50 protein-coding genes (1 of these 50 running past the window's edge) are annotated in these 57671 nt (G+C 65.6%); 25 read left to right on the top strand and 25 right to left on the bottom strand.

Features of this window, described 5'->3' with window-relative positions:
* The 3 genes in view from ASF31_RS14880 to ASF31_RS08445 are tightly spaced (at most 46 nt apart) and all read left to right on the top strand, a layout consistent with a single transcriptional unit that may run on beyond the window.
* Positions 1–1431 carry the 3' end of a M57 family metalloprotease gene (locus ASF31_RS14880; protein ID WP_304438839.1) on the top strand. 3039 nt of this gene lie to the left of the window's left edge, so only the last 1431 of its 4470 coding nucleotides appear in the window; the start codon falls outside the window, past its left edge; its stop codon occupies positions 1429–1431.
* A gap of 46 nt (positions 1432–1477) precedes the next feature.
* A complete protein-coding gene (locus ASF31_RS08450; protein WP_055754245.1) occupies positions 1478–2761 on the top strand; it encodes a glycosyltransferase family 1 protein in 1284 nt (427 codons plus the stop codon).
* Positions 2758–3597 carry a hypothetical protein gene (locus tag ASF31_RS08445; protein WP_055754244.1) on the top strand — a complete coding sequence of 280 codons (840 nt, stop codon included), beginning with the start codon at positions 2758–2760 and terminating at the stop codon, positions 3595–3597. The genes ASF31_RS08450 and ASF31_RS08445 overlap by 4 nt, the downstream gene beginning before the upstream one ends.
* Here the strand turns inward: ASF31_RS08445 and ASF31_RS08440 are convergent.
* The 8 genes from ASF31_RS08440 to ASF31_RS08400 all read right to left on the bottom strand — a co-directional run bounded on the left by ASF31_RS08440 (position 3573) and on the right by ASF31_RS08400 (position 12385).
* Entirely contained in the window at positions 3573–4283 is a 711-nt protein-coding gene (locus ASF31_RS08440) for an ABC transporter ATP-binding protein (RefSeq protein ID WP_055754243.1), read from the bottom strand. The two genes, ASF31_RS08445 and ASF31_RS08440, sit on opposite strands and share 25 nt — an antisense overlap.
* Positions 4280–5449, bottom strand: coding sequence for a Wzz/FepE/Etk N-terminal domain-containing protein (locus ASF31_RS08435; protein ID WP_055754242.1), 1170 nt, complete (start codon positions 5447–5449; stop codon positions 4280–4282). Before ASF31_RS08435 ends, ASF31_RS08440 begins: the two co-directional genes overlap by 4 nt.
* A gap of 28 nt (positions 5450–5477) precedes the next feature.
* Positions 5478–6260, bottom strand: a complete 783-nt coding sequence (locus ASF31_RS08430; RefSeq protein ID WP_235551293.1) for an ABC transporter permease — start codon at positions 6258–6260, stop codon at positions 5478–5480.
* Complete coding sequence (locus tag ASF31_RS14295) at positions 6257–7702, bottom strand: tetratricopeptide repeat protein (RefSeq protein ID WP_082465088.1); 1446 nt, start codon at positions 7700–7702, stop codon at positions 6257–6259. Before ASF31_RS14295 ends, ASF31_RS08430 begins: the two co-directional genes overlap by 4 nt.
* A gap of 22 nt (positions 7703–7724) precedes the next feature.
* Positions 7725–8477, bottom strand: a complete 753-nt coding sequence (locus ASF31_RS08415; protein WP_162233954.1) for an FkbM family methyltransferase — start codon at positions 8475–8477, stop codon at positions 7725–7727.
* A gap of 149 nt (positions 8478–8626) precedes the next feature.
* The gene (locus ASF31_RS08410; RefSeq protein WP_055754238.1) at positions 8627–9934 is read right to left on the bottom strand and encodes a glycosyltransferase; all 1308 of its coding nucleotides are present in this window, start codon (positions 9932–9934) and stop codon (positions 8627–8629) included.
* A complete protein-coding gene (locus ASF31_RS08405) occupies positions 9931–11265 on the bottom strand; it encodes a hypothetical protein (protein WP_055754237.1) in 1335 nt (444 codons plus the stop codon). The genes ASF31_RS08410 and ASF31_RS08405 overlap by 4 nt, the downstream gene beginning before the upstream one ends.
* Complete coding sequence (locus ASF31_RS08400; RefSeq protein ID WP_055754236.1) at positions 11258–12385, bottom strand: hypothetical protein; 1128 nt, start codon at positions 12383–12385, stop codon at positions 11258–11260. Before ASF31_RS08400 ends, ASF31_RS08405 begins: the two co-directional genes overlap by 8 nt.
* 205 nt (positions 12386–12590) lie before the next feature.
* Here ASF31_RS08400 and gmd point away from each other — a divergent pair, with 205 nt between their 5' ends.
* From gmd to ASF31_RS08385, 3 genes are read left to right on the top strand one after another with little or no spacing between them, the layout of a single operon-like run.
* The gene (gene gmd / locus ASF31_RS08395) at positions 12591–13571 is read left to right on the top strand and encodes a GDP-mannose 4,6-dehydratase (protein ID WP_055754235.1); all 981 of its coding nucleotides are present in this window, start codon (positions 12591–12593) and stop codon (positions 13569–13571) included.
* Positions 13572–13593: 22 nt separating this feature from the next.
* Positions 13594–14208 carry an acetyltransferase gene (locus tag ASF31_RS08390; RefSeq protein WP_235551303.1) on the top strand — a complete coding sequence of 205 codons (615 nt, stop codon included), beginning with the start codon at positions 13594–13596 and terminating at the stop codon, positions 14206–14208.
* A 5-nt stretch (positions 14209–14213) separates the two neighbouring features.
* A complete protein-coding gene (locus tag ASF31_RS08385) occupies positions 14214–15320 on the top strand; it encodes a DegT/DnrJ/EryC1/StrS aminotransferase family protein (RefSeq protein ID WP_055754233.1) in 1107 nt (368 codons plus the stop codon).
* On the opposite strand, the gene putA is transcribed toward ASF31_RS08385, so the two are convergent.
* Positions 15317–18448 carry a bifunctional proline dehydrogenase/L-glutamate gamma-semialdehyde dehydrogenase PutA gene (gene putA / locus ASF31_RS08380; protein WP_055754232.1) on the bottom strand — a complete coding sequence of 1044 codons (3132 nt, stop codon included), beginning with the start codon at positions 18446–18448 and terminating at the stop codon, positions 15317–15319. The two genes, ASF31_RS08385 and putA, sit on opposite strands and share 4 nt — an antisense overlap.
* A 109-nt stretch (positions 18449–18557) precedes the next feature.
* Here putA and ASF31_RS08375 point away from each other — a divergent pair, with 109 nt between their 5' ends.
* The 7 genes from ASF31_RS08375 (at position 18558) to ASF31_RS08345 (ending at position 25863) form a co-directional block, all read left to right on the top strand.
* Complete coding sequence (locus ASF31_RS08375) at positions 18558–19019, top strand: Lrp/AsnC ligand binding domain-containing protein (protein ID WP_039243792.1); 462 nt, start codon at positions 18558–18560, stop codon at positions 19017–19019.
* 53 nt (positions 19020–19072) lie between these two features.
* Positions 19073–21319: an AGE family epimerase/isomerase gene (locus ASF31_RS08370; RefSeq protein ID WP_235551292.1), complete on the top strand. Its 2247-nt coding sequence runs from the start codon at positions 19073–19075 to the stop codon at positions 21317–21319.
* A 127-nt stretch (positions 21320–21446) separates the two neighbouring features.
* On the top strand, positions 21447–22532 hold the full coding sequence (locus ASF31_RS08365; protein ID WP_055754231.1) for a glycosyltransferase family 1 protein: 1086 nt from the start codon (positions 21447–21449) through the stop codon (positions 22530–22532).
* A 37-nt stretch (positions 22533–22569) separates the two neighbouring features.
* On the top strand, positions 22570–24069 hold the full coding sequence (locus ASF31_RS08360; RefSeq protein ID WP_055754230.1) for a phosphomannomutase/phosphoglucomutase: 1500 nt from the start codon (positions 22570–22572) through the stop codon (positions 24067–24069).
* 69 nt (positions 24070–24138) lie between these two features.
* A complete protein-coding gene (locus ASF31_RS08355; protein ID WP_055754229.1) occupies positions 24139–24402 on the top strand; it encodes a hypothetical protein in 264 nt (87 codons plus the stop codon).
* Positions 24399–25142: a Crp/Fnr family transcriptional regulator gene (locus ASF31_RS08350; protein ID WP_055754228.1), complete on the top strand. Its 744-nt coding sequence runs from the start codon at positions 24399–24401 to the stop codon at positions 25140–25142. The genes ASF31_RS08355 and ASF31_RS08350 overlap by 4 nt, the downstream gene beginning before the upstream one ends.
* A gap of 52 nt (positions 25143–25194) precedes the next feature.
* Positions 25195–25863 (top strand): Crp/Fnr family transcriptional regulator, encoded by a 669-nt coding sequence (locus tag ASF31_RS08345; protein ID WP_055754227.1) that lies wholly within the window; start codon positions 25195–25197, stop codon positions 25861–25863.
* On the opposite strand, the gene glmS is transcribed toward ASF31_RS08345, so the two are convergent.
* Complete coding sequence (gene glmS, locus ASF31_RS08340; RefSeq protein WP_055754226.1) at positions 25824–27638, bottom strand: glutamine--fructose-6-phosphate transaminase (isomerizing); 1815 nt, start codon at positions 27636–27638, stop codon at positions 25824–25826. The two genes, ASF31_RS08345 and glmS, sit on opposite strands and share 40 nt — an antisense overlap.
* Before the next feature lie 161 nt (positions 27639–27799).
* On the opposite strand from glmS, the gene glmM reads away from it, so the two are divergent.
* Positions 27800–29146: a phosphoglucosamine mutase gene (glmM, locus tag ASF31_RS08335; protein ID WP_082465086.1), complete on the top strand. Its 1347-nt coding sequence runs from the start codon at positions 27800–27802 to the stop codon at positions 29144–29146.
* Here glmM and ASF31_RS08330 read toward each other — a convergent pair.
* Both ASF31_RS08330 and rph read right to left on the bottom strand, forming a co-directional pair.
* Positions 29143–29604: a hypothetical protein gene (locus ASF31_RS08330; RefSeq protein WP_156355983.1), complete on the bottom strand. Its 462-nt coding sequence runs from the start codon at positions 29602–29604 to the stop codon at positions 29143–29145. The genes glmM and ASF31_RS08330 overlap by 4 nt on opposite strands.
* Positions 29605–29668: 64 nt before the next feature.
* Complete coding sequence (rph, locus tag ASF31_RS08325) at positions 29669–30394, bottom strand: ribonuclease PH (RefSeq protein WP_055754224.1); 726 nt, start codon at positions 30392–30394, stop codon at positions 29669–29671.
* 66 nt (positions 30395–30460) lie between these two features.
* Here rph and hrcA point away from each other — a divergent pair, with 66 nt between their 5' ends.
* Together hrcA and grpE are read left to right on the top strand one after the other, a co-directional pair.
* Positions 30461–31555, top strand: coding sequence for a heat-inducible transcriptional repressor HrcA (gene hrcA / locus ASF31_RS08320; RefSeq protein WP_055754458.1), 1095 nt, complete (start codon positions 30461–30463; stop codon positions 31553–31555).
* 44 nt (positions 31556–31599) lie between these two features.
* Entirely contained in the window at positions 31600–32187 is a 588-nt protein-coding gene (gene grpE, locus ASF31_RS08315; protein WP_153924513.1) for a nucleotide exchange factor GrpE, read from the top strand.
* Here the strand turns inward: grpE and ASF31_RS08310 are convergent.
* From ASF31_RS08310 to ASF31_RS08285, 6 genes are all read right to left on the bottom strand, one after another.
* Positions 32163–33089 (bottom strand): dienelactone hydrolase family protein, encoded by a 927-nt coding sequence (locus ASF31_RS08310; protein WP_055754222.1) that lies wholly within the window; start codon positions 33087–33089, stop codon positions 32163–32165. The genes grpE and ASF31_RS08310 overlap by 25 nt on opposite strands.
* Before the next feature lie 164 nt (positions 33090–33253).
* On the bottom strand, positions 33254–34858 hold the full coding sequence (gene purH / locus ASF31_RS08305) for a bifunctional phosphoribosylaminoimidazolecarboxamide formyltransferase/IMP cyclohydrolase (RefSeq protein WP_055754221.1): 1605 nt from the start codon (positions 34856–34858) through the stop codon (positions 33254–33256).
* A gap of 78 nt (positions 34859–34936) precedes the next feature.
* On the bottom strand, positions 34937–36784 hold the full coding sequence (locus ASF31_RS08300) for a heparinase II/III family protein (protein ID WP_055754220.1): 1848 nt from the start codon (positions 36782–36784) through the stop codon (positions 34937–34939).
* Positions 36781–37446 carry a ribulose-phosphate 3-epimerase gene (rpe, locus tag ASF31_RS08295; RefSeq protein ID WP_055754219.1) on the bottom strand — a complete coding sequence of 222 codons (666 nt, stop codon included), beginning with the start codon at positions 37444–37446 and terminating at the stop codon, positions 36781–36783. Before rpe ends, ASF31_RS08300 begins: the two co-directional genes overlap by 4 nt.
* A gap of 47 nt (positions 37447–37493) precedes the next feature.
* Positions 37494–38831, bottom strand: coding sequence for an RsmB/NOP family class I SAM-dependent RNA methyltransferase (locus ASF31_RS08290; protein WP_055754218.1), 1338 nt, complete (start codon positions 38829–38831; stop codon positions 37494–37496).
* Positions 38832–38878: 47 nt separating this feature from the next.
* Positions 38879–40855, bottom strand: a complete 1977-nt coding sequence (locus tag ASF31_RS08285; RefSeq protein WP_055754217.1) for a potassium transporter Kup — start codon at positions 40853–40855, stop codon at positions 38879–38881.
* A 168-nt stretch (positions 40856–41023) separates the two neighbouring features.
* Between ASF31_RS08285 and ASF31_RS08280 the strand changes: the two genes are divergently transcribed.
* Positions 41024–41494: an Rrf2 family transcriptional regulator gene (locus ASF31_RS08280; RefSeq protein ID WP_055754216.1), complete on the top strand. Its 471-nt coding sequence runs from the start codon at positions 41024–41026 to the stop codon at positions 41492–41494.
* 7 nt (positions 41495–41501) lie between these two features.
* Positions 41502–42299, top strand: coding sequence for an SDR family oxidoreductase (locus ASF31_RS08275; RefSeq protein WP_055754215.1), 798 nt, complete (start codon positions 41502–41504; stop codon positions 42297–42299).
* Here ASF31_RS08275 and lpdA read toward each other — a convergent pair whose 3' ends face one another.
* The 5 genes from lpdA to ASF31_RS08250 form a co-directional block, all read right to left on the bottom strand.
* Positions 42300–43697: a dihydrolipoyl dehydrogenase gene (lpdA, locus tag ASF31_RS08270; RefSeq protein ID WP_055754214.1), complete on the bottom strand. Its 1398-nt coding sequence runs from the start codon at positions 43695–43697 to the stop codon at positions 42300–42302.
* Between the two features lie 13 nt (positions 43698–43710).
* A complete protein-coding gene (locus ASF31_RS08265) occupies positions 43711–44082 on the bottom strand; it encodes a hypothetical protein (RefSeq protein WP_156355981.1) in 372 nt (123 codons plus the stop codon).
* Between the two features lie 80 nt (positions 44083–44162).
* Complete coding sequence (locus tag ASF31_RS08260) at positions 44163–45818, bottom strand: 2-oxo acid dehydrogenase subunit E2 (RefSeq protein WP_082465085.1); 1656 nt, start codon at positions 45816–45818, stop codon at positions 44163–44165.
* A gap of 1 nt (position 45819) precedes the next feature.
* Positions 45820–46887, bottom strand: coding sequence for an alpha-ketoacid dehydrogenase subunit beta (locus tag ASF31_RS08255; protein WP_082465105.1), 1068 nt, complete (start codon positions 46885–46887; stop codon positions 45820–45822).
* A 59-nt stretch (positions 46888–46946) separates the two neighbouring features.
* Positions 46947–48182, bottom strand: a complete 1236-nt coding sequence (locus ASF31_RS08250; RefSeq protein ID WP_200918604.1) for a thiamine pyrophosphate-dependent enzyme — start codon at positions 48180–48182, stop codon at positions 46947–46949.
* Between the two features lie 161 nt (positions 48183–48343).
* Between ASF31_RS08250 and ASF31_RS08245 the strand changes: the two genes are divergently transcribed.
* The 6 genes from ASF31_RS08245 to ASF31_RS08220 all read left to right on the top strand — a co-directional run bounded on the left by ASF31_RS08245 (position 48344) and on the right by ASF31_RS08220 (position 55484).
* Positions 48344–48832 (top strand): Lrp/AsnC family transcriptional regulator, encoded by a 489-nt coding sequence (locus tag ASF31_RS08245; protein ID WP_055754211.1) that lies wholly within the window; start codon positions 48344–48346, stop codon positions 48830–48832.
* A 39-nt stretch (positions 48833–48871) separates the two neighbouring features.
* Positions 48872–49810: a pirin family protein gene (locus tag ASF31_RS08240; RefSeq protein WP_055754210.1), complete on the top strand. Its 939-nt coding sequence runs from the start codon at positions 48872–48874 to the stop codon at positions 49808–49810.
* 49 nt (positions 49811–49859) lie between these two features.
* Positions 49860–50825, top strand: coding sequence for a WD40 repeat domain-containing protein (locus ASF31_RS08235; protein ID WP_055754209.1), 966 nt, complete (start codon positions 49860–49862; stop codon positions 50823–50825).
* Positions 50825–51517 carry a monofunctional biosynthetic peptidoglycan transglycosylase gene (gene mtgA / locus ASF31_RS08230; RefSeq protein ID WP_055754208.1) on the top strand — a complete coding sequence of 231 codons (693 nt, stop codon included), beginning with the start codon at positions 50825–50827 and terminating at the stop codon, positions 51515–51517. The genes ASF31_RS08235 and mtgA overlap by 1 nt, the downstream gene beginning before the upstream one ends.
* A gap of 64 nt (positions 51518–51581) precedes the next feature.
* Entirely contained in the window at positions 51582–53477 is a 1896-nt protein-coding gene (locus ASF31_RS08225) for a M2 family metallopeptidase (protein ID WP_055754207.1), read from the top strand.
* Positions 53478–53573: 96 nt separating this feature from the next.
* Complete coding sequence (locus ASF31_RS08220) at positions 53574–55484, top strand: TadE/TadG family type IV pilus assembly protein (protein WP_162233953.1); 1911 nt, start codon at positions 53574–53576, stop codon at positions 55482–55484.
* 4 nt (positions 55485–55488) lie between these two features.
* On the opposite strand, the gene ASF31_RS08215 is transcribed toward ASF31_RS08220, so the two are convergent.
* Positions 55489–56400 (bottom strand): isopenicillin N synthase family oxygenase, encoded by a 912-nt coding sequence (locus ASF31_RS08215; protein ID WP_055754455.1) that lies wholly within the window; start codon positions 56398–56400, stop codon positions 55489–55491.
* Between the two features lie 226 nt (positions 56401–56626).
* Here ASF31_RS08215 and ASF31_RS08210 point away from each other — a divergent pair, with 226 nt between their 5' ends.
* Positions 56627–57301: an OmpA family protein gene (locus ASF31_RS08210; RefSeq protein WP_055754205.1), complete on the top strand. Its 675-nt coding sequence runs from the start codon at positions 56627–56629 to the stop codon at positions 57299–57301.
* A 188-nt stretch (positions 57302–57489) separates the two neighbouring features.
* Here the strand turns inward: ASF31_RS08210 and ASF31_RS08205 are convergent.
* A partial coding sequence (locus ASF31_RS08205; RefSeq protein ID WP_156355979.1) for an OmpA family protein occupies positions 57490–57671 on the bottom strand: 182 nt, incomplete at its 5' end.

The raw sequence follows: 57671 nt of genomic DNA, 5'->3' as shown, positions 1-57671 counted from the left end.
CAAGCTGTCGTTGATCTCGTTTTGTCATCGACAAACAGCGGCGCTGCGGCAGGGGATCGGTACACTTCGATTGAACGGGTGGTGGGGTCCAACGCCGACGACGTCATGCGTGGCACCGGCAACACCGATTACTTCGTCGGACGTGACGGCAACGACATCTTCGAAGGCCGCGGCGGCGGCGACTGGTTCGACGGCGGCGAAGGCATCGACACTGTCTGGTACAACACCCAGGCGACGGTCGATTTGCTGGATTCAACCACAAACAGCGGCGCGGCCGCTGGCGACCGCTATCAATCCATCGAGCGCATATACGGCTCCGAAGTGGGCAACGATATCATGAGGGGAACGGCCGCCACTGAATACTTCCTCGGTAGAGCCGGTGACGACATTTTCCAGGGTCGCGGTGGAGGCGACTGGTTTGATGGCGACATAGGCATAGACACCGTCTGGTACGATACGGCGGCGACGGTCGATCTGGCCGGCCTGACCCAGAACGGCGGCGCGGCGACCGGAGACCGTTATATCTCCATCGAACGGGTCGTCGGATCCAATGATGCAGACGTCATTCGCGGCACGGATAACGCCGATTACATGCTGGGCCGAGGCGGTGACGACATCTTCCTTGGCCGCGGCGGCGCCGACACTTTCGATGGCGGCGACGGCTTGGACACCGTCTGGTACGATCAGGGGGTCACAGGCGGCACGCTGCTGATCGACATGATCAGTTCGGGGCGCAATACCGGCGAAGCCGCAGGCGACACATATGTTTCCATCGAGCGCGTCGTTTCCTCAAACAGCGCCGACTATGTGCTGGGCACCCAGAGCCGAGACTTCATCCTGGCCCGCGACGGCGACGACGTAATCGAGGGACGCGGCGGTGACGACGTCATCGACGCTGGAGCCGGATCCGACCGGATCGCCGGCGGCCTAGGCGCCGACTTCCTAACCGGCGGCGCGGGCCGGGACGCCTTCATATACTTTGCAGCCGCGGAAGGCGGAGACTTCATAGCCGACTTCCAGTCCGGCGAGGACGTGCTCGAGTTCCGGAGCTTTGGACTGACCGGAAACGATTGGTTTGTGAACGGCCTGACGGCGACCGGCGGCGGGCCGCAAATCCTGTGGGACGCGGCGACCGGTCGCGTGCTGTGGGATCCCGACGGCGCTGGAGCGGGTGGTCCCGCTCTGATCGCGACGTTGCAGCCCGGCTCAGTCCTGAAGGCGACCGACATTGTTCGCATCGACCCGTCGGCTTCGGCAAAGGTGAATGTTGACGCGCAAACATTGCCGGGTTGGATGGATTTCGACAGTGGCAAGGGTCATGACATCTTTACTCTGCCGGACGCTTGGACGAGGTCTCCCCCTGAAGGCGATCTATTGCCTTCGTTCAGTCGTGAGTGGATGCATGTCGCTGATGACGACTGGATGATGTAAGAGCCGTCTCCCATCGCGCTTGGCGGCGGGGAAGCGGAGAGGTTGCATGGCTCGGGCCTGTATCGACGGCTGGAACCTTTCGCTTGCGAAGGGGTCGGGCATCGCCACTTACGGAAGGAACCTGGCCGAAGCCCTCGCGGGCGTTGGAGCAGTGGTCGAACTTCTGCATGGCCCGAGCATCGCTCCGACGTCGAACTCGTTGCTTAACGAGATCGCGTTGACGGATGCCCGTCGGTCGAGTCGCAAAGCCGGGGTTCCAAGAGCCCTTTCGACGATCCTGTCCCGCTTTGGACGTACGGCCCGGCCCATGCCCAAGAGTGGGATGGTGATCGGACGCGACGACGCCTTGCCGATCCGACGACATTGGGCGGCGCACGATCTGTTTTCCACGGCCAACCGCGCCCATAACGTTTATGGGACTTTCACGCCCTTGGGCTTCCAGAGATCTGACGACGGTCATGAGGCCCCGGACGTCATGCACTGGACCACGCCGCTGCCGCTATATGCCCGGCGCGCCGCCAATGTTTATACGGTTCACGACCTGATCCCGCTGAAGCTGCCGCACACCACCTTGGATGACAAGAAGCGGTATCATGACCTGATGACGTCGGTGGTGCGCAGGGCCGACCTTCTGCTGGCCGTCTCCGAGACGACCCGGCAGGATCTCATCGCCATGCTCGGCGCCGACGAACGCAAGGTGATCACCACTTATCAGGCCGTCGCGCCGCCGAACGGCGAGCAAAAGTCGGCGGATGATCTGGCGAATGAACTGGCGATGCTTCACGGCTTGGATTTCAAGGGCTATTTCCTCTTCTTCGGGGCGGTGGAGCCCAAGAAAAATGTTTCCCGTCTGATCCAGGCTTATCTGGAAAGCCGCGTGTCCACGCCGCTGGTGGTCGTGGCGGGACGCGATTGGCTGGCGCAGGAAGATCTCGCCCTACTGTCCCATGCCTCGGAAAGCGCCAGCGGCGTCAAGCGCATCGATTACCTGCCGGCGGCGCTCTTGCAGAATCTGATCCGTGGCGCGAAGGCGACGTTGTTTCCATCCCTTTACGAGGGGTTCGGCCTGCCCATCCTCGAATCGATGATGGCCGGCACCGCCGTCATAACCGCCAATGTCTCGGCGACGGCGGAGGTCGCGGGTGAGGCGGCCCTGACGGTCGATCCTCGCAGCATCGAGGCCATCCGCGCGGCGATCGTCGCGCTGGACAGCGACGACGACAAGCGCGTCGCCCTGGAGGCCGCTGGACGCCAGCGTGCCGACGCGTTTTCCCTTGAAGCCTACCAGGACCGGTTGCGGCTGGCCTACAAAACGCTTGGACTTTCATGACGCCTCTCGCCCCCTCGACTGACTCGTCGCGTGGCGTTGGCATTCTCGTCACGCCCGGGGCCGATAGCGACGAATGGCTTTCTAAAGCCCGCACGTTTCAAAAGGATTCGTCAGATAGGACGGTTCGGATCAGCCTGTCGGTGGACGAAGCCCTGACGATGGATGTGTGCGACTGGCTTGTCGTCCTCACAGACACGTCTGAAGCGCCGCCTGAGTTCCGCGCCAACCAAACGCGGGACCTGTCGCGGCTGTTCTCGCGATGCGCCGAAAGGGGCGCGGCCTGCAGCGTTATGGGTGCCGGCGGCGGCTCGCGGTCTGTAAAGTCCGCCGAAGATGCGCTTCTACGGGCTGGTCAGGCGTTGTGTCGCCTCCCGACCGGGCCGGTTAAGGCGCTGGAATTATTCGGAGCCGCCGCTACTGCGACGCCAATTGACTTCGAACTGTTGCGGTTAAACGAGCGTCGGCTGCTTGCCGACGAGGCCTTTGCCTCCTTCGACCTGACGGGCCGCCCCGACGTTTTAGCTTGGGGCCCGCACATGACCCTTCCTCCCGGGCCGTGGCGGCTGTCCATCGGCTTCGATGTGGATCGGGCCGCAGCGGCTCAAAGTCTGGCTTTCGAGTGGGGCGATCTGGAGAGACATGAGCGTCACGAAGTGTCGCTGGGCCGCGCGGGGCGGTACGATATCACCTTGGATAGGAATTGGGAGGCCGCCGCCATCGCCGAGTTTCGCGTGTCGGCCGCCCATGCCGTCTTCGCCGGCAGGATGCGGTTGATTTCGGTCGAGATCGGCCGGACGCCGAATGAAAGGCCTCAGGCGGCTCTCAGCCAGCTGTAGACATCGATGGCCTCGGCGACGTCGTTGAAGAACTTCACCTGCCCGCTTTCAATAATCAGCGCGCTGGAACAAACACTGGCGACGGAGTTCATGTCATGGGACGCCATGATGAACGCGCGATCTGCGCGGTGCGTGAATAACTCGTCGGCGCATTTGGCGGCGAAACGCGCGTCGCCCACCGCAATCAGTTCGTCGATCAGGTAGCAGTCGAAATCGATTGCCAGCGAAAGGCCGAACGCCAGACGCGCCCGCATGCCCGACGAATAATGTTTCACCGGCTGTTTCAGCGCCAGACCGAGTTCGGCAAAACTCTCGACGCGCTCCAGCACCGTATCGTAGTTGGCGGCATACACGCGCGAGAGGAAGCGTATGTTGTCCAAGCCGCTTAGGCTGCCTTGAAACCCGCCACCGAAGCCGATGGGCCAGGACGGTCGAACCTTCCAGTTGAGCTCCCCTTCCGACATCGGCAGCACACCACCAAGAATCTTGATGAAGGTCGATTTGCCTTGGCCGTTACGCCCGAGAATCGCTAGACGGTCGCCCCGTTTCAAATCGAAGTCGAGATCACGAAACAGCCAGCGGTCTCCTGCGCCATGACTGGCGGGAAAAGCCTTACCGAGACCGCGCACATCTAGCGCCACTGGTTGAGGCGCAGGGACTGGCTCTGGCACGGGAACCGTCGTCATCCCTGGTTGTGCTCTCGAAGGCCGGCGACCACTAGGAAGGCCGTGCCGTACAGTATCAGCAAACTGGCGAACACCGTCAGAATCGCCAGCAACCGCTTTGGTTGAGACGAATCGGTCGGCAAGTTGGGACGCACGACGCGCTCAAGATAAAGCCGTTGGCTGCGGGCTTCCGATTCCGAACGGTCCAGCATCGCCCTGGCAGACCCAAGCGCCTTGTCGGCGTACTCGCGATCCAAGGCGAGAGCCTCGTAGGTTTCGAGCTTTGGCGCAAGCGAGTCGGCAGCGCCCGCCATCTTGGCCTGTTCGGCCGCGATCTGTCGTTCAAAGGCGGCGATACGGCTGTCGAGTGCGGCCAGCTGAGGGCTCTGCGGCGCCTCGGAGGACAGCTGCGATCTTTCTGCGCGCAGATTGGCGACCGTGCCGCGCAGATTGCCTATCAACTCCATGTTCTCGACCGCCGCCTTAGCCGGGTCGAGTAGACCTTCGCGGTTTCTGAAGGTCGTCAGGCGCACTTGGGCGGCGGTCAGACGGGCTTCTGCGTCGGCCACGTCGCGACGGGCGTCGCGCACCGCGCCTTCATCGGCACGGGTGTTGAGCTGGTTGACCAGTCGCTCTCCGCCGTCGAGCAGCGCGTCGGCCATAGCCTGAGAATCCTGCGGTCGGAAAGCTCTGACCCGAAGAGTGCTAAGGCCGGTGGACGAGTCGTACCCCACAGTCACGAAGCGCTTCAGTCCTTCATGAAGGCTGTCAAACGACTGTCCTTCCCAGGGACGCGGATAACGCGACAGGGCATCGACGCCTGGACGGCCCAGGATGGCGCGCACATCTAGCTTGCCGCGAAGATCCTCAAGCGCATTACGCGAGCGGATATACTCATGGACCGCATAAGCATCCGTCTGGTTCGAGGATAGGCCGACGCCCTGCAGGGCCACACCCAGGCTGGACGGCTGCTCCTGCGCCTTTGAGCGGACTACGAAGCGAGCTTCCGAGGTGTATTGGGGCGAGGCGATCAGCAGATAATAGATGGCCACCAGCACCGTGGGGGCGACCACCACGATCAGGAAGGACAGCGGGATTTTCTTGAAGAACCGCCGCCAGGCCGGCGTCTTTTCGGCCTTCTCGGCATAGTCGCCGACGCCACGGTAGTTCAGGATTGGCTTGTTCATTTCGATTTCCAGAAACGGTCGCGCCGCTTCATTCCATTTCCAGATGATGCTTGGCGCGCGCCAGAAGCACCAGACCGATAAAGTTCAGGGCGACCGCCCAGGCGAAGGCGTATCCGGCGTCGTAATAGGTAGGGGTGAACTCGCCGAACATCCCCGCGCGAACCATCTCCACCGTATGCGGGATCGGCACCTTGAGCAGAACGTCGCGATAATGCTGTGGCAGCCAGGCCATCATGGTGAAAACGCCGGATAGCGGAATCATCGCATACTGAAGCACTGGCGAAACGCGTTCGAACAACTCGTAACGCAGCGCCAGGCCGGCGAAGACGAAACTGATCCCGCATGCCATGAAGGCGAGGAGGAACCAACCGGAATAGAAGAGCAGAAGGTCGTGGGGCAGATCCACCTGCCGGATCGCCAGCATCGCCAGATAAACGACGAAAAAGGCCATGGTGTTGCCTGCGATCTCCAGCCCGCACCGCGACAGATACAGGTGCATCACCTTGACAGGGCGATGGTAAAGCAGACCGCCGTTGGCCTGGAGCGCGTTCATGTTCGCGCCGACCAAATGCCGCAGCAGAAGCAAGCACATATAGCCGGTCATGATGAAAGGCGCGATCCGCACACCATGTTCGTAAGCCGGCTTGATCAGCGACCACATGATGATGACGCCGAAGCAGAACAGCAGCGGCTCGCCGATCAGCCACAGCAACCCCAGTCCCTGACGGCCGTAACGTGTGACCGTCTCGCGCATCATCAGGGCGCCGATGATCCGAATGTGCGATCCGAAGGAGTTGTCGGTCGCGATCAAGACGCGTCTCGCAGCTCGAACAGCGCGTCAGGATTCTGGGGCCAGTAACGCAGCGCACGGCGATAATGAACATGGGCGCCTTCGATGTCGCCGGCGAGCTTGGCTGCATGTCCGAGGTGAAGATGCGCGTCGCTGTTTAGCGGCTCCTGGTCCAATGCCCGCCGGTACATCTGCGCAGCCGCGTCGATCTTGCCCTGTTCTTTCAAGGCATGGCCGATCTGAATCATTAGGCGCACATCCCAGGGACGATCTTGAAGCAGGCCGCGATAGCGCCCTTCGGCCACGTCCCATTTTCGTGCGGCAAAGGCCGACTGCGCCGATCGCAATCGTTTGCCGTAGAACCAGCGCGCCAGTTTCGTGCCGGACTTGCCTGGTTTCGGACGCGTCGGGCCGGCTTCCGGAATCGCAAAGCCGAGATCACCAAGACCGTCTCTGGCCGGGCCGAAACTGGGATCCATCGCCAGTGCGGCTCTGAATATCTCGGCGGCCAGATCGCGATCGCCCGTATTCTTCAGAAGGTGGCCGAGATGCAGGCAGGTATCGACGTCCGACGGCGACAGGGCGAGAGATCGGAAATACGCGGCGCGTGCGGCGTCGAATTCGCCGTTTTCCTTGAGCATGTGGCCGTATTGCTTCCAGCCGGACGCCTTGCGCGGCTTTGCGGCGACATAGGCTGCATAGGCGTCGCGTGCACGAGGCCAGTCGCGAGCCGACTTCGCCTCGCGGGCCTCGGTCAGCAAGGCGGCGTCGTCTTGCCTAGGTGTCGATGCGCTTGCGACGAATGCCGGCGGAGGCGCTGTGTCTTCCGGAGCGGCGGGGGCTTCTACACGGCCGGCGACAAAGGCGGCGACCGGCGCAACAGAGGGCTTGGAGTCGGCCGGAGCCCCCCGCAGCGCCCTGCGATGACGCGCGGCCGCCGCCTGCAGTTCGATTTCCAACGCGTCGCGTTCGGCGCTCAAGGCTTGAATGCGTGCAATGTCCTCGAGGCGTCGCCTTTGGGCGATCCTTGTTTTTCGCTGCTCGTCTTGCAGAGCGTTTCGCACACGGCCCTGCTCGGTCATTTCCAGCGCGACTGCATCAAGCGCATCAATCAGACCGGCATAGGCCTTATCCTGCCGCGCGCCCAAGACTTCGATGGCCCTGTTCAACGCCTGGATGTCCTGAGCGCTGTTGGTCGCAAGGCGGACCAGTGCCTCTCGGGACACTTCCCCATTGTCCTTGACGGCGGTCGCCAGGGCATCGAGATGTTTCTGGGTCGTGGTCTGATGAGCGTCGGCGCTTACCGCCAATGCTTCGAGCGCTTGAAGACGCTCCTCGAGAAGACCTAAGCGCTCGCCCATCTGACCCAAGGCGATGGATGACCCGGCCTGAGACCCCGACACGCGACGCATCGTATCCAGCGGGTTTGCGCCAGCGGCAGAGTTCGTGTCGACCATATCCATCCCGCAGACCTAAATCAGGCTATTACGCTTCGCCGACAGCCTTGGAAAGCTCTGCTTTTGCAGGGCTTCCGGGCCGAGCGAGAAGAATGTTCGCCGTTTCCATCTCCAACAGTCCGGCGATATCGCACGCGGACAAGACGCCCGTGTGGTCGTCGATCAAGGCGATGTCCGACAGGCCGTGACGAGCGAAGTCGTCGAACCAATCCTGCGGCGACACGCCGGTCCGAGCCAGATGACAGGCGGCGAATTCGGCGACGACCATAATATCGGCAGACTCGCGGCAGACACGAGACATGCCCCTGGCAACCTCGTTTTCCCAACCCTCGGCGTCGATCTTGATCAGGGAAACGACCTGTCCCGGCGTCACGATGTCGTCCAAGGGGGCGACCGAAACCTCCAGAGCTCCGAGTTGCGGTCCGTCCTGAGCCGCCAGGCTGCCGAGCATGCTGTTCGAGCCGAAGAAATAGCTGGCGCGCCCGGTCTTTGCGCCGCTTGCCATGACGTGAAGGCTGAATCGACCGCCGAAACCGTTCGAGATCAGGGTTCGGCGCGCCGCTTCCGCCGACCGAGGGTTCGGCTCGACGAGAACAACATGGCCGGTAGCGCCCACATGTCGGGCCATTTCGACGCCGATCAGGCCGATATGGGCCCCGACATCCACCACTACGTGGCCCGGCTTGACCGCACGCTTGAGAAGCGCCTGCACGCCGGGCTCATGACCGCTGACGCCGTCTGCCAGGTGCAGGATGGAGCGGAACTCTTCGGCGCCAGCCACGGCCCAGCCGTCCGAACGACGGATGGCGACGAAGTCGTCGTCCAGCGGCACGATCTGCCGTTGAAGGCCCGACAGCACCATGTCCTGCAGGTTGGCGAGACGGCTCTCGATCAGAAAAAGTCGAGCTTCCAGAGGCGCGCCGTCTGTCGTCATTGTGCGACCCCCCCTGAAATCGCCGCTTCGGAGTAAGCCGCCGCAACCTGGCTCCAGCCGTAGGTTGCGATCCGATCCAGACAGGCTTTCTGCACGGCGAGCACCGTATCGCGATTTTCCAGCGTCGAGAGGATCAGATCGCGCAATTTGCGACTGTCGTTCGGGTCGAAGACGAACGCGGCCAGGCCCGGCTCATCGACGACAAGTTCGCGCAGGTGTGGCCCATCCGCCATCAGGCAGGGCGTTTCCACACTAACCGCCTCATAGAACGGGAAGGGCCCAAGCCCGCCTTCGAAAATGGACGGATGCACCGTGACCGCCGCGCAGTGGTAGAAGGCGGCATGCACGTCGCGCGGCAGGTCGGTCATGGACACGACGTCACCCGCCATCTGGTCGTATTCCAGTTGATTGGGCAGGGGCGTCCAGGTAGCGCCGAAATGTAGCGGGGCCGTCATGAACAGCTTCAGACTGCGGCGCTCGTCTCGCACCAGCCCGCGAACCGCTTCAGCCACCAGGCGAATGTTCTTCGTCACGCGGTCCTGGGTCGAGACGGCGACGTAGTCCACTTCCTCGAAAGGAAAGTCCGCCAACTGGGACCAGCCGCGCTCACGGGCGTGAGATCGCAGCAGATCGGCGGCGATGGATCGACTTGCCGCCGTCGTGCCCTTTTTGGCATAGGGTGCCAGATGCGACAGATTGGGCGGCGCGTGGGGTACGACGTGAATCTTGTCCCTGGGCACGCCGAACAGACGCCCGGCCTGGTCGTCCGCGACATGGTTCGAGAAGGTCACGACGCGATCCGAGCCGTCGAGCAGGGCTTGGACCTGCTGACGCCATCTCAGGTGATAGCCGTTGGGGCCCCATGCGCCGGGGTCTGGCACTGGGAAGGCCACGGGTATGCCGTCGGGGAAGATGGTGGCGACCGGCGCATCCAGAAGCAGGGCATGACGGAAATAGGGGAACAGCACGATCCATCCGTCGACCTTGACGGACGCATTGGCGAATCGCGCTTGGCCTTCGAAATCGTCGGCGGCGAGCTTCATCTCCGGCGGGGGAGAATGCAGCACATAGTCCACGCCCTCGACGGCCTGGAGCGCGGCCAGATCTTCGCGGGCTTCGGCGCGGACGCCGTCGGGCAGCACGATGTGGAAGACATAGGTCTTCCCCTTGGCCACGCCCTCGATCATGAAGCCGAGAAGCCGGGTCATCCCCTCGTTGGCCCAACGTGCGCCGACCGGCCATTCCGTCCAGACGCCGACCGGAGTGCGGGCGACGGCCTTGGCCGGTTTCGAGGGCGCGCTCATGCGGCGGCCGGCCCGTCGAAACCGGCGGCGGCGTCGGCATAGGCCTGAGCCACGGCCGCCCAGCCGCGCTTGCGGCGGCGTTCATAAGCGGGCCGCTGAAGGTTCACCGCCGCCTCAGGATCCTTCAGCACCTCCAGCACGAGCTTGCGCATGGCCGAGATGTCGTAGGGATCGAAGGTGAGGGGTTCCAGCTCGGGCGCCGTCTCCATCAGTTCCCGGACGTGAGGGCCGACGCCCATGATGCAGGGCGTACCGACGCTGACGGCCTCGTAGAAGGTCAGGGTGCCGACGATCCCTTCGTAGAAGGTCGGGTGGATGGTGAGGGAGGCGCAGTGGAAGAGCGCCGCGTGGACGTCGCGCGGCACGTCGGGCATCGAGACGATGTCGTGCTGCATCTGATGATCCGCGACCAGGCCGGGGAACAGGGTCCAGTTCGCGCCGTGATGCAGGGGCGCCGTCGTGAACAGCTTCAGGTTTCGGCGCTCGTCGCGCACGAGGCGTCGCACGACCTCGGCCGCCCGCCCGACGTTCTTGGTCACCCGATCCTGGGTCGCCACCATGACGAAGGGTGTTTCCTCGAACGGGAAGGCGCGCAGATAGTCCAGCCCCTTGGTCGCGGCGTAGTCGCGCAGAATGTTCGCTGCCAGGCGCAGGGTCTCGGGCGTCTTCTTGCGGTCCTTGATGAAGGGAAGGATCGGCGCGAGGTCCGGCGGGGCGTGCGGCACGACCCGGATCAGGCTTTCGTCCAGCCCCAGCAGTTTCACGCCATGACGGCGCGCCACATGTTTGGAGTGGGCGATCACGGCCTGACCGTCCGAAAGCGTTTCGCGGGCGATCTGTTTCCACTGAACCCACTCGCCTTGCGGGCCCCAGTAGTGATTGTAATCCCAGCCAATAGGGAAGTCGTAGGGAATGGCGTCCGGCAGAAGCACAGCCTTGCGGCCGTTCAACAGGCGCGAGCCCGTGAAATGGGGGAAGGTGTTTATCCAGCCGGCGACATCGATCTGGGTATTGGCATAGGCCGCCATAGAAGCGGCGACGGCGGACTTGCCGGAGATCGGGCCGTTCTGCTTGACCCAATCGGCCTCGAAAGCTGCGGTCGGCTCGTCGACGATCCAGTCCACATTCTCCTTGGCGATCAGGGTGCGTAGGTCGTCGCGCACCGTTTCCGCCATGCCTCGCGGCACCAGAACCCGGAAGGTGTAATCGCCCGTCTCCGCTCCACCCTCGATGAGGAAGCCGACGATGCGCGAAATGCCCTCGTTGGCCCACCGGGCGCCGGGAGGAAGTTCGCTCCAGACGCCGATAGAGGTCCGATTTCCATCACGCACCGGGACGCCTCCAAAGACGCTCGACCACGGAAGACCAGTCACGCGTGTCGTCTTTCGGCGACAAGCCCGAAGTAGGGGCAGATGCTGTGTTCGATAAGGCCTGTTTCAAGGCGTCGGCGATCAGCCCGGCTTCCGAACGGTCGTAGAAGAAGGCCGTGACGCCCAGCTCCTGAACCAGCCGCTCCGCCTGCGGATAGCGCAGGCCGACATAGGGGACGCCGACCTGGGCCGCCCGAAGCACGCCTTCGGCCTCTCCATCCGCCAAGGCGCTCGACCAGACCAGTTTCGTGCGCGACAGAACGCGAGCCAGTTCCCGCTCGTCAGCGACGGTCTCGCAGGCGATCGATTCGGCCGCCCGGCGGGCGCGAGCCGGCGCCGCCAACAGCGTCAGTTGTCCGTCCTCGGGATCGAAACCATAGGCCTGTTCGCCGCAAACCGTGATCCGGGCGTCCTCGCCTTCCGATCTCAGGATCCGAACGGCCTCCAGCGCGACGGCCGGATCGTGCCCCGCATAGGGTTCGGCCAACCAAAGCAGATCGATCGACGAGCCTGCAGAACGCTTGGTGGCGTCGCCCGACGCCGGCGTCAGTTGAGGGGAGAGAACGATGCGATCACGGCGTACGCCGGCGTAGCCGGAAATGTCGTCGTTCGTGGCCGCCTGGGTGGAAAAGACGCATTCGGCCTGACGCCACAGACGGAAGGCGTGATCCTGACGCCGCCAGAATATGTGATCGAGGCCTGACGCGAATGCTGACGGTACGTAGCGCTGCGCCAGATCTCGGACATAGTAGGCGACCGGCTTTAGAGGCGCGACCGCGCCCTGGGCGGCGTCCGCGCAGACGATCCAGGCGTCGCAGTCCACAAAGTTCCAGCCCCAGTCGCGAGGAAGCGCGACGTCGGGAATATCATCCAGACTGGCTTTCAAATCCGGGAACATCCGCTCCGCCATCGCGGGCTCGACACGCTCCCAGCCGAGGTGGCGAACAACGACGCCATCATCGTCGGACAGCATTTCGGCTTCTTTTCTACGCCAGTCCGCCTCGGGTTCACGAGGCAAACCGATGGCGACCGTGATCTCGTCGCCGTCGGGCGCGCCTGTCTGGCGCAGCGATCGGGCCAACTCCTTTGCGCGCCAGCGCCACCCCAGATCAGGACGTTCGGGGAGAAGTATCGCGATTTTCAAGGGTTGAACCTCGTACAGATGAGAGGTTCGGAATACGTTTCCCTCCCCATCAAAGCAACGCCAAATGCCGATCTCGACGACCCTGCGCTTGGCGTAGGGCTCGTCAGCGTCTAGTAAGTCCCCGCTTTCATGGAGGGCTTGCGTGCCAAGAGCGTTCATTACCGGGATCACGGGTCAGGACGGGGCCTATCTGGCCGAGTTCCTTCTGGACAAGGGCTATCAAGTCTGGGGCTTGGCGCGGCGTTCCAGTTCCGGGGGTCTGCATCTGGATCGCCTGGAGTGGCTCGGCGTCCTTGACCGGATCAATCTGGTGGAAGGCGATCTGGGCGACCTGTCTAGCCTGATGCGCATCGTCGCCGACGTCGATCCGGACGAGGTCTACAACCTGGCGGCCCAGTCCTTCGTCGCCACGTCCTGGCAGCAGCCGCACCTGACCGCCAACGTCACCGGCGTCGGCGTGCTGAACGTGCTGGAAGCCCTGCGTCTGCTCAAGAGCGAAGCGCGTTTCTATCAGGCCTCCTCGTCGGAAATGTTCGGGCTGATCCAGCACGAGAAGCAGAGCGAGACCACGCCCTTCTACCCGCGTTCGCCCTATGCCGTCGCCAAGCTATACGGCCACTGGATCACGGTGAACTACCGCGAGAGCTTCGGGATGCACGCCAGCTCGGGCATTCTGTTCAATCATGAGTCCCCGCTGCGCGGACAGGAGTTCGTCACCCGCAAGGTCACCGACGGCGTCGCCCGGATCAAACTGGGTCTGGCCAAGGAATTGCGTCTCGGCAACATCGAGGCCAAGCGCGATTGGGGCCACGCGCGGGACTACGTCCGCGCCATGTGGATGATGCTGCAGCAGGAAACCGCCGACGATTATGTCGTTGCGACCGGCCAGACCTGGACCGTCAAACATATGGTGGACATCGCCTTCAAGCACGCTGGTCTGTCCGTCGAAGACCACTTGGTCATCGATCAGGCCCTGTTCCGTCCGGCCGAGGTCGACATTCTTCTAGGCGATCCCGCCAAGGCCGAGCGCCAACTGGGTTGGACGCCGACGATCACGCTGGAAGACATGATCTGCGAGATGGTGGACGCCGACCTCGCACGGTTGACCCAGAAGCACCGTTAAGGAGCCGTCCATTCCTCGTTTGGTGGTCATCGGCGCGGGCGGACACGCCAAGGTCGTCGTCGAACTGGCGAGGTCCTGCGGGTTCGAGGTCGTGGGCTGCCTGGACGCCGACGACACGCCTCGCCACGTCGTCGGCGCGATGGTCATCGGCAAGGATGACATGGCGTCGTCCCTGCTGTCTGACGGCGTGCGTTTCGCCGCCCTGGGCATCGGCAGCAATCGCGTGCGGGAGCGCATAGGGGTCGATCTGGAAGCCCTGGGTTTCAGCCTGCCCGCCTTGATCAGTCCAAACGCCGTGGTGTCGCCGTCCGCAGAGGTCGAGCGTGGCGCCATTGTCATGCCGGGCGCCATCCTGAACGCCGAATGCCGGATCGGGCCATTCGGCATCGTCAATACGAGTGCGTCCGTCGATCACGATTGTCGCCTTGGCATTGCGGTCCATATCGCGCCGGGCAGCCACCTCGCCGGCTCCGTCATCGTCGGCGACCGCGCCATGATCGGGGTGGGGTCAGCCGTCGCGCCTGGCGTTTCGATTGGGGCTGACGCCACCCTAGGCGCCGGCGCCACCGCCATTCACGACATTCCATCCAATACTATCGCCGTCGGGACCCCCGCCCGCGCAAGAGCAGCAAGGTAATCTCCATGGACCGCATCGCCGTCGCCGTTCCTCGCCTGTCGGATCGCGAGAAAGCCTACGTCAACGAGGCGCTGGACAGCACCTGGATCTCGTCGCGAGGCCCCTTCATCGAGCGTTTCGAGGCCCAAGTCGCCGAAATGGCCGGGACGAAACACGCCATCGCCTGCAACAACGGCACGACGTCGCTGCATCTGGCGATGGTTGGGCTGGGCCTGGAGGCGGGCGATGAGGTCATCATGCCATCGCTGACCTATATCGCCACCGCCAACTGCGTCCATTACTGCAACGCCACGCCGGTCTTCGTCGACAACGATCCCCGCACCTTCAACATCGATCCCGCCCGGATCGAAGAAGCCATTACGCCCCGGACCAAGGGCATCGTCGTGGTCCACCTTTACGGTCATTCGGCAGACATGGGGCCAATCATGGAGATCGCCGACCGCCACGGCCTGTGGGTGATCGAAGACGCAGCGGAAGCGCACGGCGCCCAATACCGTGGCCGGCCCGTCGGCGGGATCGGTCAATGCGGCAGCTTCAGTTTCTTCGGCAACAAGATCATCACTACCGGCGAAGGCGGCGCGGTCACCACCAACGACGACGCGTTGGCCACCCGCATGCGCCTGCTGCGCAGCCAGGGCATGAGCGCCGAGCGTCGCTACTGGCACCCGATGGTCGGCTTCAACTATCGCATGACCAACCTGACGGCCGCCATCGGGGTGGCGCAGATGGAACGGATCGAAGACGCCCTGAAACGTCGCGCAGAGATCGCTGCGGCCTATGATGACGCGCTGAGCGGACTGACGGACCTTATCGATTTGCCGTTCACGGCGGACGACTGCGTGCATTCCTTCTGGATGTACACGATCCAGCTGAAGCCGAACGGCAAGGTCTCGCGCGACGAAGTGATGGCCCGACTGGATGCGGAAGGGATCGAGACGCGTCCGGTCTTCTATCCGGTGAACGACATGCCGCCCTATTACGATGCGGCCGTGGACGCCCCGAATGCACGCCTCTGCGCCGCTCAGGGCATCAACCTGCCCACCCACGAACTGCTGTCGTCCGACGACATCCTGCGTGTCGCCGAAACGCTGAAGCGCGCGCTGAACGCCTAGAGATTCAGCAGCGCCGGATCCCCGCCTTGCGCCGCGATATTGACGCTGATCGCCTTCTCGGCGGCGTAGCGGATCAGGCTGTTGGGGCCGCCGGCCTTGGGCCCCGTACCTGACAGGCCTTCTCCACCGAACGGCTGCACCCCGACCACCGCGCCTGTGATCGAACGGTTGACGTAGACGTTGCCGGCGGGGACCAGGTCGACGACTTCGGCGGCGAAGGCTTCGATGCGGCTGTGGACGCCCAGGGTCAGGCCGTAGCCGCGCGCGGCCAGCTTGCCGGCGACCGACTTCAGGTCGGACGGGGCGTAGCGGTAGATGTGCAGGATGGGGCCGAAGACCTCGCGTTCGAGGAAGTCGGGCGTCGGGATTTCAGCGATGGTGGGGGCGAACAGGTCGCCCTTGTCGGCGCCCATCGGCAGGGCGGCGCGGGCGATGATCTTCGCTTCATTCGACAGGCGCTCGACGTGCGCTTCCAGGGCCCGGCGGGATTCGGGATCGATGACCGGGCCGATGTCGGTCTTGGGATCGGCAGGGTCGGCGACGGTCTGGACCGCCAAAGCGCCCTTCAGGCCCTCGATCAGGGCGTCGGCCGAATCCTCGGGAACATAGAGGACGCGCAGGGCCGAACAGCGCTGGCCGGCCGAGCCGAAGGCGGACTGGATCACGTCGTCGATCACCTGTTCTTTCAGTGCCGTGGTGTCGATGAACATGCCGTTCAGGCCGCCCGTTTCGGCGATGAAAGGGATGATGGCGTCGGGGCGGGCGGCGATAGACCGGTTGATGGCCGCCGCCGTATCCGTTCCGCCGGTGAAGGCGACGCCGTCGATGCCCGGGTGCGTGACCAGGGCCGCGCCGACCGTCTCGCCGCGGCCGGGGATCAGGGCCAGCAGGTCGGGGTTCAAGCCGGCCTTGTGATACAGGCGCACGGCCTCGGCGGCGATCAGAGGCGTCTGTTCGGCGGGCTTGGCTAGTACCGCGTTGCCGGCGGCGAGGGCCGCGGCGATCTGGCCGGTGAAGATAGCCAAGGGGAAGTTCCACGGACTGATGCAGGCGAAGACGCCGCGTCCGTGCAGGAACAGCTGGTTGGTTTCGCCGGTCGGACCCTTCAGGGTTTCGGGCGCGGTGAAGTCGCGCTCGGCTAGCAGGGCGTAGTAGCGGCAGAAATCGGCGGCCTCGCGCACCTCGGCGACGCCGTCGTTCAGGGTCTTGCCCGCCTCGCGGCTGAGCAGGGCGACCAGACGGTCCAGATCGGCCTCCAGCGCGTCGGCCATGGCGCGCAGGACGATGGCGCGCTTGGCGCCGCCCTGGCGGTCCCATTTGACCTGAGCCTCGGCGGCAGCCTGGACGCCGGCGTCTATGTCAGCCGTCTCGGCTTCCGACACATGGCCCAGCACCTGTGATCGATCGAAGGGATTGGTCACGTCCTGGGCGTCGATCCCGGCGCGCAGCTTGCCCACGACGATGGGACCGGAGGTCAGTTTCTCGCGATCGACTCCCTCCAGCGCCTTGGCGTGGGCTTCACGGTCGGCGGCTTGGGAATAGTCGCGGCCGAGGGAGTTCTGACGATCGCCGTACATGTCTTTCGGAACCGGAATCTTGGGGTGACGGTCGGGCGCCTGCTCGACCAGGGAGATGGGATCGGCCGCAACGGCCGAGGCGGGCACGCGCTCGTCCAGCAGGGCGTGAACGAAGGAAGAGTTGGCGCCGTTTTCCAGCAGGCGCCGCACCAGATAGGGCAGCAGTTCTTCATGCCCGCCGACGGGGGCATAGGCGCGGACGATAACGGTCTCATCGGCCCAGGCCTCGTGCGCCGCGTCGTAAAGCGCCTCCCCCATGCCGTGCAGGCGCTGGTGCTCGACCGCGACGCCCCGATCACGGGCCATGCGACGCACAGCGGCCAGGGTGTGGGCGTTGTGGCTGGCGAACTGGCTGTAGATCGCCGGCGCCGCCTCGATCATGGCCTTGGCGCAGACGAGGTAGTTCAGGTCGGTCGCCGCCTTGGTAGTATAGACGGGATAGTCGGTGCGGCCGAACACCTGGGCGCGCTTGATCTCCGTGTCCCAATAGGCGCCCTTGACCAGGCGCACCATCAGACGACGGCCCGAACGGCGGGCCAGGTCGGCGACCCGTTCGATCGTCTCCAGACCACGCTTCTGATAGGCCTGAACCGCCAGACCCAGGCCGGTCCAGCCGCCCAGCGACGGCTCATGCGCCAGCCGGTCCAGCAGCTTCAGCGACAAGGCCAGACGGTCCGCCTCTTCGGCGTCCATCGTATAGTTGATGTCGTATTTGGCCGCGATCTGGGCCAGGCGCAGGATGCGGGGATACAGGCTCGCCCAGACGTCGTCCTCGTGCGTCGCCTCATAGCGGGGCGACAGGGCCGACAGTTTCACTGACACGCCGTGGCCGTGCTCGGGGCCCTGGCCTTTCGAGGTCTTGCCCACGGCCTCGATGGCGTCGGCGTAGATTTTCTCATAGCGGTCCGCGTCGGCGACGGTGCGGGCGCCCTCGCCCAGCATGTCGAAGCTGCACAGCCAGCCTTCCTTGTTTGACCGCTTCAGCGCGCCCTGGATGGTGCGGCCGACCACGAACTGCTCGCCCATGATCTTGACGGCGGTGGCCACGGCCTGACGGATGACCGGCTCGCCCAGCCGTCCGGCGATCCGTTTCAGGAAGCCGGGCAGGTCGGTTCGCGCCTCATCGTCGACATCGACCAGTTTGCCTGTCAGCATCAGCCCCCAGGTCGAGGCGTTGACGAACAGGCTGTCGGACTGACCCAGGTGGGCAGCCCAGTCGGCGGATCCGATCTTCTCGGCGATCAGCCGGTCGCGGGTCTCCTCATCCGGCACGCGCAGCAGGGCCTCGGCCAGACACATCAGGGCCAGGCCTTCGCGGGTGCCCAGGGAGAACTGCTGCAGGAAGCTTTCGACCACCCCCTGCTTCTTCTGGCTGCGGCGGGCGTGTTCGACCAGGGCTGTGGCTTCCGCGACCACCGCAGCGCGTTCTGCGGTGCCCAGAGGCATGCGGGCCAGGTTGGCGGCGACAGCCTCGCGCTCGTCGCGGAACTTGTGTGCGTCCAGACCGTCCCAGGCGGCCAAGCTCGAATGCGTGAAGGCGGGGGTAGTCATCGGCGGCAAATCCTGTGGATTCACGCCCTATATGCCGGAGTTCATTGAAGGTGCTTCGTATGATACGAGGCCTGACCGAAGATCGTTCGGTGCAAGGCAACGATTTCTGATGATCGACATCGACGCCGTCGACCGCCGCATCCTCAGGGTGCTCCAGACCGACGCCCGCATCTCCAACGCCGAGTTGGCGCGACGCTGCAACCTGTCGCCCGCCGCCTGTTTCGAACGGGTCAAACGGCTGCGCGAAAAGAAGATCATCACCGGCTACGCCGCCATGATCGACCCGGCTCAGGTCGGCCGGGACCTGCTGATCTTCGTCGAGGTCCTGCTGGACCGCACCACCGGCGACGTCTTCGAAGCCTTCGCCGCCGCCGTTCGCAGCCAGCCGGAGGTGCTGGAGTGCCACATGGTCGCCGGCGGCTTCGACTATCTGATCAAGGCTCGGGTCGGCGACATGGACGCCTACCGCGCCTTCCTGGGCGACGTTCTGGTGCGGATGCCGGGCGTCCGCGAAACCCGCACCTATGCGGTGCTGGAAGAAGTCAAATCGACGACGGTGCTGCCGCTTTAAACGTGACATTTCAACCGGGCGGGTGACGTGCGAACAAGGCTCGTCTAGTAGACATGTCCCGACAACTGCTGCGTTTTCAGATGCCCCCCATCTTTCCGGTTATCATGTGCGGCGGTTCCGGCACTCGGCTGTGGCCCGCGTCCCGGCCCTCACTGCCCAAACAGTTCATCCCTTTAGCGGGGAACCGGTCGCTGTTTCAGGAGACCGCCGCGCGTGTCGCCGCCTTGGCCAATGGGGGCGGTGAACTGGTCGTGGTGGCCGGCGTCACTCACAGGACAGCCATTCTCCAGCAGCTCGAAGAGATCGGCATTCGCGCCGTCGTCCTGCTGGAACCCGAGGGACGCGACTCGTCCGCCGCGATGGCCGCCGCAGCCCTCTGGACAGCTCAGCGCAGCCCGCAAGCGGTCAATCTGTTCGTCGCGTCCGATCATCACATTCCCGACGCCGAGGCGTTTCGGACATCCGTCGGCGAAGCGGTCGCTGCCGCAGCCGATGGAAAGATCGTCACCCTGGGCGTCGTCCCCACGGCGCCGTCGTCCGCCTATGGCTATATCGCACCGACCGGGCCCGGCTTGTCCGATGTGTTGGCCTTCGTCGAGAAGCCGGATTCAGCGACCGCTGAGCGTTACATTGCCGAAGGCTATCTCTGGAATAGCGGCAATTTTATCGTTCGTGCAGATGTGCTGGGCGCCGAAATCGCAGAGCGCGCGCCAGCCGTGGCTGAGGCCGTCCAGTCGGCCGTGGATCACGCGGCGATCGACGGCGCCTGTCTGACGCTGGGGTCGGGGTTCATGTCCGCGCCCAAGATCTCCATCGATTACGCCGTCATGGAAAAGACGACGCGTGCGTCCGTCCTGCCGGTTCGCTTCGAATGGTCGGATCTCGGCGCCTGGGATTCCGTTCACGCTTCCGGCGCAGGCGATGTCGGCCTACACGTTCTGGAGGACTCCGAGAACTGCCTGATCCGCGCCTGTGACGGCGTCATGGTGGCGGCTATCGGGCTAAGGGATATCGGCATCGTCGTCGAACGCGACGCCGTTCTGGTGACGGACCTGAAGAAGAGCCAGGACGTCAAGAAGGTGGTCGAAAGACTGCGAAAGTTGTCGCCGCAGCATCTCGATTTTCCTGCGCCCGCCCCCAGGGAGCCTCTCAAGGTCGGCGCCGCGCGACTGACCGCCTGGCTGAGACAGGCTGCTCTGCCGGTCTGGTCTAGTCTGGGGCAGGACGAGAACGGCGGCTTCGAAGAGGTGCTGGCCCTCGATGGCCGCAGGATCGCCACCTCCCGCCGCGCTCGCGTCCAGGCCCGTCAGTTGCAGGTCTATGCCGAGGCTGGACGACAAGGCTGGGAAGGCTCTTGGCGCACCGTGACTGCGAAGGGTCTCGACCGCCTGAACGCCGTTTCGCTTAGGTCCGACGGCCGCATGCGCACTTTGCTGAATGCGGACGGCGCCTCGCTGGACGAAACGGCGATGGTCTACGACCAGGCCTTCTTGATATTCGCCCTGGCCGTCATCGCCGATGCGAAGGGCGACGCCGATCTGGAGAAACAGGCGGCTGCTGTCCGGGATCTTCTGCTCGAAAGCGCCGACGCCCAGGGCGGACTGAAGGAGGCCGGCGATCATCCCTATCAGTCCAACGCCCACATGCATCTTCTGGAAGCGGCTCTGGCCTGGGAAGAGGCCGGCGGAGACCCGGCCTGGTCGAGGCTTTCCGACCAGATCGTCAATCTGGCCCGCACGCGTTTCATCGACACCGAGACCGGCTGTCTGCGCGAGTTCTTCCAGGAAGACTGGTCGCCTGCCCCAGGCAAGGACGGCGCCTTGGTCGAGCCCGGCCATCAGTTCGAATGGGCATGGCTTTTGGCGCGATATGGTCGCAAGCGCCAGGATGACGGCGCCTTGGCCGACGCCTGGCGTCTGTATCAAGCCGGATTGAAAGGAATCGATTCGAAGCGCGGCGTCGCCATCGATGCGATGACCATCGACGGCGGCGTTCGAAGCGCGCGCTCGCGGCTTTGGCCCCAGACGGAATGGCTGAAGGCGTCGCTGATCCTGGCGTCTCTCGGCGACGACAAAAAACGCAAGGCCTGCCTGGAACAGGCCGCTGCGGCCCAGCAGGCCCTATGGCTCTATCTGACGCCACAAGGCCTTTGGCGCGACAAGCTGCTCGAGGACGGCGAGTTCATCGACGAACCCGCTCCGGCCAGCTCGTTCTACCACATCATGGCGGCTTACGGTCAGCTCAGACAGACTTTGACCGAACTGAGCCTCACTCAAACTTCGGAGATCGAACTGGCCTGAGCCACACCGCTGTTGAAGCGATGACTCTTATCGAGCTTCGCCAAACAACCGCGGCCGTCTCGCCTTCGTCATTCTAACCGTCTAGAAGTTCGCCCCTTACTCAACGGCTCAGGGTCCGCCCGCCTCAATGCGCATCGTTCTGGCCACCGACGCCTGGGAACCTCAGGTCAACGGCGTCGTCCGCACCCTGACGCGCACGGTCGCGGAATGCCGCGGCATGGGTCATGAGGTCGAGGTCATCGAGCCCAGCCTGTTCAAGACCATCCCCTGCCCCACCTATCCGGAAATCCGGCTAGCGCTGGGAGCGGAAGAAGAGATCCGCGAGATGCTGCGGGCCTTCGAACCCGAGGCCGTCCACATCGCCACCGAGGGACCAATCGGCATCGCCACGCGCCGCATCTGCGTGGAGTGGAAGCTGCCGTTTACGACCAGCTATCACACCAAATTCCCCGAATATGTCTCGGCCCGTTTTCCGATCCCGGTCCAGGTCGGCTACGCCTATATGAAATGGTTCCACAAGCCGTCCGGACGGCTGATGGTGGCGACGCCGACCCTGCGCGACGAACTGGTCGAGCATGGGTTCAAGAACGTCTCGCCCTGGTCGCGGGGCGTGGACACGGATGTGTTCAATCCCGATTTGGAGCGCATATACGACGAGCTTGGCGGCAAGGACTGGCCGCGGCCCTTCTTCCTGAACGTCGGTCGTGTGGCGGTCGAGAAGAACATCGAGGCCTTCCTGCAACTCGACCTGCCCGGCACCAAGATCGTCGTGGGTGATGGCCCGGCCCGCGCCGAGCTCGAAGAAAAGTATCCGGATGCCAAATTCCTCGGCGCCAAGTTCGGCGACGACCTGGCCCGCTGTTTCCGCGACGCCGACGTTTTCGTCTTCCCCAGCTGGACCGACACCTTCGGTCTGGTGATTCTGGAAGCCATGGCCGCCGGCACGCCGGTCGCGGCCTATCCGGCTCACGGTCCGATCGACATCATTCCGGGATCGAACGCCGGCGCAATCGACAAGGACCTCAAGAGCGCCTGCCTGCAGTGCCTTGAACTCGATCGCAAGGCTGTGCGCGCTTATGCGGAAAAGTTCAGCTGGCGCGCCTCGGCCGAGCAGTTCGTCGAGAACCTGCAACCCTATCCCGAACCCGAGCGTGGACGCTTCTGGCGTCGCCTGCGGCGTATCGCCCGTATTCGCAAACGCGCCGCCGCCTGATCGACGGGCCAGTCGAGCCGCCCCCAAAGGACAAGCCATGATGAAACCCCGTCAGGACCTAAAGCCGAACACGGCTGCTTACGAAACCCAGGCCTTGGTCAAGCCGACAGGCTTCCGCGAATACGACGCACGCTGGATCCTGGAGAAAGAGATCAACCTTCTCGGCATTCAGGCTCTGGGCCTTGGCCTGGCCACCTATGTCCACGAGATCGGCGTCGCGCCGAAGATCGTTACCGGCCATGACTTCCGCGGCTATAGCCTCAGCGTCAAACAGGCCCTGATCCTCGGGCTGCTGGAAGGCGGGATGGAGGTTCTGGACGTGGGCCTGGCCTTGTCGCCCATGGCCTATTTCGGCCAATTCGAACTGGACGCCCCCTGCGTCGCCATGGTGACGGCCAGCCACAACGAGAATGGCTGGACCGGCGTGAAGATGGGCGCCAACAAGCCCCTGACCTTTGGTCCCGACGAGATGGGCCGGCTGAAAGAAATCGTTCTCAACGGTGAAGGCGTGGCCCGCCCCGGCGGCAAGCTGGTGCGCGTCGATGACTTCCGCGAAACCTATGTCGCCGACGTGGCCTCAAAGGTGCAGATCAAGCGTCCGCTGAAGGTGGTTTGCGCCTGCGGAAACGGCACCGCCGGCGCCTTCGCTCCTGACGCCCTGCGCCGGATGGGCGTCGAGGTGATCGAGATGGACACCGACCTCGACTACACCTTCCCGAAATACAATCCGAACCCGGAAGATCACGCCATGCTGGTGCAGATGGCCCAGCGGGTCCGTGAGACGGGCGCCGATCTGGCCCTTGGCTTCGACGGCGACGGAGACCGCTGCGGCGTGGTGGACGACACGGGCGAGGAAATCTTCGCCGACAAGATCGGCCTGATGCTGGCCCGCGACCTGTCCAAGGTCTATCCGGACAGCACCTTTGTGGTCGATGTGAAGTCGACCGGCCTCTACAAGACCGACGAAATCCTGAAGGCGAATGGCGCCGAGGTCGTCTATTGGAAAACGGGCCACTCCTACATCAAGCGCAAGACCGCTGAACTGGGCGCCCTGGCCGGATTTGAGAAGTCGGGCCACTTCTTCATGGCCGGCGATCTTGGCCACGGCTACGACGACGGTCTGGTCGCGGCCGGGGCCGTGCTGGCCATGCTGGATCGCAATCCGGACAAGAAACTCAGTGAACTGAAGACCGCCCTGCCGGACGCCTGGACCAGCCTGACCATGTCGCCCCACTGCGACGACGAGTTGAAGTACGACGTGCTGGAGCGGATCGTGAAGGAATACTCCGATCTGGCCGCAGCCGGCGGCGAAATCCTGGGCCGCAAGATCGTCGAGGCCATCACCGTCAACGGCGTGCGCGTGCACTTGGACGACGGCTCATGGGTCCTGGTCCGCGCCTCGTCCAACAAGCCGGAGTTGGTCGTGGTGGTCGAGAGCATGCGGTCCGAAGACGACATGCGCGACCTGTTCCGCAAGGAGATCAAACCGCGCCTGGCCGCCTATCCTGAAATCGGCGCCTTCAATCAGGAAATCTGAAAGATCACAGCGGACTGAACCAATCGCGCCCGTGACCGCTTCCCTTTCGGCTGAGGCCAGGAGGGAAGATTGCCGCGTTACTTTTTCCATACCCAGAACGGAGATTGCATCCGCGACGATCAGGGCGAGGAACTGAGGAGCGTTGATGCGGCGCGCGAGGAAGCCGTCGCCGTGCTGGGCGAAATCCTTCGCTACCGGGGCGCGTCGTTTTGGACGACCCGCGCCTTCAGCGTCATCGTCACGGACACCGAGGGTCAAACGGTCGTCAGCGTCACGGCGTCCGCATCCGATCAGGCGCCCGAGGGCTGGACATTGACGGGGGACGCGGGATGACCAAGCCTGGCGGCGTCTCAAAGATCACCACGCTGGTCGACAAGTTGTCGCTTCGGGACCGGCTCAATCCCGAAGAGATCGAGGCGTTGAGCGCGGTCCTCGATGCGCCCAAAACCGTCTCCGCCGGATCCGATATCGTGCGCGAGCACACCCGCCCGCTGCACAGCACCCTTCTAATTTCGGGCTTTTCCGCGCGTTACTCCACGCTGGAGGACGGGTCGCGTCAGATCACGGAAATCAATGTGTCCGGCGACTTCATCGACCTTCACAGCCTGTTGATGAAGCAGATGGATCACGGCGTCGTCGCCCTGACCGACTGCGTGATCGCAGAGGCGCCGCACAGCGGCTTGATCGACATCACCGAGCGACATCCACACCTGGGCCGACTGCTTTGGCTGGACACCATCATCGACGCCGCCATCCATCGACAGTGGCTGGTGGCCATGGGCCGGCGCAGCGGCCTGGGCCATCTGGCGCATCTGGTGTGCGAGCTTTACCTGCGGCTCCAGGCCGTCGGCCAAACGGGCGATCTGACCTTCGATCTTCCGCTGACGCAAACAACGCTGGGTGACGCGCTGGGCCTCTCGACCGTTCATGTCAGCCGTCTGATTTCCGAGCTTCGCGCCGAGGGCGTCGTGGCCTGGTCGGGCGGGCGGATCGATATCCTCGACTGGCGTCGTCTGGCCGAAATCGCCGAGTTTGACCCTACCTATCTGCGTCTGCAATGCGAGCCGGTCTGATCGCTTAACGCATGTTATCGCACCGAACGGCGATCGGCCGTCTAGACGAGGCATGTCCCAGTCGAACCTCGCGCACGCCCTGTTGTCCGCCCTTGCGGTGCAGGGTCTGGACGAAGGCGACGCCTTCTTCGCCGAGGCTGGCGCACGAACCTCAACCACACAGAATGGCGAAGCTGTCGTCACGCTGATTTTGTCCGGCGTTTTGGCGCGGCTCGGGCTCGACGGCGCTCTGTCGCATGGGCTCGCGTCCAGCGACGACGTGATCAACTTCGATGCTGCATTGGGCGGGGGTGAGTCAGAGTCAGCCGTTTGGTTGACGGCCGGACGATTCCTGACCGTCTCCGCTCGCAAGCTGGCGCAAAAGATCGATCGCGACAGTCTGGTCGAGATGGCGTTGATTGATCTTCGCCGTCGCAACATCGCCCTTCAGGCGGAGCTTTCGCACCACGCCACATTAAAAGTCAGCCAACGCCTAGCCGCCCTATTGCTCGACGTTCACGACCGACAGGGAGGCGACGTCCTTGCTCTGCGTCAAACCGAGCTGTCGCATCTGATGGCTGTGCGACGCGCCAGCATATCGACCGCCTGCACCGAACTGTGCGCCGCCGGCGCCGTGCGGCTGCGGCGCGGCGCGATCCAGATCATCGATGTGGTCGCCCTGCGCCGAATGACCGACGAGGCCTATTCGACCGTGACGGACTTGGCCAGGTTGCGGGGCTGATCAACGTCGGTGCCCTTCTGAACGGCGGTGTAATAGGCCAGCAGCTGCACCGGCACGGCATAGACCAAGGGCGCGATCAGCGGGTGGCAGTCGGGGGCGTGGATGCGGCGAATGCCGGCGCCGTGCGGATCGGGCGCCTTTTCCGGCGCGATCATGATGACCGGGCCGCCACGCGCGGCGACCTCTTGTAGATTAGACGCGGTCTTTTCGAACACGTCGTCCAGCGGAGCCAGGGCGATGGTCGGGGTCTCTTCATCGATCAAGGCGATGGGGCCGTGCTTCAGCTCGCCGGCAGCATAGCCCTCGGCGTGGATATAGCTGATCTCCTTCAGCTTCAGCGCGCCTTCCATCGCCAGCGGGAACATGGCGCCCCGGCCCAGGAACAGCACGTCGTCGGCCTTTGACAGATCGTGGGTGACGGCGCGGATGCTGTCGCCCATCGTCAGGGCCTCGGCGATCAGGCGCGGGCTTTCGAACAGAGCCTTGACCAGTTCGGCCTCGGTCGCAGCATCGATCCGGCCGCGCGCCACGCCAGCCGCCACGGCCAGGGCCAGCAGGGCCGCGACCTGGGCGGTGAAAGCCTTGGTCGAAGCGACGCCGATTTCCGGACCGGCATGGGTGGGCCACAGCACGGCGGCCTCACGCGCCATCGAGGACGAGTGAACATTCACGACGGCGGCGGTCTGCAACCCTTGCGCCTTGCACCAGGTCAGGCTGGCCAAGGTGTCGGCCGTCTCGCCCGACTGGCTGACGGCGACGGCCAGGGTAGACTTCGAGACAGCCGGCGAGCGATAGCGGAACTCCGACGCGATCTCGACATCGCACGGCAGGCCGGCCAGCTTCTCGAACGCATAACGGCCGATCTGGCCGGCGTAGAAGGCGGTGCCGCAGGCGACGATCTGGATGCGGTCGATGGCGGCGAAATCGACGGGATTGGTCTTGGCCTTGCCGGTCACCAGGTCGAGATATTCCGACAGGGTGTGCTGGACGCTGTCGGGCTGTTCATGGATTTCCTTCTCCATGAAGTGGCGATATTCGCCCTTCTCGACCATCGCCGAGGAGGCCGAGACCTGGACGATGGCGCGTTCGACCGGCTTGCCCGCCACGTCGAACATCTGGGCGCCGGCCTTGGTCATGGCGACGTAATCGCCCTCTTCCAGATAGGAAATCTTCTGCGTGAACGGACCGACGGCCAGCGCGTCCGAGCCCAGATACATTTCGTCCTCGCCCCAGCCGACCACCAAGGGGCTGCCGCGTCGCGCGCCCAGGATCAGGTCGTCCGTCCCGTCGATCAGCACCGCCAGCGCATAGGCGCCGGTCAGGCGATCCAGAGTGGTCTTGAACGCCTCCAGCGGCGCGCGACCCGTATTCAATTCGGCGTCCAGCAGGTGGGCGATGACCTCGGTGTCGGTCTGGCTTTCAAAGACATGGCCTTCGGCGGCCAGCTCGGCTTTCAGCTCGGCGAAGTTTTCGATGATGCCGTTATGGACCAGGGTGACACGACCGGCCTTGTGTGGGTGGGCGTTGGCGGTCGTGGGCGCGCCGTGCGTGGCCCAGCGCGTATGGCCGATGCCGACCGTCGCCGTCATCGGCTCCTCGGCCAGGACGGCTTCCAGATTGCGGATCTTTCCTTTGGCGCGGCGGCGCTCGACCGAGCCGTCCACAACGGCGGCGACGCCTGCGGAATCATAGCCGCGGTACTCCAGCCGTTTCAGGCTGTCGATCAGCCGGGGAACGACAGGACCATTGCCGGTGACGCCGATGATGCCGCACATGAGCGAAGGCTCCGAGAAGTCAGGAAAAGGGCGCCGCTTTGCACTGGCGGCGATCCGGGGCTAAGCCACAGATCAAGCCCCATCGGCCGTCTATGCAATCTTAAGGCGGACCGCATCAAAAAAGGGGTTTCGGAACGTTACCCGAAACAAAGGACCGCACCTTGGGCGACAGAAAATATTTCGGCACCGACGGCATTCGCGGCCGCGCCAACACCTATCCGATGACGGCCGAGGTCGCGCTGCGCGTGGGTCTGGCCGCAGGGAAACTGTTCCGCACCGACGACGACCGCCGCCATCTTGTGGTGATCGGCAAGGACACGCGCCTGTCCGGCTATACGATCGAGCCAGCCCTGGTCGCCGGTTTCGCTTCGGTCGGAATGGACGTGCGCACCTTCGGTCCCGTCCCGACGCCCGGCGTGGCCATGCTGACCCGGTCGATGCGCGCCGATCTGGGCGTGATGATCTCGGCCTCGCACAACAACTATGCCGACAACGGCATCAAGCTGTTCGGGCCGGACGGCTACAAACTCTCGGACGAGATCGAGCTGAAGATCGAGGCCATGATGGACCAGGGTCTGGACCAAGGCCTGGCGCCGTCGAACAAGCTAGGCCGGGTCAAACGCATCGACGACGCCCAGGCCCGCTATATCGAGATCGCCAAACAGGCCTTCCCCAAGCGGCTAACGCTGCAAGGGCTGCGTATCGCCGTCGATTGCGCCAACGGCGCCGGCTACAAGGTCGCGCCCACCACCCTGTTCGAACTGGGCGCCGAAGTCTTCCCCGTGGGCGTGACCCCGAACGGCACCAACATCAACGCCGAGTGCGGCTCGACCCATCCGGCGACCCTGGCCGATGCGGTCAAACGCTACCGCGCCGATATCGGCATCGCCCTGGACGGCGACGCCGACCGACTGATCATCTGCGACGAGACGGGTCGGGTCGTGGACGGCGATCAGATCATGGCCCTGGTCGGACTGGACTGGGCCAGGCGCGGCCTCCTGACCGGCGACGGCGTGGTGGCAACCGTCATGTCCAACCTGGGGCTGGAGCGCAAACTCAAGTCCGAAGGCCTGACGCTGGAGCGGACCAAGGTCGGCGACCGCTATGTCATGGAAAGGATGCGCGAAGGCGGCTTCAACATCGGCGGCGAACAGTCGGGCCACATCATCCTGCACGACCACGCCACGACCGGCGACGGCCTGATGGCGGCGCTGCAGGTGCTGGCCGTCCTGGTCGAATCCGGCAAGCCGATGAGCGAACTGGCCCGCCAGTTCGATCCCGTTCCGCAAAAGCTGGAGAACGTTCGCTTCACCGCCGACAAGCCGCTGGAAACCGACACGGTCAAGGCCGCCATCGCCGAGGCCGAAGCGGCCCTGAGCGGTCAGGGACGGCTGCTGGTGCGCCCCTCGGGCACGGAAAAACTGATCCGCGTCATGGCCGAGGGCGACGACGAAGCACTGGTTAAGCGGGTGGTGGCCGATGTGGCGGGCGCGGTGCGCTCAGCCTAGGGCTTGCACGCCGCCGGCGGGTCGCCGTCGCGTGCCCACAGTTTGCAGGAGCGGTCGATCTCCCCCTGGATCAGGTCGCAGGGGTTGGCGGCGTTGCAGGGCGGGCGGGTCGCCGGGCTGACTTGGATGCAGCGCTCGACCAACCGGGCTGAGGCGGCGGCGCCGATGGCTTCGCGACAGGGGACCTCGCTGATCGGCACCGGCTGAGCGGGCATGTCCGGTCCTTCGGGAATGCTGGCCTCGACGTCCCCGGCCGGTTTGGTCGCTTCCTTCTCCGCAGCCGCCGGCTTGGCGGGCGGGGCAGGCGGCGGAGCATCCGGCGCCAGTGGAACCGCGTCGATGACGTTGCTGCTTGCCGCAGTGTCTCTGGACGCAGGCTGATCGGCTGGATCAGCGCGCTGACATCCGGCCATCAACACAACGCAGGCGGCCATCGAAAGCCAGGGGGATCGACGCATCGACTTGTCTCCGGTCAGGACTGACCGGACGAGGATGCCCGTCCGCGCCCCGAGGTGAAACCCCCTATCGCTTCACCGCCGCCAAGGCCGCCTTCTGCAGGGCGAACAGTTCGGTGCAGCCGATCTCGGCTAGCGAAAAGAGCCGGTCGAACTCGGCGCGCGAGAAGCCGCGCTTCTCGCCGGTGGCCTGGACCTCGACGATCTGGCCGGAGCCGGTCAGGACGAAGTTCGAATCCGCCTCGGCCTCGGAATCCTCTTCGTAATCGAGGTCCAGCACCGGCACGCCGTCGCAGACGCCGCATGACACGGCCGCCACCTGATCCGTGATCGGGTCGGCCTTCAGCACGCCCTCGTCGCGCAGATAGTTCAGGGCCAGGCTCATGGCGACCCAGGCGCCGGTGATCGACGCCGTGCGGGTGCCGCCGTCGGCCTGGATGACGTCGCAGTCGATCAGCACCTGACGTTCGCCGAGCGCCTTCAGGTCCACCACGGCGCGCAGGGAGCGACCGATCAATCGCTGAATCTCTTGCGTGCGGCCCGACTGTTTGCCGGCGGCGGCTTCACGACGCCCGCGCGTGTGGGTGGCACGGGGCAGCATGCCGTATTCAGCGGTCACCCATCCCTGGCCCGTGTTGCGCATCCAGCCCGGCACCTTGTCCTCGATCGAGGCGGTCACCAGCACCTTGGTGTTGCCGAAGCTGATCAGGCACGAGCCCTCGGCATAGCGGTTGACGCCGGTCTCGATGGTCACGGGACGCAGTTGATCGTCGGTGCGTTGCGAATGGCGCATGGGAGGGATCCTTGGAAGTCTGACCTTGGAAGCTGTGGCGGCGGTGCTTATCCTGAAACCGTGAGCCTGTATGCCCCGAAAAACCCGCCGTTCGACGCCGGCCAGTCCCTCGCGGGTTTGGCGGGGCTGGATGCGCGGGCGCGCGACATCTTTCGTCGCATCGTGGAAAGCTATCTGGAGACAGGCGAGCCGGTCGGGTCGCGGACCCTGTCGTTGGGCGGCATCGCCCTGTCGCCTGCCTCGATCCGCAACACGATGCAGGATCTGACCCTTGCGGGCCTGCTGGCGGCGCCCCACACCTCGGCCGGGCGGATCCCGACCCATGCGGGCCTGCGCCTGTTCGTCGATGGCCTGCTGGAGGTCGGCGACCTGACCAAGGAAGAGCGTCGCGAGATCGACGGGCGGCTCGCCGGGCGCGGCCGGAACTTCGAGTCCGCCTTGGACGAGGCCTCGAACCTGCTGTCGGGCCTGGCCGGCGGCGCGGGCGTCGTATCGAGCCCGGTCCGTGATTCCGGCGTCAAACATGTCGAGTTCGTCGCCTTGGGCGGCGATCAGGCCCTGGCCGTCATCGTCGCTGACGACGGCACGGTCGAAAACCGCATCATGACCCTGTCGGCCGGCGTCACGCCTTCGACCCTGGTCGAGGCCTCCAACTTCCTGAACGCTCGCCTGCGCGGCCGCCCCTTCGCCGACGCCAAGCGAGAGATGACCCAGGAGTTGGAAATCGCACGGCGTGAACTGGACCAGACCGCCGCCCGCCTGGTCGAGGACGGATTCGCTGCGTGGTCCGGCGGCCAGGATCGCGAGCGCGCCCTGATCGTGCGGGGTCGCGCCAACCTGCTTCAGGACCGGGAAGGCTTGGCCGATCTGGAGCGGGTCCGCGTCCTTTTCGATGATCTGGAGCAGAAGGAACAGCTGATCGGCCTGCTGGACGGCGTCGATGCGGCCCAAGGCGTGCGCATTTTCATCGGCGCCGAGACACGGTTGTTTTCACTTTCGGGTTCCGCCGTGATCGCGGCGCCCTATATGAGCGGCCGACAGCGGGTTCTTGGCGCCATCGGCGTCATAGGCCCCGCAAGACTGAACTACGCCCGTGTCATTCCGTTGGTGGACTATACCGCCCGGGTGCTGGGCCGGATGCTGGATGGGAACGACAAGTGAGCGACAAGCCCCTTAACGACGAACTGAACGCCGTGGACGCCGACATGGCCGAGACCAACGCCGAACACGGCCTGGACGCCCATCCTTCAGACGATCTGGCGCCGCTGGACGCCGTGATCGCCGAGCGTGACGAATGGAAGGACCGCGCCCTGCGCGTCGCCGCCGAGATGGAGAATCTGAAGCGCCGTTCGGAGACGCAGCAGAACGACGCCCGCGCCTTCGCCATCCAGCGCTTCGCCAAGGACCTGCTGGGCGTCGCCGACAATCTGGAACGCGCCCTGATGGCTGCGCCCAAGGACGCCGAGGGCGCGACCGCCGGTCTGGTGACCGGGTTGGAACTGACGCAGAAGGCGCTGCTGCAAGCCTTCGACGCCAACGGCCTGAAGCGCGTCGCGCCCCAGGCCGGCGAGGCCTTCAACCCGCATCTGCACCAGGCGATGATGGAACAGCCCTCCGAGACCGTGCCCGGCGGATCGGTGATCCAGACCATGCAGTCCGGTTTTGAACTGTTCGGCCGCACCGTGCGCCCCGCAATGGTCGTCGTCGCCGCCAAGGGATCCGGCGCCCAGGCTCCCAACCCCTATGGCGCCGCCCCCGCCGCCGACGGTCAGGCCTTCGACGGCAAGGCCTGATCTAGGCTTTTTAGAGCTTTATCGAACGTCGCCAGCAGCTTGGACCAGCCGTCCTTGGCGTCTGGTTCCGAGTAGCTTGCGCGGTAATCCGCGTGGAAGCCATGCTGAGCGTCGGGATAGACGACGATCTGGCTGCCGGTCTGGCCGGCGCGGGCCAGGGCTTCGCGCATCCGTTCGACGCTGGCCAATGGGATGCCCTGATCCTTGCCGCCATACAGGCCGAGCACAGGCGCTTTCAGATCGTCAGCGATGTCGACCGGCCAAGGTTGGCCCGATGAGATCTGAACCGGCGTGGCGTCTGCGGCGGGCGCCAAGCGGCCGTACCAGGCCACACCCGCGCCGATCGCTGCGAAGCGGGCCGCCGCCTGCCACACCACCTTGCCGCCCCAGCAGTAGCCGGTGATGCCGACCTTGCCGTCCTTGGACCACGACTGCTGGCTGGCCCATTCCAGCGTCGCCGACAGGTCGCCCATCACCTGCTCATAGTCCGCCGCCGCGACGATCTGCATGATCCGCTGCATATCCGACAGCGGCGCGGGATCCTCGACCCGGACGAAGAAGGCTGGCGCGATGGCGGCGTATCCCTGCTTGGCCAGACGGCGGCAGATGTCGCGGATATATTCGTGGACGCCGAAGATCTCGGACACCACAACAATAACGGGGAACGGCCCGTCGCCCGCCGGCCGCGCCAAATAGGCCGGAAGCTGGAACCCGTCCGGCGCGGCATAGGTCACGGTCTCGGTCGACAGGCCCTCGGCGTCGGTCGTTATGGGCTTGGCTTCTTTGGCCAGGGCCGCGACCGCGTAGCCGGAAAACAGCAAGCCCCCCAAGGCACCCAGTGTTCGGCGGCTCAGCTTCAGGTCGTCGGCGGTCTGGCCTTCGGGGCGGATCAGCACGGTCATGGGACGCTCCAACGCGGGAAAGCGCTCAGAGCATCACGACAAACGGCGACCGTCCAGTCACGTTAAGGCGCGCTGTTGAAGTCTCGACGACTCCACAAACGAGAAGAAGGGCGCTCAAGCAGCGAGCGACCGCGTCGCGAGCGTTAGCGCCCTTCTTCTCAAGATCAATGTCTGAAGACCCGCACGCCGGTGAAGGCCATGGCGATGCCCTTCTCGTCGGCGGCGGCGATGACTTCGGCGTCGCGCATGGAGCCCCCCGGCTGGATCACCGCCGTGGCGCCGGCCGCGACGGCTTCTAAGAGGCCGTCGGCGAAGGGGAAGAAGGCCTCGGAGGCGCAGGCCGACCCCTCGGCCAGGGATTGGGTCAGACCCTTGGCTTCACCCGCCTCCTTGGCGCGGATGGCGGCGATGCGGGCGCTGTCGCGACGGTTCATCTGGCCGGCGCCGATGCCCGCGGTCTGGCCGTCCTTGGCGTAGACGATGGCATTGGACTTGACGTGCTTGGCCACGGTGAAGGCGAACAGCATGTCCTGGATCTCGGTCGGGGTCGGCTGACGCCGGGTGACAATCTTCAGGTCCGACGGCTTGATCAGCGACCGGTCGCGGCTCTGCACCAGGAAGCCGCCGGCGACCGAACGGAACACCTCGCCCGGCCCATGCGGATCGGGCAGGCCGTCGGTGATCAAAAGGCGCAGGTTCTTCTTGGCCGCAAAGACGGCCTTGGCCTCGTCGTCGGCGCCGGGGGCGATGACGACCTCGGTGAAGATGCCGGTGATGACGTGAGCGTCCTCAGCCGTAAGCGGACGGTTGACCGCGATCACGCCGCCGAAGGCCGAAACGGCGTCGCACTCCAGCGCGCGAGTGTAGGCTTCGGACAGGTCCTTGCCCACGGCCACGCCGCACGGGTTGGCGTGTTTGACGATAACCACGGCCGGCTGTTCGAACTCGGCGATCAGCTCATAGGCGGCGTCGGCGTCGGCAATATTGTTGTAACCCAGTTCCTTGCCCTGCACCTGTTCGGCATAGGCCACGCCCGGACGACGCTCGCCGGTGCGGTAGAAGGCGCCCGTCTGATGCGGGTTCTCTCCGTAGCGCAGGGTCTGGGCCAGGGCGCCCGCGATCGACTTGCGGGCCGGCGCGGCATCCTCGATTTGACCGGCGAACCATCCGGAGACGGCGGCGTCATAGGCGGCGGTGCGCGCGAAGGCGCGGGCGGCCAGGCGCTTGCGCAGGGCCAGATCGGTCGAGCCTTCGGTCTTCAGCGCCTCAAGGATCAGGCCGATGCTCTCGCCGTCGACTGCGACGGCGACATAGCCGTGGTTCTTGGAGCCCGAGCGAATCATGGCCGGGCCGCCGATGTCGATATTCTCAACCGCCGCCTCGAACGCGCCGCCGGCCGCGACTGTGCTTTCGAACGGATAAAGATCGATCCAGACGATATCGATGGCGCCGATGCCGTGGTCGCTCATGGCCTGGGCATGGTCGGCGGCGTCACGCACGCCCAAGAGGCCGCCGTGAACGATGGGGTGCAGGGTCTTGACCCGGCCGTCCATCATCTCGGGGAAGCCCGTCAGCTCGGCCACGTCCTTGACCGGCAGGCCCAGCTTCTCGATCGCCGCGCGCGTACCGCCGGTCGAGACCAGTTCGACGCCCAGATCGTGCAGTGTGCGGGCTGCGTCCCCCAGCCCGGCCTTGTCGGACAGGGAGATCAGGGCGCGTTGCGGCTTGACCCGATCAGGGGCGGGCGGAAAGTCGGGAGCGGCGGGCATGGGCGGCGTCCGTGATGGCAGGGGAGGATGGCGCGCCGTCTAGACCCAAACCGCTTCGCCGTCACCCCACGGACGGTTTCAGGTCGGTTCGCCGCTCGCGCCGGCCGGGCTCAACTTCCAGCGGATCTTGGTCTCGCTGTCGGTGCGGGCCGAGCCGCGCACCACGATCTGAAGGGAGCGGCGGGTCAGGCCGGCGTCGATATGGACGCTGGGCTCGATGGCCACGTCCGGTCCGTCGGTCCTGAACCACCAGCCCCGGCCCGAGGCGCCGCGCAGCAGGATCGACCGCCGGTCGCGCGCAAGCGAGGCCTGCACTCCCGGCTCCAGATGGAAGCGGATGGCGTAGGGGGCCGCGATCTGGCGCACCATCTCCTTGCGGCCTGGCGTGGGGAAAAGCTTCTCTTCGGCCCGTAACTCGTCCAGGCGCTGGTCCAGATAAAGCCGGCGCTGATGGTTCAGGCCGAACAACTCATTCCAGCCGTCGTGTTCCATCTCCAGCCAGACGGCGCCGTCGCCGTCGCGCAGGTCGGTGGTCACATGGATCGGCGGTCCGACCAGGCGCGGGCCCAAGAGCTCACCCTTCCAGCCGCCCAGCGGTTCGTTCAGCGATCGCTCGCCCAAGGTCAGGGTCGAATGGGCCGGCGTCAGCCGCAGGGCCTGGCGGTCGGTCGAGGCCGGCGTCCACCCCGAGCCGGTCACCAGACGATCCTTGCCGCAGGCGATCTCCAGCGCCAGCGGCTGGGCGCAGGCGGCCGCCCCCCAGGCGTCGCGCGCCGGCGGGGCGGTGTCGGCGATGATGGTGAGCAGGGGGCTGGCGATGCGCGTCAGGCCGGCGACCGCACCGGTCGCTGCAGGCGCTACGTCGCTGCTGGCCATCGCTTCGTCGTCGTGGGCGCGGGCGGCCGCGACGCGTTCAATGGTGGAGGGGCCGCCGCCCTGGAAGCTGGCCAGACGACCATCGGGCAAGGTCAGCAGGCGCAGGCCCTGCGTCAGCCGGACGATGGCGGCCGAGACGCTCTCAGGCGTCGGTTCGGACAGTTGCGACAGGGCGTCGTCCAGCGTCAGCAGGTCGAGCAGCAGCTCAAGTCCCGCCTCGGGACTGCGCGAGGCGTGGCCGCCGTCGGCCTGCACCGTAGTCTTCAGGGCGCCGTCCAGCCGCGACAGCGCGCGGCGACGCAAGGCCTGCCCCGGCGCCCCCGCCAGCACGCAGCCGCCGATGGCCGCCGCCGTCAACCGCTCGGCCCGGCTGGCCAGACCGCCGGGCGGACGGAGCAGCTGTCGGGTCTGGCGCGCCAGACTATCGGCCAGTTTCAGTCGCTCGGCCTCTGTCGCGACGGCTCCCATCCGCCGTGCGCCGCACGCCAGATTGACGACCCGCCGCGCCAGGATTTCCGGTCCCCAGGCGAAGGGCGACCATCGCGAGAAGGCATCGGCCCAGGCCAAGGTCAGACGCAACGCCTCGCGCGCACCCCGTTCACCCTGCGCCATCAAGCCCGGCAGCCAGGCGAAGGCGTGAAGTTCGACGGCGAACGGCCGCGAGGGGCTGGGCCGGTTCCACGGATCGGACGGCGGCTCGACCTCCATCGAGGCCCCCGCCAGCATGAAGCGTCCGGCCAGGACATTGCGGCCCGGCGCAGGATCATGGGGGCGGAAGTCGCGCGGCGTCGCGGCGAAGGCCGTCACCTTGCCGCCCCCCAGAGGCGACCCCAGCGTCAGTCCATAGCCCGGCAGACCATAAAGCTCGATCCACAGCTGTCGCGTCGCCAGCCGTCCGGCGATGGCGGGCCACAGGCCTGGCCCCGCGATCGTATCGCCCGAGCGCACGGGCGTGCGCACCGGGGCGCCGGGCAGGCCGGGAATCTGGCCCGAGGCGACGTCCAGCGTGGTTTCCTGCTCGCGCGGGGCGAAGGGGCCGAGCGGGCTCACGCGGCTGCCAGGGCGGCTTTCAGGGCGGCGATATTGGTCGCGTAATCGCCCTTGAACACGAACGACCCGGCGACCAGCGCATCGGCCCCGGCGGCGACGCAGGCCCCGGCGTTGGCCGAGGTCACGCCGCCGTCCACCTGAAGGTGAGCCGACGAACCGGCGCAGTCGAGAATGGCCCGCGCGCCGGCGATCTTGCGCAGCGAACTGTCGATGAATTTCTGTCCGCCGAAGCCCGGATTGACCGACATGACCAGCACCAGATCGACCAGATCGACCACCTCTTCCAGGATCGACAGCGGCGTCGCCGGATTGAACACGACACCCGCCTTGGCGCCCAGTTGGCGAATGCGGCCCAGGGTGCGGTGCAGGTGCGGCCCGCTCTCGGGATGGACGGTCAAGATGTCGGCGCCGGCTTCGCGAAACGCCTCCAGCCACGGATCGACCGGGGCGACCATCAGGTGCACGTCGAACGGCAGGCTGGTATGCGGCCGGATCGCCTTCACGATGTCGGGGCCCAGGGTGATGTTCGGCACGAAATGCCCGTCCATCACATCGACGTGGATCCAGTCGGCGCCCGCCGCCTCCAGCGCGCGGACTTCTTCACCCAGCCGCGCGAAATCGCTGGCGAGGATCGACGGACAGATCAGAGGGGTAACGGCCATGGCCTTCCGGATAAGGCGGGTTGCCGGCGGGAGCAAGGCGCTCCCGCTCAGGAAACCCGTTCCAGCCTGGCGGCGAAGAAGCCGTCGAGGCCGCCGTGTTCGGCCCACATGGAGGGCAGGATGCGCAGCCAGCCTTCGGGCGTCAGGGATTCGGACGGGGCGCCCAGGGCGGCCGGGTCGGCTGCGACGGTGCGGAAGGCGGGGTTGCGGCGCAGGAAGGCGATGATCTGGGTCTCGCCCTCCTCGCGCTCCAGCGAGCAGGTGCAATAGACCAGACGGCCGCCCGGCTTGACCCGTTCGGCGGCGACATCGAGCAGGCGGTGCTGGACGTCGGCCAGTTTGGCGACCTCGGCGGGCTTGGTGGCGCGCAGGACTTCGGGATTGCGGCGGAAGGTGCCGGTCGCGGTGCAGGGCGCATCCAGCAGGACGGCGTCGAAGGTGCGGGCGTCATCCCAGTCCTCGGCCGGGACGGCGATCACCTCGGTGCTCAGGCCGGTCCGCTCAAGATTCTGGCTAAGGCGTTTCAGGCGCGGGGCCGAACGGTCCAGGGCCACGACCGATGCGCCGGCGGCGGCCAGTTGAAGGGTCTTACCGCCGGGCGCGGCGCACATGTCGAGCGCCGTTTCGCCCGGTTTCACGTCAAGCAGCCGGCCAGGGATGGCGGCGGCCGCGTCCTGCACCCACCAATCGCCATTCTCGAAACCGGGCCAGCCGGCCACATCGCCGCGACGGCCGGTGCGAACCGTGCCCCCGGGCAACGCTTCACCCTCGACAGCGGCGGCCACGGCGGCGGAATCGACGCCGGGTTTCAGGCTGAGATCGGTCGCCGGCTCTTCACGCGCAGCCAAGGCCAGACCGGCCAGGGCCGCCTCGCCATAGGTCGCCTTCCAGCGGGCGGCGATCCAGTCGGGCAGATTGCTCTCGGCCGTCGTCAGCCCCGGACCTTCACGCCCCACGCCGCGCAGCACGGCGTTGACCAGGTTCTTGTAGGGCCGGGTCTTGGGATCGCGTTCGGCCAGTTTCACCGCGGTCGAGACGGCGGCGAAGGCGGGCGTCTCCAGCACCAGGGTCTGGGCCAGGGCGATGCGCATCAGGGTGCGCACGGCCTCGGGCGGGGACTTCTGCAGGCGGCGGTTCAGGATCTGGTCGATCTCGCCCAGACGCCGCAGGGCCGCCATCGCCACGGCACGGGCGAAGGCGCGATCCACGGGCTCCAGCGCGCGTGCAGCCGGTTGCGACAGGGCTTCGTCCAAACCGTTGCGCTTCTCCAAGGCGGCGTTCAGCAGTAGGCCGGCGACCACGCGGGCCTCGACGCCGATGTCGTCCTGGGACGGGGCGGCGGCGTCCACGACTGGAGCGGAGCGCGGGCGACCCTTCACAGCCATGCGACGTCCGCGCGCCTGCGAACTCTGTCCGCCTCGTCCCTCAGCACTCATACGGCCACCTGCGCGCCCAGCTCGACCACGCGGCCGGGGGGAATATGGAAGAAGTCGGTGGGGTTGGCGGCGTTGCGCATCAGGAAGATGAACAGCCGGTCCTGCCACAGCGGCATGCCCTGTCGCGCCGAGGGGATCAGCGAGCGCCGGCCCAGGAAGAAGCTGGTCGACATGATGTCGAACTTCAGTCCCTGTTTGCGGCACAGACCCAGGGCCCGCGGCACGTTCGGCGTCTCCATGAAGCCGTAGGTGACCGTCACCTTTTTGAAGTCGTCGTTGATCGGCTCCATCTTGACCCTGTCGGCCTCCTTGACGCGCGGCCGCTCGGAGGTGCGCACCGTCAGGATGACGTTCTTCTCGTGCAGCACCTTGTTGTGCTTGAGATTGTGCATCAGAGCGACGGGGGCGACGTCGGGGTCGCTGGTCAGGAAGATGGCCATGCCGGGCGCGCGGTGCGGCGGGCGGGCCTGAAGCATCTCGATCAGGTCGGTCAGCGGCAGGCTGTCCTTCCTCGTCTTGGCCGTCAGAATCTGGGTGCCGCGCACCCAGGTCCACATGATCACCACCAGACAGGCGCCCAGCACCAGCGGCATCCACGCCCCGTCCGGAATCTTCAGCAGGTTGGACGTCAGGAAGACGCTGTCGATGAAGGCGAACGGAATAAGGGTCCCGGCCACCGCCCACATCGGCCACTTCCAGCCCTTGCGGATGACCGAATAGGCCATCAGCGTATTGACCAGCATGGTGCCTGTCACCGCCACGCCATAGGCTGCGGTCAGGTTATGCGAGCTCTGGAACACGACCAGCAGCACCAGAACCCCAACCATCAGGAAGGTATTGACCGCCGGCACGAAGATCTGGCCGGCCTGGGTCTCGGAGGTGTTTTTGATGTCGATGCGCGGCAAGAGTCCCAGTTGGACCGCCTGCTGCGTCACTGAGAAGGCGCCGGTGATCACCGCCTGGGAGGCGATGACGGTCGCGGCGGTCGCCAGGATCAGCATCGGCCAATAGGCGAACTGCGGCACCATGTTCCAGAACGGGTTCTCGGATGCGGCCGGATTGTCGAGGATCAGGGCGCCCTGGCCCAGATAGTTCAGCGTCAGGCACGGCAGGACGAACGCCAGCCAGCCCATGCGGATCGGCGCCTTTCCGAAATGGCCCATGTCTGCATAGAGGGCCTCGGCCCCCGTGACGGCCAGGAAGACACTGCCCAGGATTACGAAGCCCAGGAAGCCGTCGTTGAGCAGAAGCATGACGCCATAGTGGGGCGACAGGGCCCGCAGCACGCTGACGTCGTCGAAGATATGATACAGGCCCAGCGCGCCCAGGCTCAGGAACCAGACGGCGGTGATCGGGCCGAAATACTTGGCCAGGCTGGCGGTGCCGCGTGACTGGACCAGAAACAGGGCGATCAGGATGCCGGCCGAGATCGGCACGATGAAGGAATCCAGCCGCCCGGCCAGACCCGGCGCGTCCTGCAGGCCTTCGACGGCGGACAGGACCGAGATGGCGGGCGTGATGATGCCGTCGCCATAGAACAGGGCTGCGCCGCAAACGCCCAGAACGAAGATCCAGGCGCTGCGTCGCCCGACCGCGAACTGGGCCAGCGCCATTAGCGACAGGGTGCCGCCCTCGCCCTTGTTGTCGGCGCGCATCAGGAAGAAGACGTATTTGAACGTCACCACCACCATCAGCGCCCAGAAGGCCAGCGACACGACGCCGATCACGGCCAGATCGCCGCCGACGCCGGAGCGCGCATGGTCGATCGCCTCGCGCAGGGCGTAGAGCGGGCTGGTGCCGATGTCGCCGAACACCACGCCGATCGCGCCGATGGTCAGGGCCCAGAAGCCGCCGTGCTTGGCGGCCTGGCCGCCCGGGATGTGGGATTCCGGACCCGTGGCGTGGGTGGGCTTGTCCGGCGTGTTCGACGCGGGCGAGGGAGCGCTCGCGTCGTGGGGAGTGTCCCCGGCCATGCGTATCCTCCGGGTCTCCGACGCGGCGTCGGTCCCTTCAAAGCGGCGAGCCTTTAGGCCCATTCCACGCGGTCTTCAATCGCGCCGCAGCGGATTTGGTTTCGGCGTTCTGCGGCGCGATTTGTGATTCGGCCCCTGAACGCCTATTTTCGCACCAGGAACAGAACCATGTCAGACAGCCAACGCTTCCCCGTCGCCGCCCACGCCCTGGCCTATATGGCCCACAAGGGCGTGTTCGGGCCTGCGCAGGCGATGCCCAGCGGGGTGCTGGCGTCCTCGATCCCGACCAATCCCGTCGTGGTGCGCCGCGTGACCGCCCTTTTGGCCAAGGCCGGGCTGATCGCCACCCGTCCGGGCGCGACCGGCGGCTCCTGGCTGCTGCGGCGGCCCGAGGACATCCGGCTGGACGAGGTGCTGAAGGCCGTGAACGGCTGCGCCCACATCGGCTCGCCCCCTGCCGGCGCCAAGGGCTGCCCGATCAGCGAACATATCCCGCGCCAGGTCGCCAAGGCCCTGACCGCCGCGGACGAGGCCGCGACCGAGGCCCTGTCCAAGATCACCATCGCGGACCTGCTGGCCCAGAACCCGGCGTCGCTTGCGGCGTTCGCGCCCCACACGTCCTGCCCCGTCGCGGCCTGACCGTCGCATGAGCCGAACCGTCCTGGTCACCGGCTCCTCGGCCGGCATCGGCGCGGCTCTCGCTCGGACCTATGCGGCCAAGGGCTGGAATCTGATCCTGACGGCGCGTCGTGAAGGCCCGCTTCAGGCTCTGGCCGACGATCTGGTCGCCGCCCACGGCGTCATAGCGACCGTCATCCCTGAAGACCTGTCCGATCCTCTGGCGCCCGAGCGTCTGGTCGCGGCCATCGTGGCGCGCGGCCTGACCGTCGACGGCCTGGTCAACAATGCGGGCTTCAGCCGGGTCACCGGCTTTCTCGACACGGACCTGAACGCCCACCGCGCCATGATCCAGGTCATGCTGACCGCGCCGGTCGAGCTGTCGCGCCTGTTGCTGCCCGGCATGATCCAGCGGGGCTTCGGCCGGGTGCTGAACGTCGCCTCCCTGGCCGGCCAGATGCCCGCGACCGGGGGCGACACCCTGTACGGACCGATCAAGAGCTTCCTGATCAAGGCGTCGCAGGGCTTGCATCTTGAGACGCAGGGGACCGGCGTTCACGTCACCGTGCTGAACCCCGGCTACACCCTGACCGAGTTCCACGACGTCAACGGCTCGCGCGAGCAGGTCTCCAGCGCCTATCCGGCCTGGATGTGGATGGACGCCGCGCGCGTGGCGCGCATCGGCTATGACGCCTGCGAGGCCAACCGTCCCAGCGTTACCCCCGGCGTCATGAACAACGTCATGGCCGGACTGGCCCGCTTCCTGCCCGATGGCCTGGCGCTTCGCATGGTGGCGAACCACGCGAAGCGGCTGGACCGGATCTGATCAGATGTGGATGGCGTGCCCGAGGGCGCGCAGGCTGGCCTCGTGGAAGGCCTCGCCCAGGGTTGGGTGGACATGGATGGTTCCGGCCACGTCTTCCAGCACCGCCCCCATCTCCATCATCTGGGCAAAGCTGTTGGACAGTTCCGACACATGCTGGCCGACCGCCTGGATGCCCAGGATGCGGTGATCGGCCTTGGACGCGATCACCCGCACGAACCCGCCGTCCTCGCCCGCCTCGATGGCCAGGGCGCGGCCGATCGCGGCGAAGGGGAAGACCGACTGGATCACATCGTCGCGGCCCGCGACCTCGTTCGGGCCCAGACCGGCCGAAACGATTTCCGGCTCGGTGAAACAGACGGCGGCGATGGTGACGGGATCGAAGATGCGGTCGTGGCCGGCGATGATCTCTGCGACCACCTCGCCCTGGGCAGAGCCCTTGTGCGCCAGCATGGGTTCGCCGGTCAGGTCGCCGACGGCCCAGACGTTCTTCATCGAGGTGGCGCAGCGCTGGTCGATCTTCACGAACGGCCCGGCCATGGCCACGCCCATGTTTTCAAGACCCCAACCCGAGGTGCGCGGACGACGGCCGACCGTCACCAGAACCCTGTCGGCGTCCAGTTGCAGCGGCTCGCCGTCCTTGGCCGTGATCGACAGCTTCCCGTCCCCGAACCCGCCGGCGCGTGCGCCCAGATGGAGTTCTACCCCATGCTTCTCCAGCCACTTCGCCACCGGATCGGTCAGAGCCTTGTCGTAGAGCGGCAGGATCCTCTCGGCCATTTCGACGATGGCCACCTCGGCCCCCAGCTTCCTGAAGGCGATGCCCAGCTCCAGCCCGATATAGCCGCCGCCGACCACGACCAGCTTTTTCGGGACTTCCGACAATGACAGAGCTTCTGTCGAGGAGATGACGTCGCCGCCGAACGGCAGGAAAGGCAGTTCGACCGGCTCGGACCCCGTCGCCAGGATCACGTGTTCGGCGGTGATACGGATGTCGCCTTCGTCGGTCTTGACCACGCAGGTCTTGGCGTCGGCGAACTCGGCCCAGCCCTTGATCACCTTGACCTTGGCCTTCTTCAACAGGGCCGCGACCCCGGCGTTCAGCTTACGGACGATGCCGTCCTTCCACGCGACCGTCTGCGACAGGTCGATGGCGGGCGCCGCCGCCGTGATCCCCAGCGTCCCGCCGCCGGCCGCCTTGGCCACCGTCTCGAACTTCCCCGCCGCATGGATGATGGCCTTGGACGGAATACAGCCGACGTTCAGGCAGGTCCCGCCCAGCCCGTCGCCGCCGTCCACCAGCACGGTGTCCAGCCCCAGCTGGCCGCAACGGATGCCGGCGACGTAGCCGCCGGTGCCTGCGCCGATGATCAGGACTTTGGTTTTCAGGGTCTGGGTCATTGGGCGCCTGATTTCAGTTTTCACTTTGGGCCGGAGGAGACGGCGTCGGTGGGAGATCGGCAGGCCATGACGGGGCCTCCCTTTGCACGTCAACCAGACGCTTTACGTCAAGGACGCTGTCTGAAAATCCGGCTTTGAACCATGCTGCGTAGCGTTCGCCTACGACAGGCGCCCGCTCCTGAAATGGGCAGTCCGGTGTGGCGTCGGGACGCCCCCACACGCGCGTAACCCTCGTCGGCGGAATGCCTTTCAAGACCTCGACGGTGCGAAACTCAATCGTGTCGCGCCAGCCGGTCAGCGGTTCAGCCATGGAAACGGTGGACACCCGCGTGACCTCAACGAGCGCGATGTCCGTCGCCGCCTGATCCGCCAGAAAGACCGGCAAGGGTCTGAGCGTGCAGGCCGCAACAGGGCTTGTACTTGCAAGGCTAGCAGCGCCCAGCGCAGCGATAAAAAGCCGGTGCATCACCCCATCCACAGGGTCGCGGGGTTCTCAAGCAGCCCCTTGATTCGCTGGACGAAGACCGCCGCGTCATGGCCATCGACGATGCGGTGATCGAAGCTGGAGGACAGGTTCATCATCTTGCGCACGACCATCTGGCCGTCGCGGACGACCACCCGTTCGGCGATCTTGTTCGGACCGACGATGGCGACCTCGGGGTGGTTGATGATCGGGGTGTGGACCACCCCGCCCAGCGTGCCCAGCGAGGTGATGGTGATGGTCGAGCCCGACAGTTCCTCGCGTTTCGCAGTTCCATCCTTGGCCGCGCCCGAGACGCGGGCGATCTCCAGCGCCGTGTCATAGGGATCGCGCGCCTCGGCGTGGCGGACCACCGGCACCATAAGGCCGTTCGGCGTCTGGGCGGCGATGCCCAGATGGACCGGGGCGTGCTGGATCAGGACGCCGGCCTCGTCGTCATAGGTGGCGTTGATCTGCGGCTGGTCGCGCAGGGCGACTACGATAGCGCGGGCGAGGAAGGGCAGCAGATTCAGCTTGGGCTGATCCTTTTGCTTCGTCGCATTCAGGTGGGCGCGAAGCTCCTCCAGCGCCGTGACGTCGATCTCCTCCACATAGGTGATGTGGGGAATGCGGCGCACGCTCTCGGCCATCTTCTCCGCGATCTTGCGGCGCAGGCCGATGATCTTGACCTCGGTCGTCCCTTGCGCCTTCGCATAGGTCGAGCCGCCGCCGGACGGCGCCGATGCGGGTTGCGAACCGCCGCGCGCGATAAAGCCGTCCAGATCCTCGTGCGTGATCCGACCCGCCGGGCCGGAACCGGGCACGAAGGTCAGATCGACGCCCAGATCCCGCGCGCGATTGCGCACGGCCGGCGAGGCCGACGGGCGTTCGCCGGGCGCACGTCCCGTCAGGGCGGGAACGGGCTTTGAGAGCGCAGTCGCTGAAGTCGCGCTTTGAGCCGTCGAAATCGCGGCGGAAGCCGTCGTCGCATTCTCGGTCGGCTTGGAGGCCGGTTTCGGCGCCGCGACGGGCGGCGAGACATTGCCCCGGCCCTCGACATCGAACGCGACCAGCGGTCCGCCGACCGGCACCGACTTGCCCGCCTCGCCGTACAGGGCGACGACCGTTCCGGCGACCGGCGAGGTGATCTCGACCGTGGCCTTGTCGGTCATGATGTCGGCGATGATCTGGTCTTCCTCGACCGCATCCCCGACCTTGACGTGCCAGCCGACCAGCTCGGCCTCGGCCGTGCCTTCACCGACGTCGGGCAGTTTGAAGACATAGTTGCCGGATGTCGGCGCCTCGACAGCGGGGGCTGCCGGTGTCTCGACCTTCGGCGCCTCGGCGATCACGGGTGCGGGATCCGGCTTGGCGGCGGCGGGGGCGACGGGCGTCGGGGCGTCATCGGCATTGCCCGCCCCCTCGATCTCGAACTCCACCAGAGGGCCGCGCACCGGCACCATGGCGCCGGGTTCGCCGTGCAGGGCGAGGACCTTGCCGCTGACCGGGGCGGTGATCTCGACCGTGGCCTTGTCGGTCATGACGTCGGCGACGATCTGGTCCTCGGCGACGACATCGCCGACCTTGACGTGCCATCCGACCAGTTCGGCCTCGGCGGTGCCTTCGCCCACGTCGGGCAGTTTGAAGACGAAACGACCCATCTTATCGACCTCCCGTCATGACGCTCTTCAAGGCGTCTGCGACCCTTTGCGGCCCGGGGAAATATTCCCATTCGAAAGCGTGAGGATAGGGCGTGTCCCAGCCGGTGACGCGCGCGATGGGCGCCTCCAGATGATAGAAGCAGCGCTCCTGCACCAAGGCCGACAGCTCGCCGCCGAAGCCCGAGGTCTTGGGCGCTTCGTGAACGATGACGCAGCGGCCGGTCTTCTTGACCGAGGCCTCGATGGCCTCGATGTCCAGCGGCACCAGGCTGCGCAGGTCGATGACCTCGGCGTCCACGCCCGCGTGTTCCGCGCCGGCCAGGGCGACCCAGACCATGGTGCCATAGGCCAGGATGGTGACGTCGTTTCCTTCGCGCATCACGCGCGCCTTGCCGATGGGCTCGACATACTTGCCGGTCGGGACCTGGGCCAGGTCCTGGGCCTTCCACGGGCTGACCGGCTTTTCATGCCAACCGTCGAACGGACCATTATAGAGGCGTTTCGGCTCGAAGAAGACGACCGGATCGTCATCCTCGATGGCGGCGGTCAGCAGGCCCTTGGCGTCATAGGGGTTGGACGGAATGACGACCTTCAAGCCCGCGATATGGGTGAACAGGCTTTCGGGCGACTGGCTGTGGGTCTGGCCGCCGAAGATGCCGCCGCCATAGGGGCTGCGCACCGTGATCGGCGAAGTGAACTGACCGCCCGAGCGGTAGCGCATCTTGGCCGCTTCCGAGACGATCTGGTCGTAGGCCGGATAGATGTAGTCGGCGAACTGAATCTCGACGACCGGACGCAGGCCATAGGCGCCCATGCCGATCGCGGCGGCGACGATGCCGCATTCCGAGATCGGGGCGTCGAAGCTGCGGGTCAGGCCATGCTTCTGCTGCAGCTTGTCGGTGACGCGGAAGACGCCGCCGAAATAGCCGGCGTCCTCGCCGAACGACAGGACGTTGGCGTCTTCGGCCATCTTGACGTCGATGGCCGAGTTCAGCGCCTGGATCATGTTCATGGGGACCACGCCCGCGCCCGTTGCTTCCGAGGCGGGGGCGGCGTTCTGATCGACCATGTCGGGCTCGACGCCGTCGTTGCGATCGGCGTCGGTGAAGGTGGTTTGCTCGCTCATGGTCAGACCCCCACCTCGCGGCGCTGTTCGATCAGGCGCCAGTCTTCGGTCGCATAGACCTCTTCGAACATCGTCTTCACGCTGGGGCGCGACTGGCCCAGGGTGCCGATGGCTTCGGATTCCTTGCCGGCGGCGCGGACCTGCTCGACGGCGTCTTTCAGGGCGGCGGCGTGACGCTCGTCGTCCCATTCGCCGATGACGGTCAGATGCTGGCGCAGACGTTCGATCGGATCGCCCAGCGGCCATTTCTCATGCTCATCGCCGGGGCGATAGCGGCTGGGGTCGTCGGAGGTCGAGTGCGGGGCGCCGCGATAGGTGAAGAGCTCGATCACCGTCGCCCCCTGGTTCGACCGCGCCCGTTCCTCGGCCCACTGGGTCGCCGCCCAGACCGCCAGGAAGTCGTTGCCGTCCACCCGCAAGGCCGGCAGACCATAGCCGATGGCCTTGGAGGCGAAGGTGGTCTCAAGCCCGCCGGCGATGCCCTGGAAGGAGCTGATGGCCCACTGGTTGTTGACGACGTTCAGAATGACCGGAGCGCGATAGACCGAGGCGAAGGTCAGGGCGTTGTGGAAGTCGCCCTCAGCCGTGGCGCCGTCGCCGATCCAGCTGATGGCGATCTTGTCGTCGCCCTTATAGGCGCTGGCCATGGCCCAGCCCACGGCCTGCGGGACCTGGGTGCCCAGATTGCCGCTGATGGTGAAGAAGCCATAGTCCTTGGCCGAATACATGATCGGCAGTTGGCGGCCTTTGATCGGATCTTCGGCGTTCGAATAGATCTGGTTCATCATCGCGACCAGCGGATAGCCGCGCGCGATCAGAAGCCCCTGCTGGCGATAGGTGGGGAAGCCCATGTCCTCGCGGCTCAGGATCATGCCCTGCGCCACAGCGATGGCCTCTTCGCCGGTGCACTTCATATAGAAGCTGGTCTTGCCCTGGCGGTGGGCGCGGTGCATCCGGTCGTCGAAGGCGCGCGTCAGGATCATGGCCTTCAGGCCCCGGCGCATCGTCTCGGGATCTAGACGCGGGTTCCACGGACCGACTGCGGCGCCCTCATCATCCAGCACCCGAATCAGGCGGAAGGCGAGATCGCGCATCTGATAGGGCGTCGACCCGACCTCGGGCCGTTCGACGACACCGGCAGGGTCCATCTGCAGATGGCTGAAGTCCGGCGTATCGCCGGGACGGCCGGACGGCTCCGGCACGCGCAAGGACAGGGGCTGGCTGTTCTTTTTGTTCATTTTATCGTTCATGCGGGCGTCCATATCCATTCTGGGGTCCGTCCGTGTTTCCTCTGGACGTGTGATAACACGACCCCTAAGCAGGTGCTCGCTCAATTTGACCTTGCGCAATCCCGATATCGGGTATTTTATTTCGCGATAATCATAATCGGAGAAACGCATTGGCCGACGAACTCGACCCCATCGACGCCCGCATCCTGGATATCCTGCAACAAGACGCCGGGCTGTCGGTCGCAGAGGTCGCCGATCGCGTCGGACTGTCGGCCTCGCCCTGCTGGCGGCGGATCAAGCGGCTGGAAGACTCCGGCCTGATCACCAAGCGCGTCACTTTGCTGAACGCGCAGCTGCTGGGCCTGGACTTCGAGGTCTACGCCATCGTCAAACTGATGCTGCCTTCGGCGGACAATCTCAATGTCTTCGAGGCCGCCGTGGCCAAGTGGCCGGAAGTGGTCCAGTGCGCCACCATCACGGGGCGCGAGGACTATGTGCTGCGCATCATCACCTCGGACATGCACGCCTTCGACCTGTTCCTGCGCGAGAAGCTGCTGGCCCTGGGCATCGTCTCGGACTGCGAAAGCCACATCGTCACGCGCGGCGTGAAGAATGTGACCGCCCTGCCTCTTGGCATCATCACGCCTCACGTCGGATAACGTCGCTCAGGCGGCGCGGGCCGCACTGGGAGCCGACACATGATCGAACTGGTGATCGACGCACGCCGCAAGGACCTGGGCGGGTTCGAGGTCGGGCGCGTCCTGCCCTTCCATTCGCGCCGGATGGTCGGGCCCTTCATCTTTCTGGATCAGATGGGACCGGCGCAGTTCGCGCCGGGCGCCACGGCCATCGACGTGCGACCGCACCCGCATATCGGCCTGTCGACCCTGACCTATCTGTTCGAGGGCGAGATCATGCACCACGACAATCTCGGCTACGATCAGGCGATCCGGCCGGGCGAGGTCAACTGGATGACCGCCGGCAAGGGCATCGTCCATTCCGAGCGCACCGATCCGCTGAAGAAGAGCAAGGGCGGGCCGATGCACGGCATGCAGGCCTGGGTCGCCCTGCCCGACGAGGCCGAGGAGATGGACCCGGCCTTTCATCACTTGGGTGAGGACGCCCAGCCGGCTTACGAGAACGGCGGCCTGTTCGCGCGGCTGGTCGCGGGCGAGGCTTACGGCGCCAAGGCGGCTGTGCCGGTGTCTTCGCCGCTGTTCTATATCCATTGGGAGCTTCAGCCCGGCGTGCGCACGGCCCCGCCGTCCGGCAAGGGCGCCGGGGGCGTGAGCGAACGTGCGCTCTATGTGGCCAAAGGCGCCATCGAGGTCGGTGACCGCACCTTCCACGAGGGCCAGATGATCGTGCTGGAGCCGACGGCGGAGCCGACGGTCAAGGCCCTGACCCAATCGACCGTCATGGTTCTGGGCGGAGAGCCGGTGGGCGAACGGCTGATCTGGTGGAACTTCGTCGCCTCCAGCCAGGCCCGCATCGATCAGGCCAAGGCCGACTGGAAGGCGGGCCGGATGGCGCTGCCGGACGCCGATGATCTGGAGTTCATCCCCCTGCCTGACGAACCCGCAAAGGCGCAGGCGGAGCCTGCGCCGGTGACGCCCAAGCCGACCGATCCGGTCTAGCGGGCAAGCAGAAGGTGACGCGGCAAGGTCGGATCGCTACATGCGGCCTATGAACTTCGATTTCGACGCCCAGGTCACCGCCGCCCTGTTCGACAACACCGGCGCTGTCTTCGCCCTCGGCGACGGCTCGGTCCGGTTCGAGGACCGGACGCGAGCGGAGGCGCACGACGGCGCAGTGCTGTGCGCCTGCGTTCATCCGTCGGGCGACGGGATCGTCACAGGCGGCGATGACGGCAAGGTCGTCTGGACCCGTCGCGACGAGGACCCTGTCGTTCTCGCCACGGCCAAGAACCAGTGGATCGACGCCATCGACGCCTCCCCGGCCTCGGGCCTGATCGCCTTTTCCTTCGGCCGCACTCTGTCGGTGATCGACCCCAAGGACGTGGGCTTCCGGCGCGACTTCCAGCACGAGCGCACCGTCTCCGGCGTCGCCTTCGAGCCCAAGGGCAGGCGCATCGCCACCTCGACCTATGGCGGGGCGGCCCTGTGGTATGCACGGATCGAGAAACAGCAACCGGTAAAGCTGGCTTGGGCCGGGTCGCACACCGGCGTCGCCTTCTCGCCCGACGGCGCCTTCGTCGTCACGACCATGCAGGACAATCAGATGCACGGCTGGCGCATCAAGGACGCCAAGAACCTGCGCATGGGCGGCTATCCGGGCAAGGTGCGCTCTATGGCCTTCCTGGCCAATGGTCAGCTGATGGCGACCTCGGGCGCGCAGGGCGCGGTCCTATGGCCCTTCATCGGATCGAACGGACCGATGGGGCGCGAGGCGACCGAGATCGGCTATGACGACACGACCCTGGTCAATCTGGTCTCGGCCCGCGCCGATCAGGGCCTGCTGGCCGCCGGCCTGACCGACGGTCGGGTCTGGGTCGCGCATCCGGCGGCCCAGGGTCTGAATTTCGTCAAGGCTGAGAAGGGGCCGGCCATTGTCGCCCTGTCGCTCAGCCCCCCCGTCGACAAGGTGGCCTGGGCCGACGAAGACGGCGCCGCTGGAGTCTTGATCCTCTAATGGCGACGGGCCGCAAGAGCTGGCGTCGTGTCGTGCTGACCGCGCTTCTGATCCTGGCCCTGATCCCGGTCGCGGGCGTGCTGATCGTCGCCATCGTCCCGCCGCCGCCCACCATACTGATGCTGCGCCAGCTCGCGAGGGGCGACGGCATGGACTACCAGTGGCGCGGCCTGAACCAGATTTCGCCCAATCTGGTCAACGCAGCCATCGCCGCCGAGGACGCCCGGTTCTGCAGCCACCACGGCTTCGACATGGAGGCGATCCAGAAGGCCCTGGACCACAACGCCGAGGGCGGGCGCCTGCGCGGCGGATCGACCATCAGCCAGCAGACGGCCAAGAACGTCTTCCTCTGGCCCGGCCGCGACTGGATCCGAAAAGGTCTGGAGGCGGGCTACACCGTGCTGATCGAGGCCGTGTGGTCCAAGCGCCGGATCATGGAGGTCTATCTGAACGTGGTGGAATGGGCGCCCGGCGTCTATGGCGCCCAGGCCGCGTCGCGCCACTGGTTTGGCAAGGACGCCCGCGACCTGAGCTCGCGTGAGGCGGCGCGTCTGGCCGCCATCCTGCCGGCCCCGCGCCGTTACGAAGCCGCCGCGCCCGGCCCCTATGTGCGTCGGCGCGCCGCGCGCGTTCAGGCGGCCATGGGCACGGTGCGCAATGAAGGTCTGAACACCTGCGTCGTCGGTCGCTGAACCGTCACGCTTGACGGGCGACCGGGCCTGACCTCTCCTGCCCGCGCTGTTCAGGAGATCCATCATGAAGCGTCAGATGATGACCGCCGTCGCGGTCTGCGCCCTCGCCTTCGCCGCCGGCTGCGCCAGCACCAGCGAACCCGCCGCCGCAGCCCCGGGCGTCGAACAGACGGCCTCGACGACGCCCGCGCCGGCCGTCAGCGGCATGCGCGCCGACTATCCCATCACCGCCGAGGGCGCGACCGCCTTCATCGCCGACGCCGAAACCAAATGGGCCGAGGTCAGCGAATATGTCGCCCGCATCCAGTGGGCGCGCGCCACCAACATCACCTTCGACACCATGTGGCTGGAGTCCAAGGCCAACGCCGAGGCGACCGAGCTTCAGGTCCAGCTGGCCAATCAGGCGGCCAAGTTCAACGACGTCCAGGTTGATCCCGTCGTGCGGCGCAAGCTGAACCTGCTGCGGCTCAGCCTGGTTCTGCCGGCGCCCAACCGCCCCGGCGCGGCCGACGAACTGGCCCAGATCACGACGCGGCTGGACTCGACCTATTCGACCGGCAAGTTCGACTTCAAGGGCAAGCCGATCACCCTGGACGAGGCCTCGCTGATCCTGGCCGACAGCCGCGATCCCGCCGAGACCAAGGCGCTGTATGAAGGCTGGCGCACCATCTCGCCGGTCATGCGCGAGGATTACGCCCGCATGGTCGAGATCGCCAATGAGGGCTCGCGCGAACTGGGCTTCGCCGACACCGGCGCCCTTTGGCGCTCGGGCTATGACATGCCCGCCGACGACTTCGCCGCCGAGACCGACCGGCTGTGGGCCCAGGTGAAGCCCTTCTACGAGAACCTGCACTGCTATGTGCGCGCTCGGCTGAACGCCAGATACGGCGATGCGGTCCAGCCCGACAACGGCCCGATCCGCGCCGACCTCTTGGGCAATATGTGGTCGCAGCAGTGGGGCAACATCTACGACGTGGTGGCCCCGCCCAGCGGCGGCGCCTCCAGCTATGACCTGACCGAACTGCTGAAGGCAGCTGATTACGACGCGACGAAAATGGTCAGGACGGGCGAGGGCTTCTACGTCTCGCTGGGCCTCGATCCCCTGCCTCAGACCTTCTGGGAACGCAGTCAGATCACCCGCCCGCGCGACCGCGAAGTCGTCTGTCACGCCTCGGCCTGGGACTTGGACAACGCCGACGACATCCGCATCAAGATGTGCACGAACGTCAACGGCGACGACTTCTACACCGTCCATCACGAACTGGGTCACAACTACTATCAGCGCGCCTACAAGAACCAGCCGATGCTGTTCCGGAACGGCGCGAACGATGGCTTCCACGAGGCCATCGGCGACTTCGTCGGCCTGTCGGCCCTGACACCCACCTATCTGAACCAGATCGGCCTATTGAAGACCACGCCGGGAGCGGAGGAGGACATTCCCTTCCTGCTGAAGATGGCGCTGGACAAGATCGCCTTCCTGCCGTTCGGCCTGATGGTCGACCGCTGGCGCTGGGACGTCTTCTCAGGCGAGACGGCGCCGGCCGCCTACAATACCGCCTGGACCGCTGACATGCTGCAATACCAGGGTCTGGTCCCGCCCGGCCCGCGTCCGGCCAACGCCTTCGATCCGGGCGCCAAATACCATGTGCCGGGCAACACGCCCTATACGCGCTACTTCCTGGCGGCGATCTATCAGTTCCAGTTCCAGCGCGCCGCCTGCAAACAGGCCGGCTGGACCGGGCCGCTGCACCGCTGCTCCGTTTACGGCAATAAGGAAGTGGGCACCCGCTTGAACGCCATGCTGCAAATGGGTCAGTCCCAGCCGTGGCAGGAGGCGATGAAGGCCTTCACCGGCGATGACGGCAATGACGCCTCGGCCATCGCCGACTATTTCGCCCCGCTGAACGTCTGGCTCCAGGAACAGAACCGCGGTCACCAATGCGGATGGAGCGCCGCGTGATCACGCGGCGGCGTTAACTGTCCCCTTCACAATTCCCTTAACCGCCCGATGGCAAACTGAGCGCTAATCGGGCGGTCCGCGTCCTTTGGGATGGGCATGGTGAAGGTTTCCAATCGGATCGGCAGGGCGGTGAAAACTCTGCGCTCGTTCACGTCGCGCCTGTCGTCGGACTGCGGCGGCAATGTCGTGATGATCTTCGCTCTGGTGATGCCGGCGCTGATCATGCTGACCCTGGGCGGCATCGACATCAACCGCGTGACGACGGCCAAGGCTCGCGTTCAAGACGCGCTGGACGCCGCCACCCTGGCTGCGGCGCGGTCGTCGTATACCGATCCGAACGACCTGAAGACCGTCGCCCTGGTGGCGCTGAGAGCCAATCTGCGCAACGCCTCTGTGGAACCGTTTGCTGACGACGCCATCAAGATTGAGCTGACGAAAGACCAGGTCGTCATCGCCGACATCCAGGTCCAGGTGAAGACCCTGATCGCCAACGTGGTCCTGCCGCCCTATGGCAAGATTCTCGACGACACCCTGCCGGTCAGCGTCCACTCCGAGGTGAATCGATCGTCCAAGGACATCGAGGTTTCGCTGGTGCTCGACATCACCGGCTCGATGGCCAGCAACAACCGGATCGGCGATTTGAAGAACGCCGCAAACCAGCTGATCAAACTGGTCGTTCAGCCGGCGGCGAAACAAACGCCCTACTATTCACGCATGGCGATCGTGCCCTATTCGATCGGCGTAAATCTGGGCGCTCGCGCCGACGCCGCGCGCGGCGCTTCGGTCGGATCGACCGGCATCACCGGCGCCGCATGGGCGGCGGCGGCGGCCAAGTCGATCTCCGGCATCACGCGCGCTTCGCCGGGCGTCGTGACCGCCAACGGCCACGGGCTATCGACCGACGACTACGTCTGGATCAGCGGCGTCAGCGGCATGACCCAGATCAACAACCGCGCCTACAAGGTCGTGCGGATCGACGCCAACAAGGTGTCCCTGCAATATCAATCGGGCGCGAACTGGTATGCGCTGAACACGAGCAGCGGATACAGCAGCTACAGCTCGGGCGGTCAGATCCGCAAATGCATGCGCTCAGACTGCTTCGTGACCATCACCTCCGTGAATCACGGCCTGTCTGAGGAAGAGGGTGTGCAGATCACTGGCGTGAATGGCATGACGGCGCTGAACAACAGCAGCGGCCTCTTTGAAGTTTACGAGCGCACATCCAAGGACGCCTTCGTTGTGCCTGTCGGTGGCGCGACCTACGCCGACTATTCCAACGGCGGCGCAGTTCAGTGCGGCCGTGACGGATGCGCCAAGCGTGTCTTCCGCGATCCGCAATACAATCGTCTGAACGTATTCGACAACACGACCTGCGTCAGCGAGCGCACTGGCTCATCGGCCTACACCGACACGGCTCCCGGTTCGGCCTACGTCGGCCGAAACTATGCGTCTCCACGCAATCCCTGTCCGGCAGCGACCGTCCAACCGCTGACATCCAATATTGACACACTGACCAGCCTCGTGAACGGGCTGTCTGTCACGGGCTCGACGGCGGGTCAGATCGGCCTGGCCTGGGGGTGGTACACGGTATCCAACCAATTCAATGGTTTGTGGTCGTCCAATCCCGCCGCTGCCTATGCGCCGACCAAGGTGTTGAAGGCCGTCATTCTGATGACGGACGGTGAGTTCAACACCCCCTATTGCGGCGGCGTGATCGCCCGCGACGCCGGCTCCGGGTCCGGTAATCTCTACGACAAGATCGCCTGCGATGCGACGAACGGCGACCCGTTCGATCAGGCCGCAAAGCTTTGCACCGGCATGAAGGCCAAGGGTGTGATCGTCTATACCGTGGGCTTCTCGATTACGCCCGGCAGCGACGCGGCCAACATCCTCAGCACCTGCGCCACCGACAAGGACAAGGCCTTCCTGCCGCAGTCGGGCGCGGACCTGTCCAACGACTTCCAGGCCATCGGACGCGACATCACCCGACTACGGATTTCCCGCTGACGGCCTAGAGCAGGCGGATTTCGCGCAGGCGTTCGGTCAGATAATCCTCGGCCAGGATGGTCTTGCCCGCATAGCGATCGGGATTGTCCGGCGTGATGGCGCTGGGCAGGGTCTCGATCGGGAAGTCCGGGTTGAAGTGCAGGAAGAAGGGCGTCGAATAGCGGGCGAAACCGCGACGCTCGGGCGCCGGATTGACCACGCGGTGGGTCGTAGACGGCAGGACGTGGTTGGTCAGCCGCTGCAGCATGTCGCCGATATTGACGACCAGGGCGCCGGGCGGCGGCGCGATGTCGAGCCAGCTGCCGTCCTTGTCCTTCAGCTGCAGACCAGCCTCTTCGGCGCCGAGCAGCAGGGTGATGACATTGATGTCTTCGTGCGCCCCGGCGCGCACGCCCGGCGCATCTGCCGGAACCGGCGGGTAATGAAGCATGCGCAGGACGCTGTTACCCATCTCCACCTTGTCCGCGAAGAAGTCGTCGCCCAGCTTCAGGTAGCGGGCGATGGCGCGCAGGATCTTGGCGCCCAAAGCATCCAGGTCCTCGAACATGCCATACAGGTGCTCGCGGAAGCCCTCGACTTCGGTCGGCCAGACGTTGTCGCGCATATAGCGGCGATAGGGGTGGCCTTCGGGCAGTTCCCGACCGACGTGCCAGAACTCCTTCAGATCGACCGTCTTGGCGTCCTTGGCCGCCTCGACCCCGAACGGTGTCAGGCCGCGCGCGCCGCCCGTACCGGGCTGATGGTATTGACGCTTCACCTCTTCCGGCAGGGCGAAGAAGGCCTTGGCGTCGTCGATGGCCGCGGTGATGCGCGCCTCGTCCAGACCATGGTCGGCGACCACAGCGAAGCCATAGCGCGAGAAGGAGGCGCCCAGTGCGTTGCTGAACGCCTGAAAATCGGCGTCGTACTGCGTCATCGAAACCGGCTGAATGGCGCGGTCTGTCGTGTGGTCCGTCTGGGTCACGCTCACGGCGTCGTCCTCGATCTGGGGATGTGCGGCGGTTCCCATACGCCTAATCGGCGGCCTTGTCAGGGCCATGGCGAGCGCGGACGTAGCGGGCATTCATGCACGGTACAGTTTGGAACCTCCACAGTAAGCAGACGTTTCCGCGCCAGATCGCTCAAAAGAAAAGGACCATTCCATGCGCGCCAAGTTTATCGTCGCCAGCGTTTCCATCGCCGCCCTGCTGGGGGCCGCCGCCTGCACCACCACCGACCCCTATCGTTCGGGTCCGGTTCGCAACAATACCGGAACCGGGGCCATCGCCGGTGCTCTGGGTGGCGCGGTTCTCGGCTATCTGACCAACACCTCGAACGGCGAACAGGGCCGCAAGAACGCTCTGATCGGCGCGGGCATCGGCGCCTTGGGCGGCGCGGCCGTTGGCCAGTATATGGATCGCCAGCAGCGTGCGATGGAGGCCGAACTGTCCGGCTCCGGCGTGGGCGTGGCGCGTCAGGGCGACGTGCTGGTGCTGCGTATGCCCTCCGACGTGACCTTCGCCACGAACCAGTCGTCCATTGATCCGCGCTTCCTGCCGGTGCTGGACGATGTCGCCCGCGTTCTGCAGCAGTACGACCAGTCGACGGTGGACGTGATCGGTCACACCGATTCGTCGGGCGGCGACGCGATCAATCAGCCTCTGTCGGAGCGCCGCGCGAGCAGCGTCGCCTCTGAACTGGTTCGTCGTGGCGTGATCGCGCAGCGCCTCTATGTCGCCGGCAATAGCTCGCGCAACCCGGTGGCCTCGAACGCCACCGCCGAAGGCAAGGCGCAGAACCGCCGGGTCGAGATCCTGATCCGTCCGTTCACCGGCTGATCAGGCCTTAAGTCAGAATACTTGGGGGCGGCGTCGCAAGGCGCCGCCTTTTTGGCTGCGTGGACGCATCACGAAGAGGGTGAGACGGCGCAAAGAAAAACGCCGCCTCCTTTCGGAAGCGGCGTTCTGTCTTTCGACGACTTCGAAGCTCGAAGCCGACCCGGACGAACCGGTCGGCTCCGAAAGCCTTAGAAGTTGATGTCGATGGTCGCGCGGCGGTTGAGCGGTTCGCGTACACCGTCGGCGGTCGGCTTGGCCAGGTTGGTCTCGCCCTTGCCGTCGAGGGCGATGACGCCGCCGTTGACGCCCGAGGCGACCAGCGCGTCCGCGACGGTGCGCGAACGACGGTTGGACAGGCCCAGGTTATAGG

The organism is Brevundimonas sp. Leaf280 (genome assembly GCF_001422455.1).
Taxonomy (GTDB): domain Bacteria; phylum Pseudomonadota; class Alphaproteobacteria; order Caulobacterales; family Caulobacteraceae; genus Brevundimonas.
This window is presented reverse-complemented; position numbering and strand designations above follow the sequence as displayed.

Coding starts and splice junctions, on each gene's coding strand:
- ASF31_RS08280 (WP_055754216.1), top strand. CDS start 41,024: ATGTCAGACAGCCAACGCTTCCCCGTCGCCGCCCACGCCCTGGCCTAT.
- ASF31_RS08250 (WP_200918604.1), bottom strand. CDS start 48,182: ATGAACAAAAAGAACAGCCAGCCCCTGTCCTTGCGCGTGCCGGAGCCG.
- glmS (WP_055754226.1), bottom strand. CDS start 27,638: ATGTGCGGCATCATCGGCGTCACCGGCAATGGTCCTGTCGTTCCCCGG.
- ASF31_RS08240 (WP_055754210.1), top strand. CDS start 48,872: ATGATCGAACTGGTGATCGACGCACGCCGCAAGGACCTGGGCGGGTTC.
- ASF31_RS08225 (WP_055754207.1), top strand. CDS start 51,582: ATGAAGCGTCAGATGATGACCGCCGTCGCGGTCTGCGCCCTCGCCTTC.
- ASF31_RS08275 (WP_055754215.1), top strand. CDS start 41,502: ATGAGCCGAACCGTCCTGGTCACCGGCTCCTCGGCCGGCATCGGCGCG.
- rph (WP_055754224.1), bottom strand. CDS start 30,394: ATGCGCCATTCGCAACGCACCGACGATCAACTGCGTCCCGTGACCATC.
- ASF31_RS08370 (WP_235551292.1), top strand. CDS start 19,073: ATGTCCCGACAACTGCTGCGTTTTCAGATGCCCCCCATCTTTCCGGTT.
- putA (WP_055754232.1), bottom strand. CDS start 18,448: ATGACTACCCCCGCCTTCACGCATTCGAGCTTGGCCGCCTGGGACGGT.
- ASF31_RS08375 (WP_039243792.1), top strand. CDS start 18,558: ATGATCGACATCGACGCCGTCGACCGCCGCATCCTCAGGGTGCTCCAG.
- ASF31_RS08440 (WP_055754243.1), bottom strand. CDS start 4,283: ATGACGACGGTTCCCGTGCCAGAGCCAGTCCCTGCGCCTCAACCAGTG.
- lpdA (WP_055754214.1), bottom strand. CDS start 43,697: ATGACCCAGACCCTGAAAACCAAAGTCCTGATCATCGGCGCAGGCACC.
- mtgA (WP_055754208.1), top strand. CDS start 50,825: ATGGCGACGGGCCGCAAGAGCTGGCGTCGTGTCGTGCTGACCGCGCTT.
- ASF31_RS08360 (WP_055754230.1), top strand. CDS start 22,570: ATGATGAAACCCCGTCAGGACCTAAAGCCGAACACGGCTGCTTACGAA.
- ASF31_RS08255 (WP_082465105.1), bottom strand. CDS start 46,887: ATGGTCGATCAGAACGCCGCCCCCGCCTCGGAAGCAACGGGCGCGGGC.
- ASF31_RS08350 (WP_055754228.1), top strand. CDS start 24,399: ATGACCAAGCCTGGCGGCGTCTCAAAGATCACCACGCTGGTCGACAAG.
- ASF31_RS08290 (WP_055754218.1), bottom strand. CDS start 38,831: ATGGCTGTGAAGGGTCGCCCGCGCTCCGCTCCAGTCGTGGACGCCGCC.
- ASF31_RS08365 (WP_055754231.1), top strand. CDS start 21,447: ATGCGCATCGTTCTGGCCACCGACGCCTGGGAACCTCAGGTCAACGGC.
- ASF31_RS08235 (WP_055754209.1), top strand. CDS start 49,860: ATGAACTTCGATTTCGACGCCCAGGTCACCGCCGCCCTGTTCGACAAC.
- rpe (WP_055754219.1), bottom strand. CDS start 37,446: ATGGCCGTTACCCCTCTGATCTGTCCGTCGATCCTCGCCAGCGATTTC.
- ASF31_RS08220 (WP_162233953.1), top strand. CDS start 53,574: ATGGTGAAGGTTTCCAATCGGATCGGCAGGGCGGTGAAAACTCTGCGC.
- ASF31_RS08345 (WP_055754227.1), top strand. CDS start 25,195: ATGTCCCAGTCGAACCTCGCGCACGCCCTGTTGTCCGCCCTTGCGGTG.
- ASF31_RS08215 (WP_055754455.1), bottom strand. CDS start 56,400: ATGACGCAGTACGACGCCGATTTTCAGGCGTTCAGCAACGCACTGGGC.
- ASF31_RS08285 (WP_055754217.1), bottom strand. CDS start 40,855: ATGGCCGGGGACACTCCCCACGACGCGAGCGCTCCCTCGCCCGCGTCG.
- ASF31_RS08435 (WP_055754242.1), bottom strand. CDS start 5,449: ATGAACAAGCCAATCCTGAACTACCGTGGCGTCGGCGACTATGCCGAG.
- ASF31_RS08450 (WP_055754245.1), top strand. CDS start 1,478: ATGGCTCGGGCCTGTATCGACGGCTGGAACCTTTCGCTTGCGAAGGGG.
- purH (WP_055754221.1), bottom strand. CDS start 34,858: ATGCCCGCCGCTCCCGACTTTCCGCCCGCCCCTGATCGGGTCAAGCCG.
- ASF31_RS08260 (WP_082465085.1), bottom strand. CDS start 45,818: ATGGGTCGTTTCGTCTTCAAACTGCCCGACGTGGGCGAAGGCACCGCC.
- ASF31_RS08445 (WP_055754244.1), top strand. CDS start 2,758: ATGACGCCTCTCGCCCCCTCGACTGACTCGTCGCGTGGCGTTGGCATT.
- ASF31_RS14295 (WP_082465088.1), bottom strand. CDS start 7,702: ATGGATATGGTCGACACGAACTCTGCCGCTGGCGCAAACCCGCTGGAT.
- ASF31_RS08410 (WP_055754238.1), bottom strand. CDS start 9,934: ATGAGCGCGCCCTCGAAACCGGCCAAGGCCGTCGCCCGCACTCCGGTC.
- ASF31_RS08330 (WP_156355983.1), bottom strand. CDS start 29,604: ATGCGTCGATCCCCCTGGCTTTCGATGGCCGCCTGCGTTGTGTTGATG.
- ASF31_RS08310 (WP_055754222.1), bottom strand. CDS start 33,089: ATGACCGTGCTGATCCGCCCCGAAGGCCAGACCGCCGACGACCTGAAG.
- ASF31_RS08210 (WP_055754205.1), top strand. CDS start 56,627: ATGCGCGCCAAGTTTATCGTCGCCAGCGTTTCCATCGCCGCCCTGCTG.
- grpE (WP_153924513.1), top strand. CDS start 31,600: ATGGCCGAGACCAACGCCGAACACGGCCTGGACGCCCATCCTTCAGAC.
- ASF31_RS08385 (WP_055754233.1), top strand. CDS start 14,214: ATGGACCGCATCGCCGTCGCCGTTCCTCGCCTGTCGGATCGCGAGAAA.